A 57671-nucleotide genomic window follows, 5' to 3' on the forward strand; every position below is an offset into this window, starting at 1 on the left:
TTTGCGTCATGATGTCCTATGTGATGGCTTTAAGTTTAATGATCGTTAATCCATCTCCGGTAGCAGCCGCGGACGAATACGACACGATTAGGGAGAAATATAAGGAAACGTTAACAGGAAGCGCGTCCTACAACACGTCGGACCCCTATATTGCTGCAAGAATTACGGAAATAACCGATAAAGCTCAGGAAGTATGGGACTCCATGATCAAAACACCTAATCGGACGCATCTGTGGGCGGAATATGGGCTTGGTGCACCCAATACGGGGAGCAATGGTGATAATCTAACGCCCATTTACGCGAATTTCAAATATATGGCTCTTGCCTATTCGACGAGAGGCTCTAGCTTAGAAGGAAATACAGCGTTAAGAGATGATATTATTAGCGGTTTAGATTGGATGAATACGAACAAATTCTTTGCCGGGGCTACGTATTCGGGGAACTGGTGGCATAGGGAAATCGGGGCTCCGCAACAGCTCATTGCGGTAACTGTTCTTATGTACGACGATCTGACGTCCACCCAGATTGCCAATTACATGGCTGCCGTTCAAGCGACGGCGGATGTCATCGATTTATCGGGCGCTAATCGGGCTTGGCAATCCGAGCTCGTTGCGCTTAGAGGGATAATCGTCAAGGATAGCGTTACGATCGCGAGAGGTACTGCAGGGCTAAGCAACATATTCAATTATGTCAAAAGCAGAGATGGCTTCTACGAGGATGGCTCCTTCGTGCAGCATAACTTCTACGCCTATACGGGTGGCTATGGGGCATCCCTCCTCAAAGCAATGAGCAATCTCATCTATCTCGTCGGAGGGTCTTCGTTCGATATTACGGATCCAGACAGAGCGAATGTCTATCGATGGGTGCATGATTCCTATGAGCCGCTCATCTATAAAGGCGCCATGATGGATATGGTTAGAGGCAGAGAGATCTCGAGACACTACGAAGAGGACTATGTGTCCGCCCAAGATGTCATTCGTGCGATCCTGTTATTGTCCGAGGTTGCTCCGACGGCGGCAGATGTATCAGCCTACAAGAGTATGGTGAAGGATTGGATGATGCAGGGAGACAGGTTAACGGATCTATTATCGACTTCATCGCTCTTCATGTTCGAGAAGATGACAGCATTGATGAACAATGCGTCCATCGCGCCTAGAGGCGAATTGCTGAAGTACAAACAGTACCCCGGCATGGATCGTGCGGTGCAGCTTAGTCCTGGGTACGGGTTCGGAATCAGCATGCACTCTACGCGTATTGCCGCGTTCGAATCCATTAACGGCGAGAACAACAGAGGATGGCATACAGGAGATGGCATGACTTATCTGTACAATAACGATCTGTCGCAGTATAGCGATAATTACTGGCCTACGGTTGACTCCTACAGACTTCCCGGGACGACGGTACTTGCAGGATCCCAGCTTACGGCCGAGAAGGTATCGGATAAGAACTGGGTCGGAGGAACGGATATGTCCGGATTATACGGGGTAACGGGGATGGAGTTGCATCCATACGGTCAGACCCTGACGGCCAAGAAGTCCTGGTTCATGTTCGACGACGAGATCGTGGCTCTGGGCTCGGGGATCACGAGCACCGATAACATTGCCGTAGAGACGATCGCGGAAAATCGGAAGATCAATAGCAGCGGAGACAATGCGCTGACCGTGAACGGCACGGCCAAGCCGACGACGCTCGGCTGGACGGAGAATATGACGGGCGTGAGCTCCATTCATCTGGCAGGCAACGTAGCGGGCTCGGATATCGGCTATTATTTCCCGGGATCCGCGAACGTTACGGGACTGCGTGAAGCGAGAATAGGGAACTGGGATCAGATCGGAGTTGGGCCTAGTACGAACCATACGCGCAATTACTTGAGCTTGGGCCTGAACCACGGTGTCAATCCGACGAATGCGACCTATGCCTACGTGACGCTGCCGAACAAGACGAGTTCGCAGGTTAGCACCTATGCGAGCAATCCGAACATTACGATCCTGGAGAATTCGCCCGATGCGCAAGCCGTGAAGGAGAACGGCATGAACATGGTCGGCATCAACTTCTGGAACGATGCCGTCAAGACGGTCGGCCTCGTGACGTCGAACCGCAAGTCTTCCGTCATGACGAAGGAGACGGCTAACGACTTCGAGGTGTCGGTATCGGACCCGACCAAAGCGGGCAGAGAAACGGTCGACATCGAGATCAACAAGAGCGCGACGAGCGTGATCTCCGTCGACCCCGGCGTCGTCGTCACGCAGCTGTCGCCGACGATCAAGCTGTCGGTCAGCGTCGTGGGAGCATTCGGCAAGTCCTTCAAGGCGAAGTTCGCGACGACGGGGGCGGTCATTCCGCTGACACCTGTTACAATGGCCAATCCATTCATTATAGAAGCGGAGAATCTCGAAGTAGTCGCCACTTCGGATAGCCGCACGATTAATAACGTTACGATCGCCAGCGGCGGCAAAGATAGTCTGTTCAATGGCAATCAGATCAATGATTACATCGACTACAAGGTGAATGTGCCTAAGGCAGGAACCTACAAAATGACGTTCCGACTATATAGACAGTACTCTCACGCGCTCTATCAACTCAAAATCGGAGATGCGGATCACGGTGCTCCGTTCGATACGTATTCTACGGCAGCCAACTATTACGATTTGGATATGGGGGCACATACCTTCAATTCGCCAGGGGATCGAATTTTCAGACTTACGATGGTGGGAACCGTAATAAGCAAGATAAGGCTGGATTATATCAAGCTTGAACCGACGGAAGTGTTTGTCAAAGGCGTCAACATGGGCGGCGATGCCGTTACAATCGAAGGTAACAGTTGGGTGTCGCAAAGCGCCGCACTTACTTCGGGCATGACCATCAGTTCGTCTTATCAGGCAACCAATACGGTCGCCCCAAGTCCGGCCGTCGATACGGACACGGCGGCCATGCTGAATTCGCATATTTGGAAGGGGTCCAATATTACCATTGCCCAGACGCTTCCGAATGGCACTTATTCGGTCTATCTCTGGGTCATGGAGGATTATCAGAACAACTATCGCAGCTTCGATGTCCAGCTTGAGGGGACCGTGAAGGGAACCGTTTCACCAGCTGCAGTCGGCGGCTGGACCAAGTACGGACCCTATACCGCAACGGTCAGCGACGGCGCGCTCACGATGGATCTCGTGAAATTGACTCGCGAACCTATATTAATGGGAATGGCTATCTATAGCGAATAAGATTATCAATGAAGGAGTTCTTTTTATGGCTGCCAGCAGCATGATTATGAGATTGGAATTAGAAAACCGGACATCGTTTGGCGAGGTGGCTGCCGTGATAGGCAGGTCAGGGGGAGATGTAGTCGCAATCGACATGATCAAATCCTCCAAGCATACGACCATTCGCGACGTAACGATTAACTACACGGAGCCGACATATCGCAATATCGTTAACGCGGTCAGTTATTTGCCTGGGGTTGAGGTCGTCAACGTATCCGATCGTACCTTCCTGGTCCATCTAGGCGGGAAAATCGAGGTGCAGCCCAAGCTGCCTATCAAGAACAGAGAGGATCTGTCCCGTGTGTACACTCCCGGTGTCGCACGTGTATGCCAAGCGATCGCAGAGAATCCGGTCAAAGCTTATTCGCTCACGATCAAACGCAATGCGGTAGCCGTGGTTTCCGACGGGTCCGCCGTTCTGGGACTGGGCAATATCGGACCGGAGGCGGCGATCCCCGTCATGGAAGGCAAAGCGATGCTGTTCAAGCAGCTAGGCCATGTAGACGCGTTTCCGATCTGTCTGAACACGCAGGATACGGAAGAAATTATTGCCGCCGTCAAAGCGATCTCTCCTGTATTCGGAGGGATCAATCTGGAGGACATCAGCTCGCCGCGTTGTTTCGAGATTGAAGCGCGGCTGGCCGAAGAGTTGGATATTCCGGTATTTCATGACGATCAACACGGGACGGCTGTCGTTGTTCTGGCGGGATTAATTAACGCCTGTCAATTAACGGGCAAACGGCTGGAGGACATTCGAATCGTAGTGAATGGCATCGGCGCAGCGGGCTCGGCGATATGCCGAATGCTGCTCACTGCGGGAGTCTCCCGATTGACGGCTGTCGATCAAGCTGGACCCTTAAAGCCCGGCGTGCAATACGAGCATCCCGTATGGAACTGGCTTGCCCAGCAGCCGCAATTGGAGAACAGAGATGGCACTTTGGAGGAGCTCATGTCCGGAGCGGATGTCTTCATTGGCGTATCCCGAGCCAATCTGCTGAACGCCGAGCATCTGAAGCGGATGGCTAGCGAGCCGATCGTGTTTGCCATGGCTAATCCCGATCCCGAAGTAACGCCGGAGGTAGCGGAGCCTTTTGTTAAAGTGCTCGCTACCGGCAGAAGCGATTATCCCAATCAGGTGAATAATGTGCTCTGCTTCCCGGGACTATTCCGAGGCGTGCTCGATTGCCGCGCAACGAGCATTAATGAAGACATGAAGCTGGCGGCGGCATATGCGATTGCATCAGTCGTCCAACCCGAGGAGCTTAACGAGCAATACATTATTCCTTCCGTGTTTAACGAGCTGGTGTCCGAGCGTGTTCGAGACGGGGTGATCAGAGCGGCGATCCGGACGAGGACGGCAAGACGAGTGCCTCCGGAATACCGGGACTAACCGGTAAGTAGGATCTGTCATGTTGGAGGCAACGAGAAGCGAGATGGAGTGCATAAGCATGTTGCCGGTCGTCGAATGCGTGAGGCGAAAGCAAATGGATTCGAAAACAGGAGATATACTATGGCGACAACAAACTTCTACGAACAATTTGCTTGCCAATCTACTCCTGCAAAATAATATAAATACGCTCGAATGGAAATGACTTCGAGGTATTTATTCTAAGAAATAGATGTTAAATAGATTGTTACATGCTACAATAACCCTAGTTATTTATAACTGAATATATCTTGGAAGTTTAGGTGTCTTATAGACTTAATAGGGAATCCGGTGGAAATCCGGAGCTGTCCCCGCAACTGTAAGTGTGGACGAAATGAGAATGACCACTGTATAAGCGGCTTAACGGTGCTTATATGGGAAGGCTCAGAGTAGAACGAAACACGAGTCAGGATACCTGCCTGAATTTCTGTAAGTTTTAATTTCTTCGGGAGGTGAGAAATTTAAACGGCAGTTTTTTTGTATGAATGGCCCTTCATATTCATTTGGGTTTATATTGTATTTGCCGTTTTTAGGCTCTTTCTCTATTGCGAGAAAGAGTTTTTTTGTTGTTCCGCCAAAGTAAAAAGCACGAGCAAAAGGAGACAAAATAATGCATTCAAGGATTTGGAAGAAAAGTGTTGTACTTTTATTAGCTTTACTTATGACGCTATCCATTATTAGCCCTGCATACGCGCAGCCGGGTCAAGAAGAAGTAGAGTTACTGGAGGACTTCAATGAGGTTTCTGCAGTAGAGGCGCCTAAGGACAGTGAGCTTATCAGTGAATTGGATCGAGAGCTTTTGGCTGAAGCATTGGCCGAAGCAGCGTCTATTATTGAAGCGGATTATACGGAAGAAAGCTATGAGCTGCTTTCAGCCGCACTGGCGTTGCCGGAAGCAATCCAGGAGGAAATTGATGCAAAGGTATTAGCTATCAATCAGGCTTTAGCGGGTTTGGCCGTCAAACCAACCGAAGGCATAGCCGATAATGAAGGGCTTAAGGAGCTCTTAATCTATACAGGAACTACGGATGAATCGATGCAATCCACCGCTTATTTCGGTACATACGATGCTTCTTATCCGAATCGGCCGGCCTTCCAACAGAAGGTAACCGAATATCATCTGAATGAGCTGGATGCGCGTTTGAATCAAAATATCCGATTAGCTCTAGTGCCGGCGGAAGCGGGCTCGAAGGTAACCGTCCGATTCGGCAATGATCTGGCTTCCAGCAAGGCGATAGGGAATAACACATCCTTAGCTAAGCATATTGGGACCAACTTCTTTAACGGACTTGTCCAACCGGGCAAAAATATATTTACAATCGAGGTAACGCCCCCGGACGGATCACAAAATAAAAAAGTCGTTTACACCTTTCATGTCTATTTAACACCTACGCTCACGAGTTTGACAGTCAAGGATGGCGATCGCGAGGCTTTCTTAAACCAACCTTTCAACTCTTTGATTTATTCGTATCAAACGACGGTTCGAGGCGACGCGGACTTCTTATCCGTAACGGCCGTCCCCAAAACAGAAGCGTATACCGTTACCTATAACGGAACTGCTGACAGTCTTGTTGACATTTCGGAAGCAAGCCGAATCGAGATCGTGCTTTCCGTTGGAGAAGGAGAAGACCGGCGCGCTGCTGCATATACGGTCGAGCTGAACAAGCAAGCCGCCTATGACGCGAAGTTTGCCGTGTCTCCCTCGGATTCGAATGTTACCTTGTATGATCCGAGCGGAGCCGTCGTTAGCCCTGCGGCACGTAATCAATATACGGGGCTGTTGCCAGGCCTAAACTACAAGTATGTCGTTGCCAATTATGGTTATGTCTCTCAATTGGGGATCCTTACCGGTCCCGATGATCTAGAACAAGGGGAAGCGCAAATTACGCTGACTGTGGCGCCATCGCCGGCCAATCCGCTGCCGCAATATACGGGGGACTGGACCAATTTCCGCGGCAACGCCGAAAACATGGGGATTACAAAAGCTCCAACCCCAATCAGGGCCCAACATACCTACGAAAAGTGGGCGGTTAAGTTTGGAACCGGCACCTTCCCTCCTGCACCGTCGCCGCCGGTTATCGTCAACGGATTTCTATATACGGCATATTCCAATAAAGTGGCCAAGCTGAACAAGGAGACCGGCGAAACGGTTGCGACAAGCGAGGCATTGGCAGGCAGCTTAGGCTACGCCTTAAATCCGGTCACGTACGCTGAAGGAATGATATTTGTTCCGATCGGGAATGGCCGGATTCAAGCACTTCGAGCGGACACATTGGAGAGTTTATGGGTGAGTGAACAGGTAGCAGGTCAGACGCTGACGCCTATCACTTATCGTAACGGCTATATCTACAGCGGCACATGGAATCAAGAGACGCGGGATGGCTACTATTACGCCATTGCCGTAACCGATGAAGATCCGACCCAAACGAATGAAACGAAGCTAACGAGCTGGAGAGTTACCCACCTTGGAGGGTTTTATTGGGCGGGAGCGTATGCGACGGACAACTATGTAATCTTCGGCTCTGATGATGGCAGCCCGCAAAGCGTCCATACCGAAACGGCGGTTCTCTACTCTGTAAACCCTAAGACAGGGGCGGTCATCGATGCGTTGACCGGCGTGAAAGGCGATATCCGTTCCACCGTTTCCTATGATCAGGCAACAGACCGCCTCTATTTTACAACCAAAGGCGGGATGTTCTATCAGCTCAAGGTTAATGCCGACGGAACGTTCGACCGCGCGACACTGAAATCGATGGAGCTAGGTGGAATGAGCACGGGAACGCCTCTTGTCTTCAATGGGAGAGCCTATCTGGGCGTAGCCGGCGAGAGTCAATTCAGTGCCACGGGTCACACCTACAAGGTCATCGATGTAAATAGCATGAGCGAGATTTATTCGGCGGACATTCCGGGATATGTGCAGACCAGCGCGCTATTATCGACCCATTATTACGAAGGCACGGGCAAGGTTTACGTTTATCTCACGTACAACTATCCTCCGGGCGGCATTTACATGCTTGAAGATAGCGCTGGGCAGACGGAACCGAAAGCCATATCCATCTTTGAGCCGACGAATAAACAATACAGTCTTAGCAGCTTAGTCAGCGATAGCGCGGGAACCATCTATTACAAAAACGATTCGGGCAATTTAATGGCGGTTGCGCGCAACACCGAACCTGAGGTTATCACGCTGCCCGAGCCGGACATCAACAATGAGGCGAAGGTCGTTATTGATACCAATGGCGACGATAAGCTTATTCCTGTTACATCGGGCTATTCAAGCATTACGGTTGAGATCCCGGAGCATCATCCGGCAAGAACGATGCTCCAGCTGCCGTCGGATACCGATTTGCCGAAGATCGAAGCCGTCAAGGGCGATGTTGCCGCGGTCATTCCGCAAGGCGCCCGAGTTATTAGCGGAGATGCCTCGTCCGTTGAACTGCTTTCGGCCAAGGATGCAGCCGACACGGCTCTCAGAGAACAGCTGCTTGCGTCTCTACCGACAGGAAGAAGCCTGGATGAAATCGTTCAGGCGTTCAAGATGGGCGGGACGAATCGCGTTGAATTTAGCGACTACGTCACGCTGACCTTTGCCGGAATGAAGGGCAAGGAAGCGGCCTATGTCCAGAACGGCGAGCTGAAGCTTATTGCCAAATACGACGGCGAGGCAAGCGGTTTGAACAGCGGCAAACTAGAATTTGCCTATGACAGCGGCAATGATCTCGTTGTGAAAACGAAGCATTTCACAGACTTCCTTGCCTTTGCAACAACTACGTCCGGTACGCCTGGCGGAGGGACTGTCGTCACTCCTCCTACGAAGACCATTACGCTCTCCATAGATAAGCAGACGATTAACAAGGGATATGTTCTTCCTCCGACCGAGGTGGAGTTTACCGCCGGCGAGAATGTTTGGGATGTGTTGAAGAGGGAAATGGATCGCAACGGTATTCCTTACAGCTTTACATGGACGGAGAAATATAACAGCGTATATGTAGAGTCGATCGATGGGGACGGGGAGTTCGACCATGGCAGCGGAAGCGGCTGGATGTACAACGTCAACGGATGGTATCCGAATTACGGAGCGAGCAGGTATGCCTTAAACGATGGCGATGTTGTCCAGTGGAGATATACCACGGACCTGGGCATCGATTTAGGGCAAGATCCGTCGGAGTGGGAAGACAATCCGGCACCTGGCGGTAACGGTTCGACCAAAGAGATAGAGATTGAAGGAAACGATAAAAATCCGATCATTCATGTACCGAATCAGCCCGGCGAGAGCTTTCTGATCAAAGTGACGAAGGAGCTCGTACAAGCTGAGAAGCTTACGATCAATATACCTGATGATAATGTAAAGGTCTGGCTTGATCTGGAGGCCGTTAAAAATGCTGTACCGAGAATAGAAGCGATAAAAGGAAATAAGAAGCTGATTATGGATAAAGGAACCGTGATCAGCTCCGATCAAACGAGAATTCAGCTATTCACGCCATTAAGCGACAATCAGCATCGGTTGACCAAATGGATCGATGAGCCTGCCGAGGTTATCGACGCGTTCGAAATGGGCGACCCGTCACGGGAGACGTTGTTCAGCCAGCCGGTGACGCTGCTGCTGCAGGGTCAGAAGGATCGGCTAGTCGGCGTAATCGATCATCAAGGCGTTTGGAAGGCCGTTCCGGTCTATGAGTCGGAGGATCAGGCCAACGCGGAAGCCGGCGAAGATGCCATTTACGCGTATATCAAGGGCGATGACTTGATCATCCGGACCCGTCATTTCTCGGCATTCGTCCTGTATGCGAAAGCCAAAGCGATTCCGCTGGATAAGAGGTTTAGAGATGCCGGACAAATCTCGGACTGGGCGTATTCATCTATCGAGGAAGCAACAGTTCGAGGGTTTGTTGAAGGCTATAACGGCGCGTTGAATCCGAAGAAAGAGATTACAAGAGCTGAATTCGCCAAATTGATCGTCGAAATTCTCGGCTTGGATCGGGAATCCGCAGGAGCTGCCTCGTTTGCCGATGTAAGCGCGGAGGACTGGTTCACTCCTTACGTTAACGCTGCGTTTGAGCATGGAATCATTGCTGGCTATGATGGTCAATTTAAACCGAACCAAACGATTACGAGGGAAGAAATGGCGGTCATGATCGGCAGGGCATTGAACCTGGAACCTGTCCAATCCAACGAGAAGTACAAAGATCATGACTCCATATCGCTGTGGGCAAGAGAGAATGTGTATAAGCTGGCGGCGTTGGACCTGATGAACGGCTATAATGGAACATTTAACCCAGCCGGTCATACAACTAGAGAAATGGCGATCGTAGCCATTATGCGCGCTTATACGCACAGCGGAACCGATAAGCAATAGAAAGGGTAACGAGATGGGGGGATGGGACGGCTGTCTCATTCCTTCTTGTTTGATTAAACCGCGGAAGGAGAGAAGCGCCAGTGTTTCGTTCACGATGGAAAGCTTGTTTTGCGTTCTTCATGTCGTTCTTGTTCATTCTGCTTCTGGGCCAAGCCGCGCATGCCGAGCCTCGGGAATTCGCGTATGCCGATGCGGATGCGATCTCCCCTTGGGCGTATGAGCACGTTCGAGAGGCGACGGAATTGTCGATTATTCAAGGCCACAACGGGAGAATCGATCCGAAAAGCCATATTACGCGCGCTGAATTCACCAAATTGCTCGTGTCCGTTATGGGGCTGGATACGGAAGCCGTTCATGCCGAGCCATTTGTCGATGTCAAGGAAAGCGATTGGTTCTACCCTTATGTAAATGCCGGGTATAGCCGCGAGATCGTCTCTGGCAATAGTACGGAGCGCTTCCTGCCGCATGCCCCGATTACGCGGGAGGAAATGGCCACGATGCTCGTGCGTGCATTATCGCTGCCGGGCAAGCAGACGAATGTTTCGTTCATCGATTTAGAAGAAGTTGCGACCTGGGCGAGAGCCTCCGTTATTGCGATTGCCGAGGCCGACTTCATGCAGGGCCATGATCGATATTTTCGCCCCAAAGCGTTAGCCACGAGAGAGATGGCCATCGTAGTGGCCATAAGAGCCCATCATAGTTTGCACAAAGAAACTAGCGTCAAACAGCTTATTCAAGCCAATACGGCATTTATGCAGGAAATGGTGCCGGAGCCTACGGTCGGCAGCATTGCCGGGGAGTGGTCGGTCTTCGGCATTGCGCGTTCTGGCGAGAAAGCGGCGGATGGTTATTATGAGGCGTATTACAGAAACGTAGTGAAAGAAGTGCAACGATTCATGCCTGCGGCGAACGGCAAGCCGGACGGGAGGCTGGACCGTAATAAAGGGACCGAGCATTCCAGATTGATTATCGCTCTGACGGCCATTGGAGAAGACGTGACGGATGTAGGCGGATACGACCTTCGTCTTGCGTTGGCCGATTTCAACTATGTAACCAAACAAGGGATTAACGGTCCCATCTTCGCTTTAATCGCCTTTGATTCCTTGAACTACGATATCCCCCTTGTTGAAGGCGTTAACGTTCAAACGACAAGAGATCGTCTTATCGAATTTATTCTGGAGAGAGAGATAGAAGGCGGAGGGTGGGCGCTTGGCACTAATCCGACCGAAGCGGATCCTGACATTACAGCGATGGCTATACAAGGATTAACTCCTTACTACGACAAACGCCAAGACGTGAAGGAAGCGATCGACAGGGGATTGCTCCGGCTGTCGGCCGCGCAGGATAGCAGCGGGGGATATCGCAGTTGGGGTTCACTAAATTCGGAAAGCGCCGCGCAAGTCGTCGTCGCGCTTTCGGGACTCGGAATCGATGCCGATACGGATTCGAGGTTTGTGAAGAACGGAGCATCCGTGCTCCATTCCCTATTATCCTTTTCTTCGGAAGACGGCGGATTCTATCATATCAAAGCAGGGGAAGCCGGAAACGGCGGAGCGGAGCCGGGCATGGTCGACCCCATGGCAACGGATCAGGCCTTGTACGCGCTTGTTGCCTATGAGCGATTCCTCGAAGGCAGAAACCGCTTATATGATATGACCGACATCGAGACGCCGGCGGCATCGCATCACGAATATGCCGAGGAGGAACGGGCATGAAGACAAGATTCTACCTGACATTGGCCGCAGTCATGGTGCTCCTGATAACGGCTTCCTTCTTTATGGGCAGCAAGGACAATGTCGTGCCCTTGCCGGCGGAGGAGTACGCCGCCGGGCAAACCGCGCAAGCCGATAACGAGCAGCCCGAGACTGAAGCTCCGCGTGAAGAACAAGGAACTGACAACGAGACAAGCGTCGAGACGGATGTCGAGGTTCCAAATGCCGAGTCTCCGGATGCCGCAGCTCCAGATGCCGAGGCTTCAGAGGACGAGCAGCCAACACCGGCAGCCGTCGCCTCGCAGCCTCCGACAGCAGCTGGCAAGCCTGCCGCGCCAGAGCAGAAGCCTGACGAAGAGCGGATCGAGCAGCCGGCCCAAGAGGATAACGAAGAGAAAATAGAAGAGAAGCAGCATATCATAGCGGAAGACAATAAAAAGACGGACAAAGACCGATATTTGACCGATCCGGTACCGGAAGGGAAGCCGGAGCCGGTCGAATGGCAAGACGCGGTGGTCGAGGATGAGGTCGAATATAAAGCCACCTTGTCCGTAACGGCCAAAACGATCCTGAACAATCTGCATTTATTCGATCAGGACAAGCTGGAGATGCTTCCCGAAGACGGCGTTATCTATGCCCCAAGAACCGTTACCTTCAACAAAGGAGAATCGGTGTTCGACGTCCTGCTGAGGGAAATGCGCGGCGAGGGCATTCATATGGAGTTCGAAATGACGCCTATTTATAACAGCAATTATATTGAAGGCATCAACAATATCTATGAGTTCGACTGCGGGGAATTAAGCGGCTGGATGTATAAGGTGAACGGCTGGTTTCCCAATTACGGGGCGAGCAGATATCAATTGAAGGATCATGACGAGATTGAATGGGTGTATACATGCGATTTAGGCAGAGATATCGGCGGCGCTGTCGCGACTGGCGGGAGGTGAGCGGGTGAATTCCTTCGCAAGCCTGCATCCTCTCAATCTCTTTGTTTATTTTGCTGCCGTCATCGGGTTCAGCATGTTATTCATGCATCCCGTCTTGCAGAGCATAGCGTTCCTTGCCGCGTTTATCTGTTCGATTATCGCGAAGGGAAGGAGAGGTTTACGGTTTAATCTGATAGGCTTGCTGCCGTTGCTCTTGTTCATGGCCGCGCTGAATCCGCTATTCAACCATCAGGGCGTCACGCTGCTATTCTATTTGGAAAGCGGCAACCCGGTTACGCTTGAATCGATCCTGTACGGGCTGTCGACGGCCGTTATGTTCGTGACCGTCATCTTATGGTTTTCTTGCTACAACCAGGTCATGACGTCGGATAAGTTCATTTATCTATTTGGGCGGATATTGCCCGCGTTTTCGCTGCTCTTATCCATGGCGCTTCGTTTCGTACCGAGATATATGGCGAAGATTAGAGAAATATCGTTTGCTCAGAAAGGAATTGGAAGAGACGTAACGCAAGGCAGCTGGATTCGAAGAATGAAGCGCGGGATGAAAATATTGTCGATTATGACAACTTGGGCATTAGAGAATGCCATCGAAACAGCCGATTCCATGAAATCAAGAGGATACGGCTTGCCCGGAAGGACGAGCTTTGCCATCTTTCGGTTTGATCGCAGAGACTGGCGTGTGTTGTTGGTCTTGACCATACTAATCGCACTCGTACTTATGGGCGCGCTGCTTGGGGAAAATTCGATTCGGTTCTTTCCGTCGATACGGACACCCGATCGTTCCTTGCTTAGCTACATCGTATATGCGGCGTATTTTGCGCTTTGTTCGCTGCCGGTTGTCATGACGATTCAGGAGGGTATCCATTGGAAGCGTATCGATTGAAGAACTTAAGCTTCACGTATCCCGGAGAGGAAACAAAGATGCTGGATCAAATCGCTCTATCCGTTCAAGACGGCGAGTTTGTTGCCTTATGCGGGAAATCGGGCTCCGGCAAGAGCACGCTGCTGAGACAATTGAAGAGCGTGCTTGCGCCTCATGGACGAAGAGACGGGGAAATTCTGTACAGAGGGGAGTCTCTGGACAAGGTTGAACAGAGACGTCAAGCCTCCGAAATTGGTTTCGTCCTGCAAAATCCCGACAATCAAATCGTAACCGATAAAGTCTGGCATGAGCTGGCGTTCGGGCTCGAAAGCTTAGGCTGCGACCAAGGAACGATTCGACTGCGAGTGGCTGAGATGGCCAGCTTCTTCGGCATTCAAACCTGGTTTCATAAGAAGGTATCGGAGCTGTCCGGGGGACAGAAGCAGATATTGAATTTGGCTTCCATTATGGCCATGCAGCCGTCCGTGCTGCTGCTGGATGAACCGACCTCCATGCTGGACCCCATTGCCGCCAATGAGTTCCTTGTTACGCTTACGCGAATCAACCGGGAATTAGGCGTGACCATTATCATATCCGAGCATCGATTGGAAGAGGTTCTGGTGAATGCAGACCGGCTCGTAGTCATGGTTCAGGGACGAATCGTCGCGGATGGCCGTCCGGCTCAAGTCGGGCATGATCTGCATGGCTTGAATCATCCCATGTTCATGGCCATGCCTGCGCCTATGCGAATAACGAAAGGGGTTCGTCCTCAGGAACACGCCCTCCTGACGATTAATGAAGCAAGGAAATGGATAACGTCGCTATCGAAGGATAGAACCAAGTTGAGCTTGAATGAAAGCCAATCGACGGCTCGGCCGGAGCCGGTCGCGATTCAGCTTGAAGAGGTCTGGTTTCGCTATGACAGGCGTCTGCCGGACGTGGTCAAGGACTTATCGCTTGATGTTCGCCAGGGAGAGTTCTATTGTATCGTAGGCGGGAACGGAACAGGGAAAACGACGGCCTTGTCCTTATTGTGCGGCATCCATCGGCCTTATCGCGGCAAGGTTAAGGTGAATGGCGCTGGCCGTATGGTCATGCTCCCGCAAAATCCGCAAAACCTGTTCGTTGAAAAAACGGTTGCTTCAGACTTGCTGGAGGTGCTCTCGGACTCGTCATTGACGAAGGCCGAGAAGGCCGAGAAGGTAGAGGAGGTTATCCGATTAACGGGTTTAGAGCATGTGCTCAATAGACATCCTTACGACTTGAGCGGAGGAGAACAACAGCGTGCAGCTCTCGCCAAAATTTTGTTGCTGGAGCCTCGGATTATATTGATGGACGAGCCGACCAAAGGGCTGGACGCTTTCTTCAAGGAGACGTTCGCGCGAATCATTAAGGATTTGCTGGCCAAGGAGGTTACGGTGGTCATGGTGTCGCACGATATCGAGTTCTGCGCGAAGCACGCGGATATTTGCGCATTGTTTTTCGACGGAGGCATCGTGGCGTCCGATTCGAGCAGAGCTTTTTTTGCAGGTAACAGTTTTTATACGACGGCGGCTAACCGAATCGCGAGGCATCTGTGCGCGGAGGCCGTCACGGTAGAGGATGTGATCCGTCTATGTCGGCAAGAAGCGTTCTAACGAGGAGAATCTTGGCAGCCGTCCTCGTCTTGCTGCTGATCCCGATGACGATACTGTTCGGGGTGTATGTTCTGAACGACCGCAAATATTATTTTATCAGCTTGTTGATTATATCGTATACGCTGATTCCTTTCATGCTTGTATTCGAGCAAAGAATTCCCAGGGCAAGAGAGATGATGGTCATTGCGGTATTGTCCGCAATCGCCGTTGCCGGAAGGGCCGCGTTTTTTATGCTGCCGCAGTTCAAACCGGTAACGGCTATCGTGATCATCGCGGGCGTCTCCTTAGGTGCCGAAGCGGGGTTTCTGGTCGGCGTGCTGTCCGGCTTTGTTTCCAACTTTTTCTTCGGGCAAGGACCGTGGACGCCCTGGCAAATGTTCTGCTTCGGGATCATTGGATACGTCGCTGGCCTGTTGAGTGCTAAGGGATGGTTAAGAAAGACGAAAACGGCTTTGTGCATTTACGGGGGGCTGGCAACGTTCTTTCTTTACGGAGGAATCATTAATGTCGGCAGCGTATTGATGTTTACGTCGGAGTTTTCGTTGCAGGCGTTAGCGGCTGCATATGTTTCCGCGATCGGCTTCGATCTCGTGCATGCGCTTGCTACCGTTATTTTCTTGTTTCTCTTGTCGCGGACAATGCTCGATAAACTTGATCGAATTAAGCAAAAATATGGGCTTATTGAACGATGAATGATACGAAAATCCTCGTAGACATATTGGACGACCGGGAGAAAGAACTCGTAATCGGCCGCTTCGGGCTGGTGCATAGCGGGGATGAGCGGACTCAGCGAGAGATTGCGAAGGAGTTCGGCGTCAGCAGGAACTATGTGAGTCGGATTGAGAAAGGGGCGCTTATGAAGTTGAATCATGAGTTTTATAAGGTGAAGTAGTGAAGAGTCAAAATAAAGAACCTTGCGCGGGCAAGGTTCTTTATTTCTTTCTTTGAGCCTTTAATTGATCATTCACTTTATCCATCATTTTTTCGTAGTCATCTTTGTAGCGTTTGACGGAGTGCTGAACATCATCAAACTCTTTTATGATATTTCGCTGATTTGCTTGCGCATGACAATATGACTGATGCTGGCAACTGCGAGATCTTGGCGCCAAGTATCCGATATAAGCTTGACAGATTCGAACAGTTCCAAAAGCTCGGGAGCTACATATACTTCTTCCATGCCGTCACCAACTTTTGATTGGGTTTCGAAAACTTGCTTAGATCAAGCCGTTGCTCAATCAATCGCATTTCGACCGCGATTACGCGATTTCGTTGTTCGATATCTCGTGGTTTCGTCTCTGGCATTTCAGGGACGGTATGCGCGAAGTAGGTTACAGGAGCCTTCATGCTGTCGAGTAAAGAATTGAGCCTTCGTTTCAACTCTGAATTCCCTCCTTAGACTGCTCTAAATCAAGCTTAGACAAAAAACCGAATGTTATTCGTTAGTTCCATTGTACATCAATATATTGACGATTCGGAAATTATTGTTGGATTGACATCAAGTTGTGTACATATCGTCAAAAAATTCGATAATACGGGGGAAGATCTCGAAGATTTGATATCAATTGGCATCATCGGTTTGATCAAAGTGATCGAGAGCTTCCAAATGGGCAAAGGCACCAAACTCGCGACCTTCGCCGCTCGTTGTATCGAAAACGAAATACTTATGCATTTCAGGTCGCTTTAGAAGACGCGCAAGGAGGTGTCGCTTCACGGCATGATCGGCACGGACAAGGAAGACAACGAAAGTACGCTCATCGACATCCTCGGCACGGAAGCCGACGATGTGGCGGTAAAAGCGCAATTGAAGATCGAAAAATCGAAAATATACAAACTCGATATATTGGATGACCGGGAAAAAGAGGTCGTGATCGACCGCTTCGACCTCATCCACGGCGGCGACGAGCGGACGCAGCGGGAGATTGTGAAGGAGTTGGGCATTTCACGAAGTTATGTGGCGCGGATCGAATAGAGGGCTCTAATTAAGCTGTTATAAGGCGAAGAAGTGAGAATATAGCTTTGGATGAGAAGACGGCGATGCCGGCTTTTTCAGTCTGCATGCATAATCGCTGCTATGGTATAATTCGAATATATATGCTTTGCACTGGAGGCTGAGGTTGGGATGAATCGCACACAAGACCTAGGTAAGTTAATTAAACTGACAGGAGACCGTGCAAAATTAGACGCAAAAGCAAATGACACCTACATCGTTTATAAAACCAGGGAAGGTACAATTGTAAAAGAATTCAGCAATGGCGATATTGTTCGAATGAACGATCAGGATTTCCAACATGAATGATCCCTCGGCTACCATGTTTGTGTTTGCAGGAAATAATGGCAGTGGAAAGAGTACTATTCGAAATCTTATTATTGATAAATTAGGTGTGAACGTAAATATTGATCCTGATTCGTTAGCACGAGGTATCGATATTGAGAATCCTGAGAGTCGAAAAGTCTCGGCTGGAAAAGAAGCGATTAAGCTCGCAAGAGAATGTATTCATCAAAGACGAGATTTTACGGTTGAGACAACACTTGCAGGCGGTAATGTAATCCGTCAAATGCGTGAGGCGAAAGCGAATGGTTTTGAAATCATTATGTTTTATGTAGGACTTGGTGATGTTCGTCTTAACATTGAGCGTGTGGCTGCGCGTGTTCGAAATGGTGGACATCATATTGAAACAGCAGATATACTACGTCGACAACAAACTTCTATTAACAATTTACTTAACCATCTGGTACTCATTAATCATTTGATTATTATTGATAATAGTGGTGCTGGTGGAGAAATTGTTATGGAAGCTGATTGGATGCAAATAAAGCAGTACTCGCCAGAATTACCTGAATGGGTGGAAATGATTGAGCGAGCGCTCGTAGAGCGAAATAACTTAGGGGATTAGACCGATTAAGTCTTTTGACTGTATTCGGTTATTTTTTACATCAGGTTGTGTCCACAACGTCAAAAAATTCGACAACACCGGCGAAGACCTCGAAGATTTAATCTCCATTGGCACGATCGGCCTGATCAAAGCCATCGAAAGCCAAGTTTTATAAGGTGAAGAAGTGATGAGTCAAAATAAAGAACCTTGCGCTGGCAAGGTTCTTTATTTCTTTCTTCGAGCCTTTAATTGATCATTTACTTTATCCATCATTTTTGTAGCCCATTCCAATGAACGCCAGTCAAAGGTTGCTGCATATGATTCAATTCGATCTAAAATAATATCTTCCATGCCTTGTGCTGGCAACTGCGAGATCTTGGCGCCAAGTATCCGATATAAGCTTGAAAGATTCGAACAGTTCCAATAGCTCGGGAGCTACATATACTTCTTCCATGCCGTCACCAACTTTTGATTGGGCTTCGAAAACTTGCTTAGATCAAGCCGTTGCTTAATCAATCGCATTTCGACCGCGATTACGCGATTTCGTTGTTCGATATCTCGTGGTTTCGTCTCTGGCATTTCAGGAACGGTATGCGCGAAGTAAGTTACAGGAGCCTTCATGCTGTCGAGTAAAGAATTGAGCCTTCGTTTCAACTCTGAATTCCCTCCTTAGACTGCTCTAAATCAATCTTAGACAAAAAACCGAATGTTATTCGTTAGTTCCATTGTACATCAATATTGGCTATTCAAAAATGATGATTGTTGGATTGACATCAAGTTGTGTACATATCGTCAAAAAATTTGACAACACCGGCGAAGACCTCGAAGATTTGATCTCCATCGGGACGGAGGTACGGAGTCCGATGACGTCGCGGATAAGGTGCAGCTCAAGATCGAGAAGAACAGATTTACAAGAATTTGGACGTATTGGACGACCGGGAGAAAGAACTCGTAATCGGCCGCTTCGGGCTAGGTGCATAGCGGGGATGAGCGGACGCAGCGGGAGATTGCAAGGAGAAAGGTACAGATCTTCATTAAAATCGAAGAGACTGTACCTTTTTCTGTGAATGCCTTAATTAGTGGCTTAGAACTCGGACCGGAGAAGGAGCAAGTCTTTGGCCCGCTGGACCGCGATCATTCTCTTGTTGACGCCCAGCTTCTCGTAGATGCTCTTAATGTGGTTCTTGACCGTTCCGGTTACGAGGCCGAGCTCGCTGGCGATCTCGCTGTTGGACAGTCCTCTGGCGATCCACTCCAGAACCTCGATCTCGCGGTGGGACAGCAAGTTCGGCTTAGTCGCGCTATTGATTGAAGAGGGTACAGTTGGACGAGGAGAGGATGAACGGCTTTTCTCGTCGTTGATCGATTCTGGAGACTCTTCCACGGCATCCCTGGTTCGATTCAGCGCGCGGTTTTTGGCCGCGGCTCCCCATTTCCGGTACCTGAGGCCGGCTTCCTTGCGAATCGTGTCGGCGACCTTGGCTGCTCCGGTCGAAGCGAACATTAAGGCCATCCGTTCCATGGTTAAAGCCGCATACCCGTAATGACGTATCGAGTCCCCTGCAATAACCGCTTGGTCATAAAGACGGAGCGCCTCGATTTGCCCTCCGAACAGGCGCTGAAGCTCGGCCGCGACGAGCAGCGAGTGTATCGCGTAATGCTTTGGGTTGGCGGCGGCGAGCGAATGCAGCTCGGTATGGTGTTCGACCAAACGCGCTTTGTAACGAGCTCGCTCGGAATCCTGGATCCTGTCCCAGGTTTGGGAGATTGCGATCGCATCGTATACGCGCAATTCCGGAACGATCGCTCCCATGTCTGCCGAAGACAATCGTTCGAACGCTTTATCCGCGGAGCGCAAGGCGGCCGGGAAGTCGCGGAACATGAAATGGAGCAAGGCGTCGTAGGCATGCTTGTTGAACAAGAGGAAGACGGCTTCAGACTTATTGGAAACGGCTGCAGATACGTCTTCTTCGAAGTTTTTGGCGACGAAGGTCTCCTTTGCAGCATCCTCCAGCGCGCCAGCCTCTGCGCTGCGCATGATAGCAACGAAGTCGAAGACTTGATCCAGCAACTGGGCTCTAAACGATCGTTCGCCTGGCGTTATTAACTCGCGATAGTGTTCGATCAAGCTCTCGGCTTCTTGTAAACGCCCCCTGGCGCAGGTGAAATGGATATGCTCCACCATGGATAGACCGGTATGAAGCCTGGAGCCTAGCGGCGAATCGCCGGATGCCGCTTGGAAGAGAAGGAAGTAAGCTTCCTTCTTCCGGTCGGTCCATAGCGCCAACGCCTTGCCTTGAGCATATTGGCGTATAACGGGATCTTCTGCTTCGTCCGGCGATCCTTCGTTATCGGAAGAGATAGCCCATTGCTTCGCGCGACGTTCTTCTCGTCGGATCCGATCCGCGAGCTCCGCGCTTAATTCCTCGACTTTTAACGGCATGGTTCCACTCCAATCCTGCCCGCTCTACTCTAAATAACTAGACTCATCGTATCACTATTAAAACCGAATAAAAAGATTTAACAGCTAATTGGACAACTTCTTTTAGCTGGATTTTTAGAACTCACTATCCCTTTAGTTACATCTCTTTTGCCCGTAAAACACTTATAATCATGGCGATAGTCTTAAAATCATACTTTTTGGGTAGGGAGTGACGTGAATTGATGTGGCAATATAGTCGGAAGGGAATGGGAAAGCTGCTCGCGTTGGCGATTGCGGTATCGCTAATCTTCGGATCGGGAGTATACCTGCAGCCGAGCCCGGCGGGAGCGGAACCTGTCCCGGTCGTTCCGGGAACGGTGGAAGTGGATAACGTGGCGCTCTCGAACGCTAACCGGAACGTTGCGATCAGCTTTAAGACGAGCGTGTCCGATTCCGTTTATCTGGACAAGGATCTATTAGAAGGAATAGAGATTAAGCGCACGGAAGATGCGCATTACAACCCGTTGAGCAGCCAAGGGGATTATGAATTCGACGAAGGCAAGTTGATTCTTCGTTTGAACAATCCGTTATCCGGCGATACGAATCTCATTCGCATCGCGAACGATTATCTGGCGGATCCAAGCGGCAATCCGCTGTCGCTGTCCAGTGCGAATCCAATCGTCGTATCGGCTCCGGTATTGGATGAATTCTCAATCGTCAGCAACGTGGTGAGCGACGGGGGGCGTACGATAACGTTGAATTTGAGTCAACCGGTCGTGCTTCGGGATTCGGTTGAGTTAAAGGACTATATCAAATGGCTTCATAGACCTCTTGCTTCCGAAGACGCCGCTTCGTTGTCCGAATCCGGCGAGCAGATCATCATTCAATTGAACGTGCCTTTGGCATGGAGCGATACCATAGTCGTTCGTTCTCCCGTTCTTCAATGGCCCAACAGCCCGGATGAGTATACGCTTTACTCTTACGTGAACATGCGGCAGATCGACCCGCTAGATGACCTTTTCCTAGTGCAGGATTATGATCGCGATATCTATGTCTATGGCGAAAACCGAGCTTTCGACGGCGATTACATCGTAATTAACAACCTGGCCGATCTAGACGCTTTAAAGGCGGCTATCACGGTCTATAAAGACGGGGAAGTGTTCGACGGCGACTATGAGTTAATCTCCTTGAAGGGTCGCTATTTTTTGAAGCTGCAATTTGCGGAGATTCTTCCCAAAGGCGACTATAATCTTACGTTCGCCGGAGGCTCGTTGCAGAACTCCAGCGGACTCGTACAGACGGAAGTGGTGGCCACAAGGTTTGGTACTCACGTAGGTACCTGGCCGCATTACCAAGGGGCGGAACTATCGCGGAATTCCTCCGGCCAGACGGTCGTTTCCCTTTACTTTGATCAGTATATCGGGGAATTTTTGAACCCCAAGGATACCGTGAAATTCGATTTGAAGGTGGGAGAAAACTGGATTCGGCATGGCCTTGTCGAGCATAGCCTTGGCTGTGAAAATTGCGCTATCGCTGAAGACAACAGATTCGTCATCACATTAGGCAAGAAGCTAAACGGGACTTCTCTCAAGATTCATGTAGGTCCCCATACGATCCAAGATGGCTGGCGCGGAATGATAATTTCGGAGACTATTGAGACGGAAGCTCTAGCCATCGATGATGAAGTGTCTCCTGCCTATCGGGCGGCCGGATTCTATAATAATAACCATGACGTCATCTTTACGTTCAACGAACCGGTTCAAGCGGCTCCGAACGTGGATCTTCGCGGAGCCATCGCCTACGCGGCTAACGACAACGCTTGGGCCCCTTTGGATTCCGCTGCGACCGTGTCGTTCGAAGGCGATAAGCTGATCCTCCGTTTCCCGAACGCTCCGATCGAGAATCAATACAAATTCTCCATCGCGGCCGGAACGCTAGCGGATTTGTCCGGGAACGTGCTTGAGGAGGGGATAACGGTAACGGGGTTGAAACCTGCGACGCTTGACCTCGCTCCTCCCCGGATTGCTGAAATTACAGACCACTCCAATTTGGAGCTGGGCAAATCTTTTATCCGCATCGCTTTCAATGAAACGATCGCGGATCATACCGTCGTTAACGGAGTCTCGCGTCTGAAGGATTACATCGAGGTATCCAAGGACGGCGGGAGCACCTTCTCCGGTCTTGACGCGAACGACTGGGTTCGGATCGGAGGAAACTATATCGAGTTCTCGTATCGTGCCGGGGTCGATGCTTCTTACACCGTCAAGGTCAAGGCGAACGCCGTGAAGGATTCCTTCGGCAACGTGGCGACGGAGGACCAGACGAAGACAGTCTCGAAGTGGGGGCAGACCTATCATTACCTCCAGGGCAATATCTACGCCGATGCGGACACGGTGCTGACTACCTTCGCCGACAACGCTTGGGGCAGCCATGTGTACCGAGTGCTTGTTAAGAAAGGCAACCAAGCTACTAGCGTTCTTGCGGAAGACCAATACGAAGTGGTGAACAATACGGTCGTTATCAAACAAGGCGTGTTCAGCGAAGGCGAGTCCTATTATATCGAAGTGTACTCCTATGGCTATGATAATCGTTATACCTATGGCAACTACAACGCGATTTCGCATCATGAAACATACTACATGACGAACCCTTCGGTTCTGTCCTCATCGGGCGGAATCATCGCAACCGCTAACGTCATAGCGAATCCGCATGCCCGGAACAACTTCGCAACGGTCGTATTTCAATTGATGAAGGGCGACCAGCCTGTAGCCAATACGGCAGTCTACACGTATGTGTATGCCGGCAAAGTGTCCGCTTCCTTCAACGTCAGCAATCCCTCCGATTATACGGTTAAGGCATTCGTGCTTGACGGCTTTAGCGGCGCCGTGGATTCTGTCGGCTTGAATCTGGCTACCGTGGTATCGGAAGAGCAATACGATAACCTGTATTTAAACAGTCTTCGTTAATGATAATGGATAGCCAAGGCCTACGATGAGGCAGGAAAGCGAGGAATAAGTCAGTGAAGCTGCGAATTGCAAGTTTGATCGTTGTGTTCTCCCTGCTGTTGTCGGTGCTGCCGATAACGGCGCTGGCCGCCGCGGATCCCGTCGAGCTCGAGGCGATCGCCGAGACGAAGAAGGGACAGGCGGTGACCGTGAAAGGCATCTCTAGTTTCTCCGAGGTCAATATCAAGGTTCTGCGGCCGGACGGCAGCATTCTTTATTTCAATATCGTGCCGGTTAGCGGGGGCAAGTTCACGGACACGATAACCCTGGCCGAAACGGAGAAAGCCGGAACTTATCAGGTCGTGGCGGGGCAAGGGGCGACGGTGGATCTCATTACGTTCAAGGTCGCCGACGATACGACCGGAACGCCGCCTCAAGGAGGAGGCGGAGGAGGGGGTACTTCTTCACCGGGCGATACGACCGAGGACTGGTACAAGGTAACTTCGGGAAGCACGACGAATTTCGTGACGTTCGATGACGAGAAGCTGAAGGCCCAGTTCACGAAGCTTGCCGGCCAAGGCGGCAGCCCCGAGCTTCTGGTCGACTTAAGCAAGGAGGCGATAGCGGATACGGTGGCCGAGCTTCCGGCATCCGTGCTTCTGGAGGGCTTCATTCAAGTTTCCGGGGCCATAATCGTGATCAAGACGGCTGCGGGAAGCTACACGCTTCCGCTTAGCGTTCTGGATCTGGTTTCGCTGGCTGATCGATTGGGGACGACTTTGGACAGAGTGACGATCCGAATTAGCGTCACGAAGGTCTCGGAAGCGATGAGCGCTGAGATCGAATCCGGTCTGCGAGAGCTTGGAGGAAGCTTGGTTGGCGACGCGCTCGAATTCAAAGTCATCGCCGAAGGGAACGGGCGATCGATCGAGTTGAACGACTTCGGAACGACTTATGTCAAGAGGACGATCGTTCTTCCAACGGAAGTGAACTCGGATTCGGCGACCGGGTTGCTATACGAAGCGGCAACGGGGGAATTTTCGTTCGTCCCGGCAACGTTCGGCAACGAGAACGGGAAGAAGACGGCTACCCTGTACCGCAACGGCAATAGCATTTATGCGGTTGCGAACGTGAGCAAGTCGTTCAGCGATCTGGGCAATCATTGGGCGAAGGCCGATATCGAGCTGTTGGCTTCCAAGCTGATCGTCAACGGAGTGAAGGAAGGAATCTTCGCGCCGGACCAGACGATTACCAGGGCCGAATTCTCCGCTCTTCTCGTCAGGGCGCTTGCGCTGCCCGGAGATGCCGCTTCGGCTGCCGTATTTACGGACGTAAAGGGTACGGCGTGGTATGCTGGAGCGGTGGGAGCTGCCGTGAAAGCCAAGCTGGCCAACGGCTTCGACGAAGGAACCTTCCGTCCTAACGAACCGATTACTCGCGAGCAGATGGCTGTTCTGGTCTCGAAGGCGATTCTAGCGGCCGGCAAGAGCTCGCCCAAGACGGCCAGTCTAGCGCCATTCAGCGATCAAGCCAAGATCTCGACTTGGGCGAAGGAAGCAGTCGGTCAATCCGTGGAAGCGGGAATCGTGACCGGTACGGACAAGGGCGCTTTCGAGCCAGGCGCGAATGCGACCCGTGCTCAAGCGGCAGTCATGCTGAAGAGGCTGCTCCAGCATGTTGAATTCATAAATAAGTAGTTCCGTAATGAAAATCCCCGCGAACCCTGCGAAATCAAGGGCTGGCGGGGATTTTTCCATTTATCCCGATTCATTCTTTTGATCAAAGCCATCGGAGCTTATAAAATCGGCGAGAGCAGCCTCGCAACTGCCTGTTTGAATTTCGTAATGTTCGAGCGCTCGCCGTAGCGCTCCTTCGTCAATTCCGTGCACGATTCGCTGTCTTGTAGAAACAACTCATGTAATTCCTTGGCGATGTTGGCGTCATAGACAAGCGCGTTCACTTCAAAGTTCAAGCGGAAGCTGCGCGGATCAATGTTCATCGTGCCGACGGAAGCGACCTCTTCATCCACGACGATCGTTTTGGCGTGCAAGAAGCCTTTTTCGTATTGCAAAATCTTTACCCCGTACGGCAGCAGTTCTCCCACGTGCACCAGTGTCGCCGAATACACAAAAGGATGATCCGGTTTGTTCGGAATCATGATGCGTACGTCCACGCCGGACAACAGCGCCATTTTGCAGGCGTCCATGAAGCTTGCGTCCGGAATAAAATACGGCGATTGAATGAAAATGCTGCGCTTCGCTTTAGTAATTAGCTTCAAATACATGATCTTCAGATGTTCCGTTTGGGAATTCGGCCCGCTCGATATAATCTGGATGGCGCTGTTGCCGGGATGATGATCGGGTCGGAAGGCGAAATGTTTTTCGATATTTTGGCGCTCATAATTGGTTGCTTTGCTCCAGTCCATGATGAAACGGCCTTGTATCAAGGCAACCGCCCCGCCTTTAATCCGAAAGTGCGTATCCCGCCAATACCCCATCCGTTCGGATAATCCCAAGTATTCATCTCCGACATTAAAACCACCTACATATCCCACTTCACCGTCAATAATGCACAGTTTGCGGTGATTGCGATTGTTGATCCGAAGATTGATCAGACGGCTCCAGGACGGGAAAAATGCAGCGACTTCCCCCCCGTGAACGATCAAGTCGCGGAAGAACGAGCGCGACATCCGTCTCGAACCGACCTCATCGTAGAGCACGCGGACTTTAACGCCTTCTTTGGCTTTCTCGGTTAATAGATCGCGCAGCTTTTTGCCAAGGTTGTCCGGTTTGATAATGTAATATTCTATATTGATTTCGTCGGTCGCTTTGCGAATATCTGCGAATAACGCATCGAATTTAGCCTGTCCGTCATGGTAAATCTTCACTTCGTTATCGGTCGTCACCAGCGCGTTGGACGATTTCAAATTCATTTTTACTAGTTTCGAATACTTTTGCAGAAGCTCGCCGTGCTTATGTATGTCTTGAAATTGTTTGTCCGCCGTATCATGGAAGAACGCAAGCTCCTCTGCCGTAAGTTGAAAGAAGTTATTTTGTTTTAATTGTCGGCCCAAGAAAACGTAAACCAAGAATCCCAGAACCGGTATAAAAAATAAGATCATCAACCAAGCCCACGTGGAGCCGATATCCCTACGTTCGATAAAGACCACGATACAGGCGAAAATAATGTTGATAACGGTTACGAGGGATAGGATAAGTGTAGTGATGCTCCCGATTTCCAAGACGTTCCACCTCTTCATGTATGTCTCCAACCATCTTAGCAATCCAGATGTTCATTATCAATGAAAATGTTCAGGCTATCCATTAAGCGATTTTGGCATCGGAAAACTTAAATTTGTTACATTCAAATCAAACCATTGTGAATTCATTCGATTGGTGCAGCGTGATAAAGTGGGAGTGATAGGAGATGAAGTGAAATACGATTTGAAGTTGGAGGTTTACTGTCATGGGAAAACATGATGTTAAAAGGATAGAGACGGATATTCTCATTGCAGGAGGGGGAGTCACCGGTGTTGCTGCAGCCATTGCCGCAGCTAGAAACGGCGCTAAAACGGTGCTTTGCCAAGATCGCTCTGTGCTCGGCGGCAACAGCTCGTCCGAAATTCGCATGGGCATATCCGGTTCGTCGTTGCGCGGCAAGCAACTGGAAACGGAGGCTAGAGAAACGGGGATACTGGAGGAAATCATGCTGGAATGCTCCATACGCAACCCGCAGCGAAGCGCAAGCATGCTCGATCTTATTTTGTATGAAAAATGCCGTGCGGAAACAAATATTACCTTGCTTCTGAACACTTCTGTTACAGGTGTGGTTATGAATGGCTCTTATATTGAATCCGCTTACGCGACACGCGAAAGCACGGAAGACCAATTTGCGATCACGGCCAAGATCTATGCCGATTGCACTGGAGATGGCCGGCTCGGCTACGAAGCCGGCGCGAAGTTTACGACTGGCCGCGAAGGGATGGACGAGTACGGGGAATCCGGCGCCAAACGGAATCGGGATACGTACCGACTCGGTTCCTCCTTATTGTTTACAGCCAAGGATATGGGGGCTCCTATGCCTTACACCCCGCCGCACTGGATACGGAAATTTACGGAGAAAGATTTGAAATTTAGAGATCATAGCGCATGGTCTTACGGCTATTGGTGGGTAGAATTCGGCGGAACATTAGATACGATTAAAGATAATGAGCATATTCGCGATGAGTTGTTGGCGATTATGCTTGGCGTTTGGGATCATATCAAAAATAGCGGGAACCATCCCGAATCGGAAAACTGGGCGCTTGATTGGTTTGGTTTTATTCCCGGGAAACGCGAATCACGTCGCTTTATCGGGCAGCACGTCCTAACGCAAAACGATCTGGAGCAAGCAATCGACTTTCCGGATGTGATTGCTTATGGCGGCTGGCCGATGGATACGCATCCTCCGCAAGGAATCGACGCAATCGATGAGGAGCCCTGCCATCAGCCGTTTACTCCTTATCTTTATGGTATTCCCGTTCGGGCGATGATCAGCAAAAACATTGACAATCTCATGTTTGCCGGTCGTAATTTATCCGCGTCGCATATCGCATTCTCCAGCACTCGCGTGATGGGCACCTGCGCGGTAATGGGCGAAGGTCTCGGTACATTTAGCGCGATTGCGGTCAAAGAGAAAAAAGAATTGAAAACGGCGGCTGACGATAGCCCTTTCATCCACAAGACTCAACAACAACTGTTGCGGCAAGGCGTATTTCTTCCCGGGATTCGCTTCGAAAATAATTTGGCGTATACAGCCAAGGTGACGGCTTCTTCCGAGCAAAACGATGGATTGGCTATCCAAGTGACCGATGGCCATACGCGAGCGGTTCACGGTTCCAGAGGCGTGCGTCCAGATCTGACCACGGCGGGCACGCATCGTTGGATGTCCGATCCAGGCGATCCAAGTCCGTGGATTGAACTGCGCTGGGAACAACCCGTTCAACTAAGTGCTGTTTCTCTTACACTCGATACAGGGCTGCATCGTTACTTGACACTTTCCCACTCGCAAGAAACCAATCCGAAACTCATCTGGGGCAGGCCGCAACCGGAAACGCTCAAAGAATTTCGCCTAATCGCCGAATGTGATGGAGAAAAAACAGTACTTGCCCATATTCGCGATAATTACCAGCGACAGGTTGACATCAAGGCTTCATTAAAACAGGTCCAGGCTCTTCGTATTGAAGCATTCGCAACGAACGGACTGGATCATATGAGAATAGTGGATATCCGTTGCGAATAAAGGAAATTCTCTGCCCACTTGGAGCAGAGTTTTTTCTTTGGATTGACCAATCCGCCTGCGGAACGTACAATTTTCCATATCGTTGGAAGAGGGGTGTGAGTTTGCAGAGTCATCGCAAATCGGTTTTTATTTGGCCTTTGATCCGCCGAATGATACCTAGCAAATTAAAGTACCGCTTTTTTTTCGCTAGCATTCTATTCGTTCTTATTCCGTTGGCTGTCACTCAGTATAATCAGTTTAAAAAAATCGAAGAGTTAATCGAGACAAAAGTAAGTCAATTAAATGACAATCAATTAGAGCATATGGTAAGTACGTTGGATGAATTCAAAAAAAAGATTATGATGGCGATGCTTATCATTGAGAACGACCCCGAGATCAAATCCAAATTAAAAAATCCATTCGATTCCGAAGAACTGGAACGATTTAACGTGATTGATTCAAGATTCAAAAAAATCCAGAAATATGTCAATAGCCAGTACGTCGAAGTCGCCTTGGCCGACCTGCATGGCAACCAATACTTCTCCTACCAATTTGACACTGGCGAACAGCAAGCTGCTATAATTCCCGAAGCTGGATATGATGCGCTATTAAATGGGAATGAAGGCTATTATTTGTTTTTAGATAAATCGGGTAGCAGAGATCTGTGGGGCAACGCTCCGTTCTTTACACTCTTCTCCATCGTCAAAGATAATGATCGCAAACCGATTGGCATGCTTCGCATTCAAGTCGATTATCAGGAATGGTTTAACTCCGCTGCCAAAGATTTATCTTACGGTCAAGCCTATCTAATTGTAAACGCCAATGGTCAAGTGATCGCCCAAACCAAAAATGGCATGCAGACGAATGCTGGCTTAATCAATCAACTGATTGCCGACCATAAGAATCAAAACAGCATTTCATACCGTTTAAATAATCAAACGAATACGCTTATGAACATTCGTTACGCGCCTTCGTTAGATTGGTATGTCATTAACCAATTTCCACTCGATCTATTTCTTGGCGATTTGACAGTGATGCGACAACAGGTACTGGTTACGTTGTACATTGTCATCGCTGTTTTTTCTATCGTTACATTTCTTATTTCCGCCTCGATTACCCGCCCGCTTCAACAGCTTCAAAATAGAATGAAGATTATTGCCAAAAAGAATCTAAAGATTCAGGCTCCCGAACATGAGTTGCATGGAGAGATCCAAAACCTTAATCAATCCTTTAATAAGATGGTTCAGGACATTAGCGAGCTTGTGGAACAATTGAAGATGGAGGAACGTCAAAAAGAAGCGATTTATTCCCGCATGCTTATGCTGCAGATCAACCCTCATTTTCTGTTGAACACATTAAATTCGATCAAATGGATTGCGTTGGAGCAAAATAATGACCGAATTACACAGGTATGCATTTCATTAGGGAAGCTGCTTGAAACCAGTTTGAATACAGAGATCGAACTTATCTCATTAAAAGAAGAATTAAATTTGCTGAAGGCTTATTTATATATACAAAAATATCGATATGACATGCTGTTTGAGGTCATCTATGATACCGAACGAGCCTCTGAATACGCGCTTGTACCCAAATTAAGTTTGCAACCTTTGGTGGAAAATGCTATACATCATGGATTGTCGCATATGGAATCTGGAGGATTGATCCTCATAACGATTTATCCCGACAATAATAAGCTGAAAATTGAAGTAGACGACAATGGGAGGGGGCCCTCCGTATCGCAACTCCCTGGAACCAGAAACCGTGGAAGTCGGGGAATCGGCCTTTCCAATTTAAGAGAGCGGTATCGGCTTTTGTTTAAGGAGGATTCCGAAGTTCAATTGCTGTCGTTATCGCCCGGCACAAGAGTGCGAATCACATTACCTTTGCTCGTTTCCGAACCATACCACGCATTAGAGGTGAAACATGATGTGGAAAATACTAATCGTTGAAGATGAAGTTCATATTCGAACTTCTTTGCGAAAAGGGATCAACTGGAATGAAAGCGGATTCGAGGTAATCGGTGAGGCTGGTAACGGTGCAAGAGCATTGGCATTCATGGAAAAGGAAGTTCCGGATCTTGTTATATGCGACATTTTGATGCCGGTCATGGATGGAATCGAACTGCTGAAAAATGCCAAACAATCAGGTTATTCGTCATTATTTGTTATGTTGACCTGCATGAACGAGTTTGAATACGCGCGTCTGGCGCTACAATACGGCGCATTCGATTATGTATTAAAGTTGTCCATGGAAATTGAGACCATGACCCGGATATTAATGAAGGCTGATGAAGAATTGAATCGCAGAAAACGAGTATCGACACAGCATTCCTATTATCAATCTCGTCAAATGTACGAGCATATGTGGGAGTTCCTTCACACCGGCAAAGCGTATGTACCGCGGATGAAAGTGACAGAGCAGCTGAGCGCAATGCCTCCGCATTTGTTGGTTTGTGCTGTACTTCATGGAACAAATCGATTTACAATGGATGACTTCGAGACGCTTCGAATGATAGAACCGAATCATCATGCTTTCGTTCATGAATTTTCGGGTTACGGTCAAACCACCTTCTTTTACTGGTCCCATAAGGAAGTAAAAAAAGAGCAATTGAATCCATGTACGTTGAACTTTCCAATGGGCTTATGTTTAGGGGGAGACAACAGCAAATTATACGAAGCTTGGAGAAGCGTATTGGGCATTCTGGATCGTTACTGGTACGGCAATAGAGAAGAAATGATCGAAACGGAATATATCGGCGAACAGCCTGGTTTCGATCCCATCCTAACCTGGAAAAACGAACGCAAGATGATTCAGAGCTTAGAACAAGGACGTCTGGAGGATATTGACGAACTTCTTATTGATCTATGGAAAGACATGGAACGTCAATCTTATTCGAATCTATATGTCAAACAAACAGCGCTTCAACTTAATCATTTAGTAGAGAAAATGACCAATATTTCGTTAAATGATGCTGAGGAGATTCTTCATACGACCTCGCATTTGCAACTGTTGAATCTATTACGAGCTTCGCTCAACAAACAAGCAGGATTGTTGAATTGCGAGGTTGTGATCACTGACCATAATGAAATCAACAAAATATTGGAGTATGTCCATATGCATTTGGATCAAGCCATCACTTTAAAATCAATGGCGCGTTACGTAGCGATGGATGAACATTACGTCAGCAGTCTGTTTAAAAAAAAGACGGGGAAAAACTTTATCGATTACCTGCATGACATCAGAATTGAAAAAGCAAAGCATTACTTGGATCATACGGAAATGACGGTAAATGAAATCGGTCAACGCGTCGGGTTCGTCTACGATAATTATTTCATTAAGATATTTAAGCGCCAAACGGGCATGACACCGTCTCAATATCGAAATAAATAGGGGGGAATAAACCTTATAAATATACTATGAATAACACAAAGATGTGAATAATCAATCGAAAGGGTCCATGTTATATTTGAATTGCTGCAGCAGTTCAATTATGGAAGAGGTGGATCCATGTATTCCGGGACTTTTGCCAAAAGAGTGTGGAAGCACCGGATTTTTTATGTCATGTTGCTTCCTGGTATCGCTTACTTTTTAATTTACAAATATTTTCCGATGTATGGAGCCATTATTGCGTTCAAAGATTATGATTTGCTGAAAGGAATTTTGGCAAGTCCCTGGGCGGACCCCTGGTATAAACATTTTCTGTTCTTTTATAACTCGCCGTACTTCTCGGAGCTATTAATAAACACCTCCTTGATCAGCTTGTATAAACTCATATTCGGCATGGCGCCGCCGATCATTCTGGCTATTTTGTTTAATGAATGCCGGATTACCTGGTTTCGCAATGTGATCCAAACTTTGAGTTACATGCCTCATTTTTTATCTTGGGTCATCATTTACGGGATACTGCTGGCGTTTCTTTCGCAAACAACGGGGCTTATCAATCGTTGGTTTGGGATGGTCGGGTTGGATACCATTCCTTTCTTGCAATCTACGGATTGGTTCCGCGGTATTTTGGTCACATCGGAAATTTGGCAGGGGGCCGGTTGGGGGGCAATTATTTATTTGGCAGCGATTGCCGGCGTGGATTCTACATTGTATGAGGCTGCCAGAGTGGACGGAGCAAGCCGACTTCGCATGATCTGGCATATTACGCTGCCAGGCATTCGCAGTGTAATCATCCTGATGTTCATTCTTCGACTCGGAAGTATATTGGATGCCGGCTTTGATCAAATTTATATTCTATATAATGTGCAAGTGTATTCGGTTGCAGACATTATTGACACTTGGGTATTCCGCACCGGGTTGGAGCGTATGAATTTCAGCCTTGCGGCTGCAGTCGGATTATTTAAATCAATCATCGGTTTTGTTCTTGTCATAGGTTCGAATCGTCTGGCAAAGCGTTGGGGGGAAGGCTTATGGTAAAAGGTTTGGAGGATAAAATTGTAAATACAATTGTATTTGTCATCTTGACCTTTGTAGGAATGGTTACTTTGTTTCCGCTCCTCTATGTCGTTTCCATGTCTGTCACGCCCATGTCGGAAGTGCTTAAAAATGGCGGTTATATCGTTCTGCCGCGAAATATTACTTTCGACGCCTATAGGCAACTGCTGCTGGACCCTTCCATTCCGAGGGCCTTTCTAGTCACGGTGTTTGTAACTGTAGTCGGCACGATTATTAATATGATTCTGACTGTTTTGATGGCGTACCCCTTAAGCAGAAAAAGTTTGCCGTTTAGAAGCTTCATCTTATTGTTTATTGCTTTTACGATCTTGTTCAGCGGTGGCTTGATACCGTTGTATCTCACCGTCAAGGCGACAGGGTTGCTCGACTCCATCTGGGTTTTGATCCTTCCCGGCGCCATTGGAGCATTTTATGTATTGATTATGAAAAGCTTTTTTGAGCAATTGCCCGAAGAAATTTTTGAATCCGCTCGCATCGATGGTGCCAAGGAACTGCGCGTGCTTCTGCAAATCGTGATTCCGTTATCTGTTCCGTCGCTCCTTACCATTAGCCTGTTCTATATCGTCGGACATTGGAACGGATTTTTTCAAGCGATTATGTTTATTACGGACCGCGAGTTATATCCGATTCAGGTCATAGTGAGAAACATACTGATGAGATCTCAAAATGTAACCGAAAATGCGGACGCGCCTATCCCTACAGAGTCGGTGCAAATGGCAGCGGTCGTTATTGCTTCGCTTCCGGTCATTGTGATCTATCCGTTTATCCAGAAGTACTTCGCTCAAGGGATGTTGATTGGTTCGATCAAAGGATAAAAGAAGAAGGGGTTGTTGAAAAATGAACAAAAACAAACGATTTACGTTATTCCTTGCAGGGGGACTGCTGATTACTACCGTTCTGGCTGGCTGTGCCGGCAACCCTTCATCCAACTCCAATCAAGCGGGCAATACCAATAATGCCGACCATAAGGCGACTGACAACAATAAGCGCTTCGAAATTGAAGTTCTTACCGATAGCGGAGGCATCCAATTGCCTGAAGGAGAAAATGATCGCCTTAAAATGTTGTTAGATAAACAATTAAATACGGATCTAAAGCTTAATTTGTTTACGGATTACGCTCAAGTCAATTTGCGTTATGCCGGCGCCAATTATCCGGATATGGTGTGGGTAAACCGCGTTTCCATGCAGGAATTTGCCCGTAAAGGCTTGCTGCTCGATTTGACGCCATATCTGGATAAGCTGGCCCCCGCTACACAATTTATCGGAGAAGAGAATCTAAATAAAGGGATGGTAGACGGTAAAGTCTATGGCATTTCCAAACGGGCATCCATACCATTTTTTAATATCTGGGTACGTAAAGACTGGCTTGATCATTTAGGGTTGCCGGTCCCTACAACTCTGGAACAGTTTTTCGAAGTGGCTAAAGCTTTTACGGAAGACGATCCGGACGGGAATAATGTAAACGATACTTATGGTTATACAGGCGGAGAACTAGGCGCTTTCGACCCCATCTACAGCGCATTCGGAGTTGGTTCTATCGGAACATTCTATCAAAGGGATGGTCGGCTCATCAACTCGATGTATGATCCAAACATGCCGGCTGCCATTGCATTTATTACTTCAATGATCAACGCAGGTGTCGTTGACCCGGATCTTCTTGCCAATTCTGGAACGAGCGCGGAGCAACGAGCTTTCCAAGGCAGAGTCGGAATGATCTGGCATGGGTTTCCAAGAATGACACATCCGGATCGCGTCAATGAATATAAAGCCGTACATCCGGATGCCGAATGGATTCAAATCCCTGCATTAAAGGGACCGGGCGGGGAATTTGCAGGAACCTGGGATGTTGGAACGTCTCCAGGCATGCATGCCATCTCCAAATCCGTGGAGAAGGATCCGGAGAAGCTGCAGCGTGTGTTTGATATGCTTAATTATATGGCCACGCCTGAGGGCGCTTCGCTTGTCGCGCACGGAGAAGAAGGCAGACACTGGAACAGAGAAGATGGCAAAATCGTCCGTACAGAGCTCAGATCCAAAGAACATGCTTTTGTTTATCAATTATTAGGCAGAGACGAGATGGAATATCTCCAATCCGGTTACCCGGCGGAAGCCATTAAATTTTCTGCAGATACTCCGCGCATTGAAACATACAATGGATTGCTGGATATCCCGGAAGCATTTAATCCTGCAGATGCAGAGCGTTATATGCTGGAAGAGATGGCCAAGTTCCTTTATGGCAAAAGAGCGCTTGGCGAATATTCGGATTTCCTGTCAACGCTGAGCGGAACATTTAACTATCAATTGATGTTGGATTCGGCTGAGAAGAGCCTGAAGGAATTGGATATTATCAAATAAAATGATCTGCGTTCGTTATACGTTGGAATAGGGTATGGAGGATGATAGATGGAGAACATCCGTATTAGCAGCCGTTATGCCGGTGGAAATATTCGTCTAGTGGATAATATGGGAAATGAAATCCATCTTGAACAGGAGCTGCGAGATACAGCGCAATGGTGGTTTTATTGGAGCTTTCGCGCTGACTCCAGCCTTGCGGAGACGATCGAATTTGTTTTTCAAAATGGCGAAGTTATTGGGCCGTGGGGACCGGCCGTCAGCCGAGACGGAGTTTCGTGGCGTTGGTTAGGACGTGAGGCGGTTATTGCACCCAATCGATTTCGCTATACGTTCGCAGCGGATGAAACTTGTTATTTTTGCTTCAGCATTCCCTATCAAATGCATCATTTCGAGCGCTTTTATGCAACAATCGATAACCATCCGCTTGTCAAACGAGAGGTCTTAACCTTATCCGAACAGTTGAGGCCGATACCCAAGCTTCTGTTGGGAAATCCGCAAGCTGCCGAACATCTTTATTTAACTGCCAGGCATCATGCCTGCGAGTCGACGTCGTCGTATGTGCTGGAAGGTCTGTTGGAGGCATTGCTCGAACCGTCTTCCTCCCTTATTTTTAACGATTATTGCATACACGTAATTCCAATGGTGGATATTGACGGCGTGGAAAACGGTGACCAAGGCAAAGCCAGGGCGCCACATGATCACAATCGGGACTATATCGAATCCCCCATTTATAAGGTGAACGATGCGATTATCCGAGAGATAACTGCCTTAGGGATCATTAAGGCAGGAATTGATTTTCACTGTCCCTACAAATGGGGGGGGAGAAACGATGTACCCTTTATCGTCAAGAAAGGGCCGCCTGTCAAACAAGAAATCGAACGTTTTGGCGCTTTGCTAGAGTCGGCGACCAGCAGACAGGATTACTACGGTCAGATCACGTACAATTCGGTTCATGATATTGAAATGGGCGAGGACTGGAATCAACCGCGTGGTACGAGCGGCAGCGATTTTTTTGCCAGACAAGGAGCCAAGCTCGCTTTTAGCTTTGAAATCCCTTATTTCGGGGTAGAAGAATCGATGGTTTCACCTGTCAATTGCAAAAAGTTTGGGGCAGCCATTGCAAAATCGCTTGAATTATATTTGTTAAGTTACGAATAAGGAAGCGACTGTTCGCTTCCTATTTTTCATAGGTGAATTATTTTTATAAATATGTTATACATAAATAACAGGAAACTTTTGGCATAGCATTGGCCACAGAACGGCGAAGCCCGGAAAGGAGCGCTGGGGGAGTGAATGAATGGTCAGACCGTCGGAACGTAAATAAGGCAATGTTGATGTGTATCGTTTGCCTGCTGCTGTTTCTATCCGGCTGCACCTTGCTTCCGAAGGAAGAGGAGGTGCTGAAGCCGCCTCTCCTTGTACCGAAGCAAGAGAGCTACAATTTGCTTGAGGTCAAGCGGGGAAGCGCTGTCAAGCAAGTAAAGGGAACGGGAACTTTTGAATCGACCAACACCGTCTACCAGGAGTTCGAAGGGGCCGCGGGGAAGATTGTGACGATTTCCGCGAAGGTCGGCGATGAGGTAAGGCGGGGCGACCCGCTCATGGAACTTAACACCGAGGGGCTGGAAATCGTTTTATTGGAGAGAGAGAGGGACTTCGAATTAGCGAAGCTGGCACTGGAGCAGTCGAAGGAAACGCGCGATCCGCAGATTATGAAGATTCGGCTGCTGGAGCTCGACATCGCGCGGAAAAGATTGGACGAAGCGCGTAAACAGCAAGAAGGCAAGGTCATGGTAGCGCAAATCGATGGAATCGTTACCTTTATGGAGGAGGTGGAGATTGGCGATACGATCGAATTGGGAAAGGTTTACGTTGTGATCTCCGACCCGGCTCAAATACGTCTTGCTTATTCGGGAGCGCCGTCCGCCGAGCTTGAAGAGGTGGAGGTCGGAATGGAGGCAGAAATTGCATACGGCGGACAGACGCTCCACGGGTCGGTTACCCAAAGCCCATTTTCGGCTCCCGAGACGGATGATGAACAGCTGGCCGAGAAATACGCCAGAACGATCTACTTTGAGCTGGAAGATACGGGGATTAAGCCAGAGCTCCATACAACTGCGGACATCGTCATTATTCTACTGGAAAAAGACAATGTGATCCTGATTCCAAGAAGCGCCGTACTTACGCTAATCGGCCGCAATTATGTCAAAATATTGGATGGCGATAGCGTGAAGGAGATCGATGTCGAGCTAGGTATCAACACCTTGTCCGGCGTTGAGATCATCGAGGGTCTGGAAGAGGGGCAAATGGTTATCCTCCAATAGCATAGGGGGAATTTCGCGGGAAGGAGGATCGAATGATGGCTCTTCTCATGATGATTATGCGCAAGATGGTCAAAAACAAATGGTTGGAGCTCAGCTTGCTGAGTGGACTTATCCTCTCTGTCGCACTCATTAGCAGCATTCCGATTTATACGGAAGCGATCCTGCAGCGGGTTCTCCTAAAGGATCTGGAGAACCTTCAGGTTTCGTCCGGCAGGTATCCGGGGACGGTGTATTCCAAGGTTTTTATGGGGTCGACTTCCTATTGGGATTCCGGCGATTATGAGCCCGAGCAAAGGCCGCAGGTGCTAAAAGATACAAATGCGTTTATGCAAGAGGATGCGGCTGGGCGTTTTGGACTTCCAGTGAAACATCTAGTGATGGAAGCCGCAACGGATTTGTATTCATTTACCCCGACGGATAAGACCAAAGTAGAATCAGAGACGGAGCGTTTAGCCGATATTGCGGCAAGATCGGATCTTTATGATCATATTACATTGATTGATGGGCGGCTTCCGGCAAGCGAGCCCGTGGACGGCATCTATGAAGCGTTGGTCGTTCAGCAATCCCTTAAAGCATTGAACATGGTGCTCGGTCATGTTTTCGAGATTGAAAACGGGGATGCAAAGACGAAAATTAAGGTGAAGCCCGTAGGTGTTATGGATAAGCTCGATCATTCCGATCCCTATTGGCACAATCATCTCGACGAATACAGAAAGACGTTTTTTATTGATGATGATCTGTTTGAAGCTCATTTCTCATCGAGCAAGGTGCTTCCCGCCGCTAGCGCAAGCTGGCTGTTTGTGCTTGATTATTCGGGTATGGATTTGAATTCGGTACATCAATATATTCAAACGACCGAACGAATCGATACGCATCTCATGAATCGGTTTAGTACCTATTCTCTTGATTCGCCTGCCGTACAAACGGTTGAGACTTACTTTCAAAGAGAAGCGGATTTGAGGCTGCTGGTTTGGTCCCTGTATGTACCTTTAATCATTCTACTGGCTTTTTATTTATACATGGTTTCAAATCTCATTACCGAGCGGCAGAAAACGGAAATTTCCGTGCTGCGCAGTAGAGGAGCAAGCCGACTCCAGGTTTTAATCGGCTATTTAATAGAAGGGATGCTTCTCGGCGTCATTGCTTATGCGGCAGGCCCCCCGATCGGCATGCTGCTGGCCAAAGCGCTTGGCGCCTCAAGCGGTTTTCTGGCGTTTGTCGATCGTACGGCGCTTCCTGTAAAGGTTACCGATGATTCGTATCTGTATGGTCTGTACGCTGTTATCAGTTCCATCCTTATGATGCTTTTTCCGGTATTCCAGGCGACTCGTTTATCGATTGTGAGCCAAAAGCAGCAGGTGGGACGACGTACGAACCGTTTGTTCTGGCATCGGTACTTTTTCGACATGATAGCGGTTGCCGTAGCCATATATGGGCTTTTTGTGTTTAACAGGCAGCGGGAGGATATGCAGAAGTTAGGTGTGGACGCTTCGGCCTTTTCTGTCGATCCGCTGCTATTTCTCGTGCCCGCTCTTTTTATACTTGGTTTTGGTTTGTTGGCGCTGAGGCTGTATCCATTAATGATCCGGTTCATATTCCGGGTTGGAAGAGAGGTCTGGCCGCCTTATCTTTATTCTACGCTCATCCAGGTCGGGAGATCCGGCACGCAGTACCAAATGGTCATGATGTTTCTCATCCTAACGATTGCAACGGGATTATTTAGCGCTAGCGCGGCACGGACATTGAATGACAATCTAGAACAAAAAATCAGGTATAAGAACGGAGCGGACATCGTACTGAAATCGCACTGGCTCAGTGAATCCTCTCTGGCTTCTTCTGGCGGAACACAGCGCATTCAATATGTCGAACCGCCGTATCAAGTATTCACTGAGCTACCTGGGGTTGAGTCAGCAGCGAAGGTATTCGTTCAGAACAATGGATACACTTTGGTTGGCAATGAGCGCGGCTTGGCTAAGGTGATGGGGATTCATACGGCGGATTTTGGCCGCACCGCATGGATTCGAGACGGCCTGCTGGGTAATCATTTTTATGAATATTTGAATTTAATCGCATTGGATCCGAAAGCGGTTCTCATCTCTCGTTCCATTGCGGACAAGGGAGTCCGTCCGGGCGATGTCATTAACGTCGGTTGGAGCGGCGTAGAGCCCAAGACTTTTACGGTGTATGGCATTATTGATTATTGGCCGACGTTCAATCCAAATACGATGAGCATGACAGAAGAACAAACGAATGCCAACCGGCCCTCTTTGGTCGTAGGTCATCTTGAGTATATGCAGAAGGCGATGGCGCTCGAGCCTTATGAAGTGTGGATTAAGCTGGATGAGAATGCGGTCAGGCAGCCTTTTTACGATGCGATAGCGGAGAAAAAGCTAAGCTTGGCGTTCATGACGGATACGCGGGAAGAACTGCAACGTATGGGCAACGATCCGTTTCAATTGGCGCTTAACGGAGTGATGACGTTAGGTTTTTTGATCTCGGTCATCATCAGCTTTTTTGGCTTTCTGCTGTATTGGCTGTTGTCCCTTACGGGTAGAGTGCTGCAATTCGGGATTTTTCGAGCAATGGGCATGTCCTTTGCGCAAATAATTGGCATGCTGATCACGGAGCAGATTCTGATTTCAGGGGCAGCGGTCCTGATCGGCGGGTTGGTGGGCAGCGTAACGAGCACATGGTTTGTAAGCTTGTTTCAGATTTCTTTTAACCCATCCGCACAGGTGCCGCCTTTTCAAGTCATGTTCGATTCAAGCGATACGACGCGGCTGTACTTCGTTGTCATGGTCATGATCGTTATGGGCCTGCTTATTTTGGGCTGGCGGCTGTCGAGGATCAAAATTCATCAGGCGCTCAAGCTAGGGGAGGATTGACTCCATGAACAGGTACGATAAAAATGCGTATTTTTGCATCCTTATTTTGATATTCCTTCTTACGCTCCTCTCGGGCTGTACACTGGCTGTTGAACGCAAAGCGGCAGTTCCGGAGCTCATAGAGCCGGTCAGCGTCGAGCTGGATTTGTTCGAGGTCAAACGGGGAACGCTTGCTTTAGAAATGAGAGGGACCGGGATCATCGTTCCTTCCGCAACGGACTATTATTCCTTCGAGATTGATGGGGAGCTGGGGCAATGGTTCGTCCGGCCCGGAGATATTGTCCATAAAGGCGATGTACTCGTTCGACTGGATTCCGGCAATTTCGACATGCAGCTCTTGCAGCAGCAGTTGGCGGTCGAAAATAGGCAAAGAGCACTAAATCAAGAGCTTGAAGCAGGATTGGACGAGGCGAATACGGACAATCTTTGGCTGCTTCGAACGAATCTGAGGATCGAACAGATGAAGCTCGACCTGCTGCTGGACCGTCAAAGCAAGCGGGAATTAAAGGCGTTAACTGATGGGATCGTGACGTTTGCGGACAGTATCAGAGAGGGCGATCAAGTCATTTCCTATCAGCCGGTGGCAGGCATAGCTCAGACGGATAGGCTGCAGCTTCGATATATCGGCGACCTGTCGTCCCACTTAAGCAATTTGAAGCTGGGGATTTCGGCAGTGCTTACCGATCAAGATGGCTCTCTAAAAACTAAGGGGGTTGTAGCTTCATTGCCGATGGGATCCGCCAATGCTTCTAACTCTTCGCGAGCCGCCATACTTGAGAAAACGTTATTATTCGATTTCGAAAATGAACTTCCCGACTCTATCCAGCTTGGAGATAACCTCGAGTTTGCTTTGGAGCTAGTGCGCAAGGAAAATGCCTTGATCATCCCGCGCGGTGCGCTGCGCAATTATCAAGGCAGGGATTTTGTGCTGGTTGTCGATGGGGAAACAAGTCGCGAATTGGACGTGGAGCGGGGGCTCGTAACGCCGACAGAGGTTGAAATCGTAGCAGGCCTTGCGGAAGGTCAACTGGTCGTTGTCACGAATTGATCGATCGAATGAGTTTATAATTGTGAATGAATTTCAATAAAAGGACCGAAAAATCAGCTAAAACCCGATGTTATTTTATTAAATTTAAAAAACTATTTACATACATAAAATTTGATTTATAATATGGATGCAGGCACAAAACAATACGGGTATTTCCTGCACGGCGGCGAACGATTGGGATGGCCGCTCAAGCTTATTGTCGCAATGAAGGAAATAGAAGAAGGAGTGATCCAGAAGGCCAGCGTGAACGTCTGATAGAAAAGAAGCCCTATAAATTACAAAATGTATGCGTTTACATAACGGGGCTTCGGCAAGGAAAGGGACAAGTCCACCTCTATCATAAGACGGCCAGTTCCGGCAACAAGCCGAGCGGAAATTCGATGAAAACAGGAGGGATTATGAAATGCGCAAACGACTAATCATTGCCGCCATCACTGTCTGCATGCTTTTGCTGTTAAATACAACGCCTGGGATGGCGCCGTCGGCGATATACGCTTCCGACGAAACATGGACGGAGAACGAGTTGAGCGAACAATTAAACGAACTCAACTCCGTAATTGCCGCGGCAAGCCGACCGCAGCTGGTGCCGTTTCTAGAAACCGTGAGGGATGAAGCAACTGCGGTAGTGGGATCCTCGGACATTTCGTTTAAAGAAGGCTTGAAGACGAAGAAGGCAATGAAGTATGCGCTTAAGCTGGCGAAGGATGCCACGACGGGCAGCGCTTCCGGATTATGGACGGACACGCCGTTTATCGTGTATGAAGCCGCAGCGCTCAGCCCGGAAAAACGTCTGCCGAACACGCTTCCGACAGATGGAGCCATTACGGATCAGCTAAACGTTATTTCGGCGCAAGACGAATATGAAGCGGCTTCGTTCGTACTCGCTCCGCTTAGCGACGTAGACTCTGTAACGTTTGCAATATCCGATTTGCAAGGAACGAATAGCGTTATTCCTGCCAGCGCCATTGATATGCACGTCATCAAAACATGGTACCAAGGCGGAACGGCTTGGCAGAGCTATTTCTTTGATGGCTCCAAAAATGTCCTTGTGCCTGAGCTGCTGCTGCATGATGAAAACCTGGTGCGCGTGGATCATGAACTGGAGAAAAACTACATTCGCGTTGATTATCCCGAAGGCTCGCAGTATGTAGATGTCTTTACGAAACCGAATAAAAAATTCGATCATTTGGCCGAACCGGTTGAGGACAGCCCAGTACTGCTGCCAATCGAGCTGAAGCAAGGCGAATCGAAGCAGATGTGGATAACAACGAAAGTGGATGCAGGAACCCCGGAGGGATTCTACACCGGAACGATTGATATTACCGCAGACGGCGTCCCTGCCGGACAAATCACTTTAAAGATCCGGGTGCTGCCGTTTGATCTGCCGGACCCGAAGACGTACTACGATGTGGATAAGGACTTCTATGTCATGTTGTATCACGAGAGTCGTGTGCGGGAGTATATGAAGGAGACGGGCGGAAACGCGGCACTCGTTGACGAGAAGCTGGCGAACGAATATCGGAATATGGCAGAGCACAACGCGGTAAATATTCCGGCGCCGATCTATAACTCATCAGACAGTCAATACTTCTTCCGCCAACTGGAGTTAATGGAGGGGGCCGGACTTGAACTGAATCCGTTGTTTGGCGCGAAACAAACATTTCCCGAGTATACGATTTTCACCCACTACAGCAACTATCTCAATTGGAAAGCGAAATATGAAGCCGATCCAACGCCGGAGAATCAAGCCAAGATGGATCAATTTTACACATTATGGCGCCAAGGGGTAGAGGATTTTAAACCGGTCCTCGATGAAGCTTTTGCGACCATTAGCAACTATGTCGGGCATACGAACATTTATTTCGACGGTTGGGACGAAGCGGGCTGGTCGATGCTGCAATTCCAGCAAGAGCTTTGGAAGTATATCCAGGATGAGCTTGGCGGAAAGGTATTCGCGTCAGGACATGGCTCTCACTTGGAGCTGGAAACGAAGGAACAATTTTTAAACTGGGCAGGAGAAATGACGAGGGAACAGGCCGCTAATTGGCATGCTTTGGGCGAAGATAAATTGATTACCAGCTACGCGTATCCGCATACTGGTCCGGAAAACCCGGATTTGATGCGTCAACGCCACGGCATGTGGCTGTACAAAGCGAATTATGACGCTACTTATAACTATATCTATTACGAGAACTTCCTTAACACCTGGAACGATGATGTGGATGCTACGTACCGCCAGCTCGCCTTGGTTTATCCGACGCAAACCGATATCATTGACACGCTCGCATGGGAAGGGTTCCGCGAAGGCATCGACGATATTCGTTATGCGACGAAGCTGCAGCAGGTTGCGCAGGATGCAATCGCCTCCGGTCAGGCGGATCGTGTCGAAGCCGCAAATAAAGCGCTGAATTGGCTGGAAGTCAGCGATGAGCGCTCGATGTCCGCCGATTTGATCAGGCTTGAAATGATCTACCATATCCTTCGCATGCTTGAGCTTGCGGAATAAGGAGGGGGGATATCCATGAGGAGAAAAACGAAAAGAAGCGTTCTGCTGATGTTCGCGCTTGTTCTGCTGCTGAGCCTGCCGCAAGGGATGGCAGCTGCTGGGGAAACCAAAAATGTTTATGAGGTTACCTATTCTTCGGAGGATCTATCAACGCCGATGGATTGGTACAACAGCGATTACTTCGACAATCCATTGTACAAGGAGAACCGATTCGTCCAGTACTGGGTGCAAACGCCAATTGCACCCGGCGGCCCGCGGGATACAGGCTTCTATATGGTTTATAACGAGGAAGGGCTAAATATCTTCTTCCAGTCAAACGAGTCGGAGAGAACCGAGGACGGTGTACTAAAGAGCAGCGCGATCGAGCTCTTTATGCAGACCGGTCAAGGAGACCTTCCTTATCATCAGATGATCATCCATATGGATGGCAGCTCTCATGAGTATTACGAATGGCAGACCGAGAATCGCGACAATCGTCCTTTTAAGGATTTCGTTTCCGTGACAAACGAAGAAATTCCTACAGGATGGGGGACCGTGTTGTTTATTCCGTGGGAAGCTGTCTACGATTATGTGCCGCTGGATGGCGAAAAGTGGGAGTTCAGCATGATCCGCTGGTCCCCCTCTAACTCACCGACATGGGGAGGCAACGTGCATCAGCCGGGCAGGTTCCATGAGCTGAAATTCACGGTACCAACGGCGGAACAACGTACATTGATTCAGAAAAATATGATTGTAAAGGCGTGGGAGGAGTTCGGCTCGACAGCAGCAGAAGTGACCGCTGTATGGCAGACGAACGGAGATGCGGCTGACCGGCAATTTTTTAATACGCATGTTCAACCGCTGATTGCGGCGGGCGAGGCGAACGGAAGCCCCATTCCGAATTTGGACAGCTTGAGCCCTTCGGAGATTGATGAGCTGTGGGATCATGTCGAATCGTTGACGGAGCTCCGGTACGACGTTGAGGATGAACGGAAAGTATATTTGAAGAAGCTGTTGATGAGCGAAAACGAGGCGCCAACAGTAGAGAATTCGACGCACACCACTTACGTGAATACGCCAGTAAGCGGAATCGTTGCCGCAACGGACGCGGACGGAGATGCTTTAACGTATGCGCTCGGAGCCGCTCCTGCTCAAGGTACGACAACGGTGGACACGGATGGCAATTGGACGTATACGCCGAATGAGGACTATATAGGCAGCGACCAATTCACGGTCATCGTAACGGATCCATCCGGCGATACGGCGACGTCGACGATTGATCTGGTCGTAAAAGCTGCTCCGGAAATAAGCGTTGTCTTGGATAAAACGGAATTGTCGCCGCCTAATCATAAGATGGTGCCGATCGAAGCGACGATTACGCACAGTGACGGTCATTCTGCCATTGCCTCATTCGAGCTAGTCTCGATTACCAGCAACGAGGAGGACAATGGTTCTGGGGACGGGAATACTTCGGATGATATACAGGATGCCGATTTTGGAACGGCCGATACTTCATTTAGCTTGCGGGCTGAGCGATCGGGCAGCGGAAACGGGCGTATTTATACGGTAATCTATTCCGTAGTCGATCATGAGGGGTATACGACTACGGTTTCTGCCGAGGTAAAGGTTCCGAAAGGGAAAGGGAATTCATGAGTATCGGAATTTAGAGTCATCGGCTTTGAGATGAACTGAATCGTAGTTTATCATGACGGTTGTCGCAGGATCGGCCACGTTTGTGGTCAATCTTGCGACAATTTGGTTTGAGGTATTGTTTTTTATCTAATATTTGAAAAAAGATTCACAATGGTGAAAATAATGATTGACTACCCCTAGCTACAGATATAAAATTTTGGTATATGGAAAAAAGGAGGGGGAAGATGAAAGACAACGCGCAAAAGAAGAAAAAGGTGGCGGCTATCGTTACAGAATACCGCTACAACTCCCATGCGGAGGTCATTTTGGGGCGGCTTTTGGGCAGCTTTCAATATGAGCCGCAGATCGAGGTTGTCTCCATCTATACCGATCAAGTTCCGAAGGGGGATATGAGCAGGGAAGAGGCAAAGAAGCATCGTATACCGATTTGCGCTACAATCGGCGAAGCCATTCGTGCCGCCCATTCCGAGGGGCCCGTCGATGGCGTCGTTATTATTGGGGAACATGGAGACTATCCGTTCAACGAGAAGGGAATGCATATGTACCCGAGGAGGCGCTTTCTGGAGGAAACGATTGCGGCCCTCGACGAGCTCGGGCTGGCGGTTCCTATTTTTTCCGATAAGCACTTGGCATACGATTATAACGATGCTTTATGGATGTACAATGGGATGAAAGCGCGAAACATTCCGTTTCTGGGCGGTTCCTCGATTCCGCATACCGACCCGGTGCCTGCATTCGATCCGGATAACCTGAAAACATTATCCGAAATATTGATGATTAGTAATGGAGGGCTTGAAGCATACGGCTTTCACGCCATGGATATTATGCAATCGCTTGCAGAACGAAGAACGGGCGGCGAGACAGGGGTTCGTTCTGTCCAGCTGATCGATGGAGTCGGCGGAGAAGTATGGGCGATGATGGATCGGGGGGAGTGGCCCGAGGAGCTGCTTTTGCATGCGCTGCAGGCGTATCCTGATTTGCCGAATGCGATTCCGAGAGAAAGCGAGCCGGAGCCGGCCTTATTTATCATCGAATATAAAGATGGGACGAAGGGCTATATTATTCAGTTCAAGAGACTGACGGAACTGTGGGGTTATGCCTATCGGTATGGGGAGAATCAAGTGGCGGCTGCCGTGTGCGACAGCGATCTCGATCGGCCCTTCAAGCATTTTGAACGGTTAACGCAAATAATCGAAGCATTCATCATGACAGGAGAGCCGCCGTTCCCGATGGAACGAACGCTGCTTTCGACAGGGATGATCTGTCTTGCAATGGAGTCCCTTTATAATAGAAGAAAGATGGATACGCCAGCGCTTGAGATTACATATTCGCCATTTGAAACGTATTGAAGAAGATCATTTCTGGAGGGAAATTTTATGAATCATCATTTAAATGCGGCTATCCCCGAGCAGTATACATCATTTGTGCAACTGCCCAATAGCGAAGGGCATAATGCAGTCTGGGATTTTGTGCGATCGCCTGACGGGCGGTTTTTTGTAAGCGTATGCGGTGAAAACGAAAAGCCATTAACGGCCTTGCTTTACGAATATTATCCGGAATCGGGAGAGCTGCGGCTCATGTTCGATGTTGCGAAAATATGGGTTGTCGATCATCAGCAAATGCCGCCAAGCAAGATCCATACGAGCATTGACTTTCTGCCCGACGGGAAACTAATTATGGCTACGCACAACACGGCGCCGGCTCCTGGTCATAGACAATGGATGTTCGAGCAGTTTTACGAGCATCCGTGGGAAGGCTACCCGGGTTCGATCCTGATGATAGTCGATCCCGACACGAACGAGGTTGGGGTCAAAGGCATTCCGGTGCCGAGAGAAAGCATTTATGGCGGAATGCTTGGCAACGATGCTCGCTATTATTATTTTTTGGGTTATATGAGAGGACATTTCTACAGGATCGACTTGGAGACGAACGAGGTCACGGATTACGGCAAGGTATCCGAATTTTCCTCCTGCAGGCTGGTGAAGGATGAAAGGGGGCGCTTCTATGGCAGCTCCTATACGGGGGGCATCTGGCGATATGATCCTGAACGGGATGAAATAGAAGATTTAAAAATACAATTCCAATCCCCGAACGGAACAAGACATCGCAGACAGTTTATATTTGCGCTCCATACCCCGCGTAACACGTTGCTGATGGTCGACAACGTAGACAGCGAAATTATCGAGCTCCATCCGGAGACGCTCGAGGTGACAAGGCACGGTTATATCCATCTGCCCGGCGAAGCGCCGATCAATCCTTATGGAATTGGCGGATTTGCCGCCGACGAAAATTTTGTCCTTTACTACGGATTGAAAGCAAATGACGGCTATTGTCCGATCCGACTGGTCAGATGGGATCTATTGAACGGAGGCCAGCCTGAAAATTTAGGACTTGTCGTTCCTAATGGGCTGGATTCGCAATATATTTGCGAAATGATTTTTGATGATCGCGGCATTCTTCATATGGTGGATGTATGCGGCCAGTTCTCTCCATATATATTGGCGGTAGATGTAAAGCAGCTTCAGCCGCCAGGAGAGGATGCGCCAGCGGCGGAGCTCCACCCTTATTGGGAGCCCGCTTACAACGGCGTTGGCAGCCCGGCATTTATGCATATCGTTGCAGACAGAACCATAACCTTGCCCCTTCATCAGCATATGGATTGGAAGCATACCGTTGTGAGTCATGTGCGGACAGCGGCCGGGAATGTGTATACCGTTAGCGGCCAAGGATGCATCTATCTAACCGAGTCCGACTATACCGCCCATGCACCGCGGCGAATCGAGCGCGTATATGACGGCGGAGCCCCTGTTTCCTGTATCGATCTGGATGATCGATCGGTTGCCGTACTGACTGCGAACGGCTTTATCGTCGAAATCGATCTGGAATCAGGCAGTTGCAGGGAAACGTTAGCCGTCCCGCGCGAGCTTGAACTCGTCAAACTGCAAGGCAGGCTAGGAAAAGACAATTTGCTTGCGAGCGATCGGGAAGGCGGCATCCATATTTGCGATTTAGGCGGCGGTATCATACGCAGATTAAACGGTTTACGAGTCGAGACGGAGCTCGCTTGTTTAATTCAACTGGATGACAATCATCTCTTGATGTCCGGTCCGAATGACGAGCTGCTGATCTATGCGGTTGCAGAAGAGAGAGCCGACAAGCTGTACGTTCGAACCCCTTCGATTCGGGGCAGATCGTTTAAAGCGACCGTGACGGGTGGCGCCGTGCTTGCCGATGGTACTGTAGTGGCGGGTACGGAGGATGGCATGTTATTTACGTTATCGCCGGATCACGGAACTTCGACGACCTATGGAAGACTTTATTCCAGCGGGGAGCTTCGCCAGTTCATCAAGGTAAACGATGATGAGGTCATCGGCGTATACGGCGGCGTCAGGGATGCAGGGCATGTCTTTCATTTCTCGAAGGCCGGCGGATTTGTTGATCTGGGAAGGCCAAGGGTTATCAAGGATAATAACGAGGTCGCCGAGCAGGATACGGAATGGGCCGATATTCATTATATTTCTGACCTGGCATATTCGTCCGAGGACGACTTGCTGTGTATCGCTTCCGGCGAGAAGCAATACGGATGCCTTGTCCGCTATCAAGGTGTTCAATTCGGTAACAATTAATGCGAACCCTGCAGTTGCAAGCACATAGAGGTTACTCGGACTGTTTCCCTGAAAATACGATGCTCGCATTTCGTGAAGCGATCAAGGCAGGTGCTGACGGCATCGAGATGGACGTCCACAAGTCTGCCGATGGCGAGTACGTGATGATGCATGATCCTACTGTAGATCGTACGACCAATGGAACAGGGGTTATTGAGCAATTAAGTTATGCCGGATATTTAAATACGCTTGATGCGGGATATCGGAAGGAACCTGCATTCGCAGGCAGGAAAGAGACAAGAATCCCGACGCTGAGGCAAGTGCTGGATGAATTTCAGCACTGCGGGGTTGCCCTTATCCTGCATGTAAAACAATTGTCGGCGCCGGATTGCTTGGCCCTGTTACGGCAAATCGAGAGCCGGAGCATGCTGGATCAGGTTGTGATTTTCGGAAGACCTGCCGTAATCAATCAAGTGAAGCGGACGCAACCCTTGGCATTTACGCAAAATGACGGAGCTCCAGGACCTGACGGTTATGGGCCGATCCTGCGCAATGCGGTCGAATACGGACATCCGGCGGTTAGCGTCAGTGCCGAGGCTGTGACACAAGAGATGGTCAACGAAATAAGAGATAGCGGCAAACTAGTTCATTGCTCTTTTTTATCAGAGGATTATGAAAGAAATATGAAGCGATTGCTCAGCCTCGGAGTTGATTTTATCTTAGGTAATGATATCGGAAGAATGGCGAAGGCAGTCGATTTTGAAAAAAGAGGGTGATTCGAATGAACGGTTACCGCGCAGTGGAGGAAAATTACGATGTCGTTGTTTGCGGAGGCGGGCTGGCAGGATTCAGCGCCGCCGTCGCTGCGGCAAGGCAAGGAGCAATCGTATGCCTCGTACAGGACCGGCCCGTGTTCGGAGGCAACAGTTCGTCGGAAATTCGCGTCCCCCCTCAAGGGGCGGCCAGCTTTCATGCCTATGCGAGAGAGACGGGCGTCATCTCGGAGCTGCTGATCGAGGAGCGGGCGCGCAATCACGAGAATCCGACCTTTGATAACGGCTATATCAACAGTGTGTGGGATTTAATCATGTACGATATGGCGGTTAAGACGCCAGGCCTCACGTTCCATCTAAACTCCAGCGTTACGGAGGTGCGGATGCGGGATGATCGGACAGTGGAAGCTATCATCGCGCGCGTCAACCATGCCGAAACCGAGTTGACGCTTCGAGCGAACACGTTTATCGATTGTACAGGGGATGGCATAGTGGCATCGCTTGCCGGCTGCGAGTGGCGGTTTGGAACAGAGAGCCGTGATGAATTCGGCGAACCGCATGCTCCCGAGCAAGCGAGCGATGCGATTATGGGCAACTCGATTCATTTCAAGGCGAAGGACATGGGCTACCCTGTGCCCTTCTCGGCGCCGGATTGGGCAGTGCGTTATGATGATCCCGATTTCTTTTACAAACAAGGGAGATGGCCATCCGACCAGCGAAGCGGCTTCTGGTGGATCGAATTATCCGTGCCTTGGCATACGATTTATGACAATGAGACACTGCGGCACGAGCTGACCCGGCATGTTCTTGGCATTTGGGATTGGATCAAAAATCGGGATCCGCGACTAAAGGACGAAGCACAGAACTATGCGCTTGATTGGGTCGGCCAGGTGCCGGGCAAGCGCGAGAGCCGTCGAATTATCGGCGAATATTTGATGACCGAACATGATCCGCTGCAAAAAACGGTATTTCCTGACGAAGTCGCATATGGCGGATGGTTTATCGATCTGCATGAGCCGGGAGGCCTGCTTGCGGAATTTAGCGAAAAGGCTGCCGTCGAGTCGCAAACGGGCGGGAATTATATGGCCAAAAGCTATGTTGGTCCTTACGGCATCCCTCTTCGCATTTTGATTGCCAAGGGCATGGACAATCTGATGATGGCCGGCCGCAATGTCAGTGTTACGCATGCCGCGCTTGGGACGGTTCGCGTGATGGGAACGACCGCGATCATGGGGCAAGCTGCGGGGACGGCTGCCGCTGTCGCCGTCCGCAAAGGGATTGCTGTACGCGATGTGCCGGAGCAGGCGATTCACGAGGTGCAGCAAGCGCTGCTTCGGGCAGGTTGCTTTCTTCCGAATGTCCAAACGGCGGATGAGCATGACTTGGCGCGGCAGGCGGTTATTAAGGCGAGCAGCGAAGCTAAACTCTCAGGCTGCGGTCCGGCGCCGAATGACGCAAGCGCTGGACCTGCTCCAGGAGATGTACTGGAGCGAAGGCGCGGACAATGGATGGCTGTCGGATCGGATCGAATCGAACGGATATCGGTATGGCTCGACAATCTGTCGGATACGACCAGTCAATCCGTCGAGGCCCGCTTGTACGCGGTCGAGCATCTGTGGGATTATCGGGTTGATCCCGGGGCGCCGCTTGCCACCGCCGTATTGACCGTTCAACCTGGCGGGGAGGGATGGGTCGAGTGGGCGGTAGGTCTTGACTCGTCTGCGCTGCGAGGCGGGTATGTGAGGCTGGATTTAATGGAGAATCCGCTCGTTCGCTGGCCCTCGGCGGCAACGATCGAGCCGGGACATGTCAGCGCGTACGAGCTTGGAAACGGAATAATGAGAAGGTACGGCTCGGGGGCGATGATGAGCTTTAAGATTGATCCGCCGCAGGCATGTTATGGGGCGGAGCATGTGGTAAGCGGTGTAACTCGTCCCTACCGCAGCACCAATCTATGGCGCTCCGATCCTGCTTTGCCGCTGCCGCAGCAGTTGGAGCTTGTCTGGGAGCAGCCGATCGTGCTTGGCCGCATCGAGCTGACATTTCCCGGTCATCTCATTCGCGATTATCGGCAATATCCGGGGCTGTATCGGGATCCTCAGTGTCCGAAGGACATGATTGCGGAGGCGTTTGTCGAAGGAGCGTGGACGGAGGTCGGAGCCATGCGCGGCAATTACCAGCGCCAGCACGCGCTTGTGCTTGAGAAGTCTGTCCGGACAGAGCGGCTGCGACTGCGCGTCCTGTCTACTAACGGCGATCCATTTGCGGCAATTTATGAGGTTCGTTGTTATTCGGAAGGGGAGAAGCCATGATGGATCAAGTAAGAATAGGTATGATTGGCGAGGTTAAACCTCTACCGAAAGCGGTGAGTACTCTATGACAATATTGCAAAATAAAGTCGTGCTGATAACCGGGAGCTTAGGCGCATTGGGGCGATCGGCAATATCGATGTTTCTGGAGCGGGGGGCAGTTTTGTTTTGCTGTGATCGAACGCCAATTACCCAGTTTCCCGAAATGGAGCGGATTCGCGATGAATATGGCGTTAAACGAATCGTATTTCACCAGGCGGATGCTAGCTCGGAGGATCAGATGATCGATATGTTCGCCGAGATTGAGCGATGTTTCGGCAGGCTGGATGGCATTTATCATAATGTATATACGAGCGTATGGAAGCGCGCGACCGAGTTGTCGCTGCAGGAATGGGAGGAGACGATTAGAGGAACCATGACAAGCACGTTCCTGGTAAGCAAGTATGGGCTGCCGTTAATGATAAGGTCCGGCGGCGGCTCGATCGTCAACACTTCTTCCATTCTGGGACAAATTCCATCGCCGGAATGCTCCCCTTACGGAACGGCCAAGGCGGGCCTCAATCACTTCACTCGCGTGCTGGCACAAGATTATGCGCGTGACGGCATTAGGGCCAATGTGCTTGTCCCCGGCGACTTCAGTTCGGACGAAGGGCTGGCCAGACAATCGGAGAAGGAGAAGGAGGCGATTGTCCGCAATGTCTGGCTCGGCCGAAGCGCCAGAGCGGACGAGGTAAACGAGGTTGCCGCCTTCCTGCTGTCAGACGCCGCCTCTTACGTAACAGGCTCTTTGTATGCGGTAGACGGGGGGTTCCATCAATGAAACGAGTATCGTTTAGCGATTATACGCGCGAAGAAATCACATCGATGGCGCGGCAAGGTTATGCGGTCGTCATCCCTCTTGCCGCTACGGAGCAGCATGGTCCGCATCTCCCGGTATTTACGGACAGCATAATTGGCGAATTTATCGCTGTAAAAGCGGCAGAGCAAGCATTAGACTCCGTGCCGCTTCTTCTTGCTCCGCTACTTCCCATCGGCTGCTCCCAGCATCATCTGGCATTTGGCGGCACTCTGTCTTTAACATCAACGACGTATATGCATGTTCTGCGCGATATCGGGGAAAGTCTGGTAAAAGACGGCTTCAGCAAAATTATATTTCTAAACGGGCACGGCGGAAACGAGCCGATTATGCATCAAACCGCCAATGATCTTGCCGTGCAATATCCCATCTGGACAGCTTCGGCTTCCTATTGGAGCGTGGCGCGCGAGGCGCTTCAGGCTGTAAATGCAAGTGAAGTCGGCATGGTGCCCGGTCATGCCGGAGGGTTCGAGACTTCGGCTGTGATGGCAATCAGACCGGATTTGGTGCGCACGGATTGCATCGCATCAGAGCATACTGGCCGTCCATGGATCAATTCAGGACCCCCTGGTGCGTTTATAGGCAGACATCAGGAGCTGACAGGCGTTGATGGTTATACCGATGCAGCCATACACGCAACCGAAGAAAAGGGGAGGATTTACCTCGATGCCATTATTGACAGCGTTGCGTTATGGTTGATTCGCACGATTAAATCTATGGAATGATAATGACCGTCGCGGCTCCCTTTGGAGTTTCGACGGTCATAGGACGGAAGCGATTACGAATTCGGGGAACGGGAACGCATCTTCTCATACAGGTTTGAGCTTGGCTATCACATCAATCTCGACAAGCAGGTCAAAATTCAAGTCGCAATAGATGAGCGTGCGCGCAGGATAGGGTCGTGGAAATAGAAGCGAGTATATTTGATTGAATTGCGCATAATGCTGGCGATTAGTCAAGAATATATTGACCTTCACCACATCCTTCAGCGTTAAACCGCGCTGCCCAAGAATGATCTCGATATTTTTTACAGTATTGATAGTTTGGCTTTCAAGGTCGCCAATGTTAATTTCGCCTGTTAACGGGTCGTTTCCGCCTTGTCCGGATACAAATAGATGAGAATCCGACTCGGAGAATGGCGAAAAGGGGATCTCTTCTGTTCCATAGCTTTGTCTCTTTATGTTCAATGTTATGTTCCTCTCTGCCGTTCGCCAGTCTTTATAGTCAGGGTGAGGCTGAAGAGTTAAGCTCTGTCAGCCTCACAGGCATCTCCGTAATCGTTTACCAGGCTAGTCTTCCACGGGTTTCAATTGCTTTTGTATTATAGGCCTCGATCTTAGGTATCAATTCACTCAAATTGCCGCCATTTAACAGCATGGTGGAAATTTCGTTATTGATTCCGGCCAGCGAGCCGAGATCTACCGTATTCGGATCGCTGGAGAAGCAGCACATATCCGCGGACAGTTTAATCGCGTCAACATTTTTGCCCTGCCAGATTGGCACTTCAGCATAATAATTATCGAGTGCAGGGTCTTTGACGAAAGCGGCGGAACCCGTTTCGATAAATTTTTTCTGGGCTTCAATATCAAACAAGAAGCTGATAAACAGGAAAGCTTCTTCGATATGTTCAGAGTTTGATGGAATCGAGATCGAACCGGATTGATGAACGGTAGCTTGCTTTACCGTGCCTTTCGGCATTGGAAGCACATCCCATTCGAAGGAAGCTTGCTTCAAGCCTTCCAGCTCCCAATCGGCGCCGACGAAAAACAGGATATTGCCGTTCAAGAACGCTTCTGCCGGATTTGCTGATATGCCAAGCGAAGCCATTTCTTCGGCATTTGGCTGGATATGCCACTTGGTTGTCAGCTCTTGAATCCATTGCAGATCCGCCATCACGCCCGGCGTATGAGCCACGCTATGAGTAGAATCTTCATTCATATAACGCCAGCCGGCTGCATTGCCGTTAGCCATCGCTCTGAATTCGGCCAATTGCTGAAGTCCATGCCCGCCCCAGTCGCCATTGGCGGAATTCGTAGCTTGTTTTGCCACTTCGAGGAGTTCGTCATAAGTCCAGTCATTGCTTGGCATCGTAATGCCGTATTTCGTCATCAGCTCTTTGTTGACAACAATCCACATCGGAATATCGGAATAAGGCATGGCATACTGCTTGCCGCCGGTTTCGAATGATTTCAGCAAATTGTCTACTGTCTTTGCGCTTTGGATGCGTTGATCCTTCTCTACAAATGGTTTCATATCGACCAGCAGATCGCCGGCCATCCATTCGGACAAACCGTTGTCGACAAGGATAAGATCAACCTTTTCGCCAGCTATAACGTTTTTGATAATATAGCCGTTGATCTTGTTTGTCGTTTCAATCGTGATCCATGGATACATCTCCTCGAACTTTTCAATGACAGGCCCGAAGGTGCCGATATTCCAGCCCATCATCGTTAAGGTTACCGGATCCTTCGGCGGCTCTGGTGCCGGCGTTTGCTCGGCTGCTTGAGTCGGCGCTTGTGTTGCCGAAGTAGTTGGAGCCGGATTGTTGTTTCCGTTATTCGTGCAAGCAGATAAAATTGGAAGTATGAGGATGATTAATGATAGTCCAAGCAGGGTGTTTCTGTTGCGGAACTGCTTCCATAATGCTTTCATTGACATCGCCTCCATTTTTTTATTGCCAAACTGACACTGCTGCCGCTTCTAGAAGTAGCTTGCAGTCTCCCCCCTTTAAATGATAACGCTTACGTCTCCCGATTAAGAAAAGTTTGGAAGCCGTTTATGTTTTGATTTTAACATGAACGAATTTCATGTCAAGGAATTTTATTCATAAACATAATTGTTGATTGGATCTTGTGCAACGATGATCAAGCAAAGAGCAAAATTATTGTTTACGAGATGGAAGCCATTTGTTATTATTGATTTATGTATTTGAAAAAGATTCATAAATTAGAAATTGGGGGTGACCTAGTATGGGGAGCGTAACCTTTAATCATGTTTACAAATACTACAAGGGGGAGCCGGAACCATCGGTCAACGATTTTCATTTGGAGGTGGCTGACGGAGAGTTCCTGGTCATGGTCGGTCCTTCTGGCTGCGGCAAGTCTACCACTCTCAGAATGCTTGCCGGCTTGGAGGAGGTTTCCCAGGGCGATATCTATATAGATGGTAAATATATGAACTATGTTTCTCCCAAAAATCGAGATATTGCCATGGTGTTTCAAAACTATGCCCTATATCCGAACTTGTCCGTTTACGAGAATATGGCGCTTGGCTTGCAGCTTCATAAAGTGGCGAAGAGCGATATTGATCTGCGTGTAAATCGGGCAGCCAAAATGCTGGAAATTTCACACTTTCTCACAAAGAAACCAAGCCAACTATCCGGCGGCCAGAAGCAACGTGTTGCGCTGGGACGCGCTCTTGTTCGCGAACCTCAAGTCTTTCTAATGGATGAGCCATTGTCGAATCTGGATGCCAAGTTGCGGACGCAGACACGGATGGAAATAAGCAAGCTGCACAATCAATTAAAAACGACGATGGTATACGTTACGCATGACCAGACGGAAGCGATGACTATGGGAACCCGAATCGTCGTTATGAAGGATGGAAAGATCCAACAGGTTGCCGCCCCGCAGACGCTTTATGACTATCCGAATAACTTATTTGTTGCCGGGTTTATTGGAACGCCGCAGATGAATTTTATTAATGGATCGATCGTGTCCATCGATGATGAGTATTATTTCGACTCCAAGCGGGTTAGATTAAAAATTCCGCAATTTTATTACCCTCATATTCGGTCGGCAAAGGCAAACCTGCGCCAGATTGTAATGGGAATTCGACCTGAATACATTTTATGCGAAGATTGGGCGCTAGAAAACTATTCGGATTGGAAAGCGTCCGCAGTTGTCGATATGCGCGAGCCAATGGGTTCAAATACGTTCTTATATACATCGTTCGGAAAGGATACGTTGATCGTTCGCACGGAAGCGCATACAGCCGTTCAAGTGGGAGATGCAATTACCATTGTGCTGCGTATGGACAAAGCTCATTTCTTTGATCAGGAAAGAGGAGTATCGCTCGCGGCGAAGGGGGAATATGCATGAGGGTCCGGGGTTTGCCGCGCAGGATCGTCATGATCGCAGTTATTGCTCTATGTATTCTATTATTCATCGCATGGCGTGCGTTTGAGGGGAAGCCGGAAGTATATCCCGTGCTTTCGGA

The 57671-nt window shown here is 49.4% G+C and carries 39 protein-coding genes, 3 pseudogenes and 1 riboswitch (2 of these 43 cut by a window edge); of the genes and pseudogenes, 36 read left to right on the forward strand and 6 right to left on the reverse strand.

Features of this window, described 5'->3' with window-relative positions; all coding sequences use genetic code 11:
• The 9 genes and pseudogenes from H7F31_RS15860 to H7F31_RS15900 all read left to right on the forward strand — a co-directional run.
• On the forward strand, positions 1-3221 hold the 3' portion of the coding sequence (locus H7F31_RS15860) for a polysaccharide lyase family 8 super-sandwich domain-containing protein (protein WP_187104974.1). It extends 58 nt beyond the left edge of the window; the window shows 3221 of its 3279 coding nt (coding positions 59-3279); its start codon lies beyond the left edge, outside the window; its stop codon occupies positions 3219-3221.
• Positions 3222-3246: 25 nt separating this feature from the next.
• Complete coding sequence (locus H7F31_RS15865; protein ID WP_187104975.1) at positions 3247-4650, forward strand: NAD-dependent malic enzyme; 1404 nt, start codon at positions 3247-3249, stop codon at positions 4648-4650.
• Between the two features lie 280 nt (positions 4651-4930).
• Positions 4931-5124, forward strand: a riboswitch (cobalamin riboswitch).
• 172 nt (positions 5125-5296) lie between these two features.
• On the forward strand, positions 5297-10042 hold the full coding sequence (locus H7F31_RS15870) for an S-layer homology domain-containing protein (RefSeq protein WP_187104976.1): 4746 nt from the start codon (positions 5297-5299) through the stop codon (positions 10040-10042).
• 80 nt (positions 10043-10122) lie between these two features.
• Positions 10123-11757 carry an S-layer homology domain-containing protein gene (locus tag H7F31_RS15875; protein ID WP_187104977.1) on the forward strand — a complete coding sequence of 545 codons (1635 nt, stop codon included), beginning with the start codon at positions 10123-10125 and terminating at the stop codon, positions 11755-11757.
• Positions 11754-12701, forward strand: coding sequence for a DUF4430 domain-containing protein (locus tag H7F31_RS15880; RefSeq protein ID WP_187104978.1), 948 nt, complete (start codon positions 11754-11756; stop codon positions 12699-12701). Before H7F31_RS15875 ends, H7F31_RS15880 begins: the two co-directional genes overlap by 4 nt.
• A gap of 4 nt (positions 12702-12705) precedes the next feature.
• The gene (locus tag H7F31_RS15885) at positions 12706-13584 is read left to right on the forward strand and encodes an energy-coupling factor transporter transmembrane component T (RefSeq protein ID WP_261800441.1); all 879 of its coding nucleotides are present in this window, start codon (positions 12706-12708) and stop codon (positions 13582-13584) included.
• Positions 13566-15200 (forward strand): ABC transporter ATP-binding protein, encoded by a 1635-nt coding sequence (locus H7F31_RS15890; RefSeq protein WP_187104979.1) that lies wholly within the window; start codon positions 13566-13568, stop codon positions 15198-15200. Before H7F31_RS15885 ends, H7F31_RS15890 begins: the two co-directional genes overlap by 19 nt.
• A complete protein-coding gene (locus tag H7F31_RS34585) occupies positions 15179-15892 on the forward strand; it encodes an ECF transporter S component (RefSeq protein ID WP_187104980.1) in 714 nt (237 codons plus the stop codon). Before H7F31_RS15890 ends, H7F31_RS34585 begins: the two co-directional genes overlap by 22 nt.
• A 17-nt stretch (positions 15893-15909) precedes the next feature.
• A pseudogene (locus H7F31_RS15900) lies at positions 15910-16092 on the forward strand (sigma factor-like helix-turn-helix DNA-binding protein); the annotation flags it as partial.
• A 266-nt stretch (positions 16093-16358) separates the two neighbouring features.
• Here the strand turns inward: H7F31_RS15900 and H7F31_RS15905 are convergent.
• Entirely contained in the window at positions 16359-16577 is a 219-nt protein-coding gene (locus tag H7F31_RS15905; RefSeq protein WP_187104982.1) for a hypothetical protein, read from the reverse strand.
• A gap of 52 nt (positions 16578-16629) precedes the next feature.
• Here H7F31_RS15905 and H7F31_RS15910 point away from each other — a divergent pair.
• From H7F31_RS15910 to H7F31_RS15920, 3 genes and pseudogenes are all read left to right on the forward strand, one after another.
• Positions 16630-17169, forward strand: a pseudogene (locus H7F31_RS15910) (sigma-70 family RNA polymerase sigma factor).
• A 150-nt stretch (positions 17170-17319) separates the two neighbouring features.
• Positions 17320-17496 (forward strand): hypothetical protein, encoded by a 177-nt coding sequence (locus H7F31_RS15915; protein WP_187104983.1) that lies wholly within the window; start codon positions 17320-17322, stop codon positions 17494-17496.
• Positions 17489-18094, forward strand: a complete 606-nt coding sequence (locus H7F31_RS15920; RefSeq protein ID WP_187104984.1) for an ATPase — start codon at positions 17489-17491, stop codon at positions 18092-18094. Before H7F31_RS15915 ends, H7F31_RS15920 begins: the two co-directional genes overlap by 8 nt.
• A gap of 414 nt (positions 18095-18508) precedes the next feature.
• Here the strand turns inward: H7F31_RS15920 and H7F31_RS15925 are convergent, their stop codons facing one another.
• A complete protein-coding gene (locus H7F31_RS15925) occupies positions 18509-18727 on the reverse strand; it encodes a hypothetical protein (protein WP_187104985.1) in 219 nt (72 codons plus the stop codon).
• Between the two features lie 131 nt (positions 18728-18858).
• Between H7F31_RS15925 and H7F31_RS15930 the strand changes: the two are divergent.
• Positions 18859-19088, forward strand: a pseudogene (locus H7F31_RS15930) (RNA polymerase subunit sigma); the annotation flags it as partial.
• A 69-nt stretch (positions 19089-19157) separates the two neighbouring features.
• Here the strand turns inward: H7F31_RS15930 and H7F31_RS15935 are convergent.
• Positions 19158-20516 carry a helix-turn-helix transcriptional regulator gene (locus tag H7F31_RS15935; protein ID WP_187104986.1) on the reverse strand — a complete coding sequence of 453 codons (1359 nt, stop codon included), beginning with the start codon at positions 20514-20516 and terminating at the stop codon, positions 19158-19160.
• Between the two features lie 221 nt (positions 20517-20737).
• On the opposite strand from H7F31_RS15935, the gene H7F31_RS15940 reads away from it, so the two are divergent.
• The gene (locus H7F31_RS15940) at positions 20738-23461 is read left to right on the forward strand and encodes a hemoblobin-interacting domain-containing protein (protein ID WP_187104987.1); all 2724 of its coding nucleotides are present in this window, start codon (positions 20738-20740) and stop codon (positions 23459-23461) included.
• A 53-nt stretch (positions 23462-23514) separates the two neighbouring features.
• Positions 23515-25137: an S-layer homology domain-containing protein gene (locus tag H7F31_RS15945; RefSeq protein ID WP_187104988.1), complete on the forward strand. Its 1623-nt coding sequence runs from the start codon at positions 23515-23517 to the stop codon at positions 25135-25137.
• Between the two features lie 98 nt (positions 25138-25235).
• Here the strand turns inward: H7F31_RS15945 and cls are convergent, their stop codons facing one another.
• Complete coding sequence (gene cls, locus H7F31_RS15950; protein WP_397374703.1) at positions 25236-26681, reverse strand: cardiolipin synthase; 1446 nt, start codon at positions 26679-26681, stop codon at positions 25236-25238.
• Between the two features lie 224 nt (positions 26682-26905).
• Here cls and H7F31_RS15955 point away from each other — a divergent pair, with 224 nt between their 5' ends.
• From H7F31_RS15955 to H7F31_RS16040, 19 genes are all read left to right on the forward strand, one after another.
• A complete protein-coding gene (locus H7F31_RS15955; RefSeq protein ID WP_187104990.1) occupies positions 26906-28720 on the forward strand; it encodes an FAD-dependent oxidoreductase in 1815 nt (604 codons plus the stop codon).
• 101 nt (positions 28721-28821) lie between these two features.
• Positions 28822-30648, forward strand: coding sequence for a sensor histidine kinase (locus H7F31_RS15960; RefSeq protein WP_187104991.1), 1827 nt, complete (start codon positions 28822-28824; stop codon positions 30646-30648).
• Positions 30626-32089: a response regulator transcription factor gene (locus tag H7F31_RS15965; protein WP_261800521.1), complete on the forward strand. Its 1464-nt coding sequence runs from the start codon at positions 30626-30628 to the stop codon at positions 32087-32089. Before H7F31_RS15960 ends, H7F31_RS15965 begins: the two co-directional genes overlap by 23 nt.
• Positions 32090-32206: 117 nt before the next feature.
• A complete protein-coding gene (locus H7F31_RS15970; protein WP_187104993.1) occupies positions 32207-33121 on the forward strand; it encodes an ABC transporter permease in 915 nt (304 codons plus the stop codon).
• Positions 33115-33975: a carbohydrate ABC transporter permease gene (locus H7F31_RS15975; protein ID WP_187104994.1), complete on the forward strand. Its 861-nt coding sequence runs from the start codon at positions 33115-33117 to the stop codon at positions 33973-33975. The genes H7F31_RS15970 and H7F31_RS15975 overlap by 7 nt, the downstream gene beginning before the upstream one ends.
• 22 nt (positions 33976-33997) lie before the next feature.
• Positions 33998-35515 carry an extracellular solute-binding protein gene (locus tag H7F31_RS15980; protein WP_187104995.1) on the forward strand — a complete coding sequence of 506 codons (1518 nt, stop codon included), beginning with the start codon at positions 33998-34000 and terminating at the stop codon, positions 35513-35515.
• Between the two features lie 48 nt (positions 35516-35563).
• Positions 35564-36673, forward strand: a complete 1110-nt coding sequence (locus tag H7F31_RS15985; protein WP_187104996.1) for a M14 family zinc carboxypeptidase — start codon at positions 35564-35566, stop codon at positions 36671-36673.
• A gap of 131 nt (positions 36674-36804) precedes the next feature.
• Entirely contained in the window at positions 36805-37839 is a 1035-nt protein-coding gene (locus tag H7F31_RS15990) for an efflux RND transporter periplasmic adaptor subunit (RefSeq protein ID WP_187104997.1), read from the forward strand.
• 35 nt (positions 37840-37874) lie between these two features.
• Positions 37875-40724, forward strand: a complete 2850-nt coding sequence (locus H7F31_RS15995; protein ID WP_187104998.1) for an ABC transporter permease — start codon at positions 37875-37877, stop codon at positions 40722-40724.
• Between the two features lie 4 nt (positions 40725-40728).
• Positions 40729-41772, forward strand: coding sequence for an efflux RND transporter periplasmic adaptor subunit (locus tag H7F31_RS16000; protein WP_187104999.1), 1044 nt, complete (start codon positions 40729-40731; stop codon positions 41770-41772).
• 123 nt (positions 41773-41895) lie between these two features.
• Positions 41896-42027, forward strand: coding sequence for a hypothetical protein (locus tag H7F31_RS34195; RefSeq protein WP_261800442.1), 132 nt, complete (start codon positions 41896-41898; stop codon positions 42025-42027).
• A 148-nt stretch (positions 42028-42175) separates the two neighbouring features.
• Positions 42176-44278 (forward strand): hypothetical protein, encoded by a 2103-nt coding sequence (locus H7F31_RS16005; RefSeq protein WP_187105000.1) that lies wholly within the window; start codon positions 42176-42178, stop codon positions 44276-44278.
• Positions 44279-44293: 15 nt separating this feature from the next.
• On the forward strand, positions 44294-45910 hold the full coding sequence (locus tag H7F31_RS16010) for an Ig-like domain-containing protein (RefSeq protein ID WP_187105001.1): 1617 nt from the start codon (positions 44294-44296) through the stop codon (positions 45908-45910).
• 224 nt (positions 45911-46134) lie between these two features.
• Positions 46135-47259 (forward strand): hypothetical protein, encoded by a 1125-nt coding sequence (locus H7F31_RS16015; RefSeq protein ID WP_261800443.1) that lies wholly within the window; start codon positions 46135-46137, stop codon positions 47257-47259.
• Positions 47260-47286: 27 nt separating this feature from the next.
• The gene (locus H7F31_RS16020; protein ID WP_187105003.1) at positions 47287-49536 is read left to right on the forward strand and encodes a hypothetical protein; all 2250 of its coding nucleotides are present in this window, start codon (positions 47287-47289) and stop codon (positions 49534-49536) included.
• Positions 49537-49550: 14 nt separating this feature from the next.
• A complete protein-coding gene (locus H7F31_RS16025; protein ID WP_187105004.1) occupies positions 49551-50291 on the forward strand; it encodes a glycerophosphodiester phosphodiesterase in 741 nt (246 codons plus the stop codon).
• A gap of 5 nt (positions 50292-50296) precedes the next feature.
• Complete coding sequence (locus tag H7F31_RS16030) at positions 50297-52600, forward strand: FAD-dependent oxidoreductase (protein ID WP_187105005.1); 2304 nt, start codon at positions 50297-50299, stop codon at positions 52598-52600.
• A 64-nt stretch (positions 52601-52664) separates the two neighbouring features.
• Positions 52665-53417, forward strand: a complete 753-nt coding sequence (locus H7F31_RS16035; RefSeq protein ID WP_187105006.1) for an SDR family NAD(P)-dependent oxidoreductase — start codon at positions 52665-52667, stop codon at positions 53415-53417.
• Positions 53414-54178 carry a creatininase family protein gene (locus tag H7F31_RS16040; protein ID WP_187105007.1) on the forward strand — a complete coding sequence of 255 codons (765 nt, stop codon included), beginning with the start codon at positions 53414-53416 and terminating at the stop codon, positions 54176-54178. Before H7F31_RS16035 ends, H7F31_RS16040 begins: the two co-directional genes overlap by 4 nt.
• 84 nt (positions 54179-54262) lie before the next feature.
• On the opposite strand, the gene H7F31_RS16045 is transcribed toward H7F31_RS16040, so the two are convergent.
• Positions 54263-54640, reverse strand: coding sequence for a RidA family protein (locus H7F31_RS16045; RefSeq protein ID WP_187105008.1), 378 nt, complete (start codon positions 54638-54640; stop codon positions 54263-54265).
• Positions 54641-54734: 94 nt separating this feature from the next.
• Positions 54735-56105, reverse strand: coding sequence for an ABC transporter substrate-binding protein (locus H7F31_RS16050; protein ID WP_187105009.1), 1371 nt, complete (start codon positions 56103-56105; stop codon positions 54735-54737).
• Positions 56106-56422: 317 nt separating this feature from the next.
• Between H7F31_RS16050 and H7F31_RS16055 the strand changes: the two genes are divergently transcribed.
• Positions 56423-57553 (forward strand): ABC transporter ATP-binding protein, encoded by a 1131-nt coding sequence (locus tag H7F31_RS16055; RefSeq protein ID WP_187105010.1) that lies wholly within the window; start codon positions 56423-56425, stop codon positions 57551-57553.
• A protein-coding gene (locus H7F31_RS16060; RefSeq protein ID WP_187105011.1) for an extracellular solute-binding protein crosses the window boundary here: on the forward strand, positions 57550-57671 show its start. It continues 2872 nt past the right edge of the window; the window shows 122 of its 2994 coding nt (coding positions 1-122); the start codon lies at positions 57550-57552; the stop codon falls past the right edge of the window. The genes H7F31_RS16055 and H7F31_RS16060 overlap by 4 nt, the downstream gene beginning before the upstream one ends.

Source organism: Paenibacillus sp. PAMC21692, from assembly GCF_014303795.1.
GTDB lineage: Bacteria > Bacillota > Bacilli > Paenibacillales > Paenibacillaceae > Pristimantibacillus > Pristimantibacillus agaridevorans.

Bases quoted from the DNA above. Each gene is read 5' to 3' on its own strand.
- H7F31_RS15985 (WP_187104996.1), top strand. From the start codon at position 35,564: ATGGAGAACATCCGTATTAGCAGCCGTTATGCCGGTGGAAATATTCGT.
- H7F31_RS15975 (WP_187104994.1), top strand. From the start codon at position 33,115: ATGGTAAAAGGTTTGGAGGATAAAATTGTAAATACAATTGTATTTGTC.
- H7F31_RS15870 (WP_187104976.1), top strand. From the start codon at position 5,297: ATGCATTCAAGGATTTGGAAGAAAAGTGTTGTACTTTTATTAGCTTTA.
- H7F31_RS16040 (WP_187105007.1), top strand. From the start codon at position 53,414: ATGAAACGAGTATCGTTTAGCGATTATACGCGCGAAGAAATCACATCG.
- H7F31_RS15865 (WP_187104975.1), top strand. From the start codon at position 3,247: ATGGCTGCCAGCAGCATGATTATGAGATTGGAATTAGAAAACCGGACA.
- H7F31_RS15915 (WP_187104983.1), top strand. From the start codon at position 17,320: ATGAATCGCACACAAGACCTAGGTAAGTTAATTAAACTGACAGGAGAC.
- H7F31_RS16030 (WP_187105005.1), top strand. From the start codon at position 50,297: ATGAACGGTTACCGCGCAGTGGAGGAAAATTACGATGTCGTTGTTTGC.
- H7F31_RS34585 (WP_187104980.1), top strand. From the start codon at position 15,179: ATGTCGGCAAGAAGCGTTCTAACGAGGAGAATCTTGGCAGCCGTCCTC.
- H7F31_RS16010 (WP_187105001.1), top strand. From the start codon at position 44,294: ATGAGGAGAAAAACGAAAAGAAGCGTTCTGCTGATGTTCGCGCTTGTT.
- H7F31_RS16050 (WP_187105009.1), bottom strand. From the start codon at position 56,105: ATGAAAGCATTATGGAAGCAGTTCCGCAACAGAAACACCCTGCTTGGA.
- H7F31_RS15940 (WP_187104987.1), top strand. From the start codon at position 20,738: ATGTGGCAATATAGTCGGAAGGGAATGGGAAAGCTGCTCGCGTTGGCG.
- H7F31_RS15920 (WP_187104984.1), top strand. From the start codon at position 17,489: ATGAATGATCCCTCGGCTACCATGTTTGTGTTTGCAGGAAATAATGGC.
- H7F31_RS16020 (WP_187105003.1), top strand. From the start codon at position 47,287: ATGAATCATCATTTAAATGCGGCTATCCCCGAGCAGTATACATCATTT.
- H7F31_RS16005 (WP_187105000.1), top strand. From the start codon at position 42,176: ATGCGCAAACGACTAATCATTGCCGCCATCACTGTCTGCATGCTTTTG.
- H7F31_RS15955 (WP_187104990.1), top strand. From the start codon at position 26,906: ATGGGAAAACATGATGTTAAAAGGATAGAGACGGATATTCTCATTGCA.
- H7F31_RS15880 (WP_187104978.1), top strand. From the start codon at position 11,754: ATGAAGACAAGATTCTACCTGACATTGGCCGCAGTCATGGTGCTCCTG.
- H7F31_RS15965 (WP_261800521.1), top strand. From the start codon at position 30,626: ATGTGGAAAATACTAATCGTTGAAGATGAAGTTCATATTCGAACTTCT.
- H7F31_RS15970 (WP_187104993.1), top strand. From the start codon at position 32,207: ATGTATTCCGGGACTTTTGCCAAAAGAGTGTGGAAGCACCGGATTTTT.
- H7F31_RS15935 (WP_187104986.1), bottom strand. From the start codon at position 20,516: ATGCCGTTAAAAGTCGAGGAATTAAGCGCGGAGCTCGCGGATCGGATC.
- H7F31_RS15995 (WP_187104998.1), top strand. From the start codon at position 37,875: ATGGCTCTTCTCATGATGATTATGCGCAAGATGGTCAAAAACAAATGG.
- H7F31_RS15980 (WP_187104995.1), top strand. From the start codon at position 33,998: ATGAACAAAAACAAACGATTTACGTTATTCCTTGCAGGGGGACTGCTG.
- H7F31_RS34195 (WP_261800442.1), top strand. From the start codon at position 41,896: ATGGATGCAGGCACAAAACAATACGGGTATTTCCTGCACGGCGGCGAA.
- H7F31_RS16000 (WP_187104999.1), top strand. From the start codon at position 40,729: ATGAACAGGTACGATAAAAATGCGTATTTTTGCATCCTTATTTTGATA.
- H7F31_RS16015 (WP_261800443.1), top strand. From the start codon at position 46,135: ATGAAAGACAACGCGCAAAAGAAGAAAAAGGTGGCGGCTATCGTTACA.
- H7F31_RS16055 (WP_187105010.1), top strand. From the start codon at position 56,423: ATGGGGAGCGTAACCTTTAATCATGTTTACAAATACTACAAGGGGGAG.
- H7F31_RS16035 (WP_187105006.1), top strand. From the start codon at position 52,665: ATGACAATATTGCAAAATAAAGTCGTGCTGATAACCGGGAGCTTAGGC.